The 57,671-nt window shown below is 64.9% G+C and carries 41 protein-coding genes (2 of these 41 cut by a window edge); 17 read left to right on the top strand and 24 right to left on the bottom strand.

Annotated elements, in window-relative coordinates; genetic code table 11:
- The 7 genes from DB708_RS21430 to DB708_RS21400 all read right to left on the bottom strand — a co-directional run.
- Nucleotides 1-2,643: the 5' portion of an MMPL/RND family transporter gene (locus DB708_RS21430; RefSeq protein WP_108925467.1), read on the bottom strand. It extends 294 nt beyond the left edge of the window; only the first 2,643 of its 2,937 coding nucleotides appear in the window; its start codon is at nt 2,641-2,643; its stop codon lies beyond the left edge, outside the window.
- Nucleotides 2,640-3,134, bottom strand: coding sequence for an MmpS family transport accessory protein (locus DB708_RS21425; RefSeq protein WP_108925464.1), 495 nt, complete (start codon nt 3,132-3,134; stop codon nt 2,640-2,642). The genes DB708_RS21430 and DB708_RS21425 overlap by 4 nt, the downstream gene beginning before the upstream one ends.
- Nucleotides 3,135-3,267: 133 nt before the next feature.
- Nucleotides 3,268-4,326 carry an NAD(P)H-dependent amine dehydrogenase family protein gene (locus DB708_RS21420; protein ID WP_108925463.1) on the bottom strand — a complete coding sequence of 353 codons (1,059 nt, stop codon included), beginning with the start codon at nt 4,324-4,326 and terminating at the stop codon, nt 3,268-3,270.
- A gap of 66 nt (nt 4,327-4,392) precedes the next feature.
- Nucleotides 4,393-6,132: an AMP-binding protein gene (locus DB708_RS21415; RefSeq protein ID WP_108925461.1), complete on the bottom strand. Its 1,740-nt coding sequence runs from the start codon at nt 6,130-6,132 to the stop codon at nt 4,393-4,395.
- An 11-nt stretch (nt 6,133-6,143) separates the two neighbouring features.
- Nucleotides 6,144-7,259: an acyltransferase PE gene (gene pe / locus DB708_RS21410; protein WP_108925459.1), complete on the bottom strand. Its 1,116-nt coding sequence runs from the start codon at nt 7,257-7,259 to the stop codon at nt 6,144-6,146.
- Between the two features lie 57 nt (nt 7,260-7,316).
- On the bottom strand, nt 7,317-10,316 hold the full coding sequence (locus DB708_RS21405) for an MMPL/RND family transporter (protein WP_108925457.1): 3,000 nt from the start codon (nt 10,314-10,316) through the stop codon (nt 7,317-7,319).
- Nucleotides 10,317-10,403: 87 nt separating this feature from the next.
- Complete coding sequence (locus tag DB708_RS21400) at nt 10,404-11,825, bottom strand: condensation domain-containing protein (protein ID WP_165839885.1); 1,422 nt, start codon at nt 11,823-11,825, stop codon at nt 10,404-10,406.
- Between the two features lie 306 nt (nt 11,826-12,131).
- Between DB708_RS21400 and DB708_RS21395 the strand changes: the two genes are divergently transcribed.
- The gene (locus DB708_RS21395; RefSeq protein ID WP_108925454.1) at nt 12,132-23,192 is read left to right on the top strand and encodes a type I polyketide synthase; all 11,061 of its coding nucleotides are present in this window, start codon (nt 12,132-12,134) and stop codon (nt 23,190-23,192) included.
- 82 nt (nt 23,193-23,274) lie between these two features.
- On the opposite strand, the gene DB708_RS21390 is transcribed toward DB708_RS21395, so the two are convergent.
- On the bottom strand, nt 23,275-24,381 hold the full coding sequence (locus DB708_RS21390; protein WP_108925452.1) for an acyl-CoA dehydrogenase family protein: 1,107 nt from the start codon (nt 24,379-24,381) through the stop codon (nt 23,275-23,277).
- Nucleotides 24,382-24,388: 7 nt separating this feature from the next.
- Complete coding sequence (locus tag DB708_RS21385) at nt 24,389-25,549, bottom strand: acyl-CoA dehydrogenase family protein (protein WP_108925449.1); 1,161 nt, start codon at nt 25,547-25,549, stop codon at nt 24,389-24,391.
- 197 nt (nt 25,550-25,746) lie between these two features.
- On the opposite strand from DB708_RS21385, the gene DB708_RS21380 reads away from it, so the two are divergent.
- The 3 genes from DB708_RS21380 to holA are packed head-to-tail and all read left to right on the top strand — an operon-like array spanning nt 25,747 to nt 29,190.
- Entirely contained in the window at nt 25,747-26,619 is an 873-nt protein-coding gene (locus tag DB708_RS21380) for a ComEA family DNA-binding protein (protein WP_108925448.1), read from the top strand.
- A gap of 46 nt (nt 26,620-26,665) precedes the next feature.
- Nucleotides 26,666-28,225 carry a ComEC/Rec2 family competence protein gene (locus DB708_RS21375; RefSeq protein WP_235616882.1) on the top strand — a complete coding sequence of 520 codons (1,560 nt, stop codon included), beginning with the start codon at nt 26,666-26,668 and terminating at the stop codon, nt 28,223-28,225.
- Entirely contained in the window at nt 28,222-29,190 is a 969-nt protein-coding gene (gene holA, locus DB708_RS21370; RefSeq protein ID WP_261859540.1) for a DNA polymerase III subunit delta, read from the top strand. The genes DB708_RS21375 and holA overlap by 4 nt, the downstream gene beginning before the upstream one ends.
- Before the next feature lie 12 nt (nt 29,191-29,202).
- Here holA and rpsT read toward each other — a convergent pair whose 3' ends face one another.
- A complete protein-coding gene (gene rpsT, locus DB708_RS21365; RefSeq protein ID WP_025736070.1) occupies nt 29,203-29,463 on the bottom strand; it encodes a 30S ribosomal protein S20 in 261 nt (86 codons plus the stop codon).
- Between the two features lie 148 nt (nt 29,464-29,611).
- On the opposite strand from rpsT, the gene DB708_RS21360 reads away from it, so the two are divergent.
- The 3 genes from DB708_RS21360 to DB708_RS21350 are packed head-to-tail and all read left to right on the top strand — an operon-like array spanning nt 29,612 to nt 33,149.
- Entirely contained in the window at nt 29,612-31,333 is a 1,722-nt protein-coding gene (locus tag DB708_RS21360; protein ID WP_409347621.1) for a circularly permuted type 2 ATP-grasp protein, read from the top strand.
- Nucleotides 31,333-32,310 (top strand): alpha-E domain-containing protein, encoded by a 978-nt coding sequence (locus DB708_RS21355; protein ID WP_108925442.1) that lies wholly within the window; start codon nt 31,333-31,335, stop codon nt 32,308-32,310. Before DB708_RS21360 ends, DB708_RS21355 begins: the two co-directional genes overlap by 1 nt.
- Nucleotides 32,310-33,149 carry a transglutaminase family protein gene (locus tag DB708_RS21350; protein WP_108925440.1) on the top strand — a complete coding sequence of 280 codons (840 nt, stop codon included), beginning with the start codon at nt 32,310-32,312 and terminating at the stop codon, nt 33,147-33,149. The genes DB708_RS21355 and DB708_RS21350 overlap by 1 nt, the downstream gene beginning before the upstream one ends.
- A 24-nt stretch (nt 33,150-33,173) precedes the next feature.
- Here DB708_RS21350 and DB708_RS21345 read toward each other — a convergent pair whose 3' ends face one another.
- Nucleotides 33,174-34,016, bottom strand: a complete 843-nt coding sequence (locus DB708_RS21345; protein ID WP_108925438.1) for a ribonuclease Z — start codon at nt 34,014-34,016, stop codon at nt 33,174-33,176.
- Nucleotides 34,017-34,216: 200 nt separating this feature from the next.
- Between DB708_RS21345 and DB708_RS21340 the strand changes: the two genes are divergently transcribed.
- Entirely contained in the window at nt 34,217-34,645 is a 429-nt protein-coding gene (locus tag DB708_RS21340; protein ID WP_108925436.1) for a CBS domain-containing protein, read from the top strand.
- Between the two features lie 31 nt (nt 34,646-34,676).
- On the opposite strand, the gene DB708_RS21335 is transcribed toward DB708_RS21340, so the two are convergent.
- Complete coding sequence (locus DB708_RS21335) at nt 34,677-35,279, bottom strand: type II toxin-antitoxin system PemK/MazF family toxin (protein WP_108925434.1); 603 nt, start codon at nt 35,277-35,279, stop codon at nt 34,677-34,679.
- Between the two features lie 63 nt (nt 35,280-35,342).
- Between DB708_RS21335 and lepA the strand changes: the two genes are divergently transcribed.
- Together lepA and DB708_RS21325 are read left to right on the top strand one after the other, a co-directional pair.
- The gene (lepA, locus tag DB708_RS21330; protein ID WP_108925431.1) at nt 35,343-37,253 is read left to right on the top strand and encodes a translation elongation factor 4; all 1,911 of its coding nucleotides are present in this window, start codon (nt 35,343-35,345) and stop codon (nt 37,251-37,253) included.
- A 20-nt stretch (nt 37,254-37,273) separates the two neighbouring features.
- Entirely contained in the window at nt 37,274-37,999 is a 726-nt protein-coding gene (locus DB708_RS21325) for a sensor domain-containing protein (RefSeq protein ID WP_235616879.1), read from the top strand.
- 112 nt (nt 38,000-38,111) lie between these two features.
- On the opposite strand, the gene DB708_RS21320 is transcribed toward DB708_RS21325, so the two are convergent.
- Together DB708_RS21320 and DB708_RS21315 are read right to left on the bottom strand one after the other, a co-directional pair.
- Nucleotides 38,112-40,151, bottom strand: coding sequence for a glycoside hydrolase family 15 protein (locus DB708_RS21320; protein ID WP_108925427.1), 2,040 nt, complete (start codon nt 40,149-40,151; stop codon nt 38,112-38,114).
- Nucleotides 40,152-40,287: 136 nt separating this feature from the next.
- Nucleotides 40,288-41,496: an FAD-dependent oxidoreductase gene (locus DB708_RS21315; RefSeq protein WP_201263577.1), complete on the bottom strand. Its 1,209-nt coding sequence runs from the start codon at nt 41,494-41,496 to the stop codon at nt 40,288-40,290.
- 28 nt (nt 41,497-41,524) lie between these two features.
- Between DB708_RS21315 and DB708_RS21310 the strand changes: the two genes are divergently transcribed.
- The 5 genes from DB708_RS21310 (at nt 41,525) to DB708_RS21290 (ending at nt 45,846) form a co-directional block, all read left to right on the top strand.
- Nucleotides 41,525-41,728, top strand: coding sequence for a hypothetical protein (locus tag DB708_RS21310; RefSeq protein ID WP_372510648.1), 204 nt, complete (start codon nt 41,525-41,527; stop codon nt 41,726-41,728).
- Nucleotides 41,729-42,050: 322 nt separating this feature from the next.
- The gene (locus tag DB708_RS21305; RefSeq protein WP_108925424.1) at nt 42,051-43,088 is read left to right on the top strand and encodes a sulfate ABC transporter substrate-binding protein; all 1,038 of its coding nucleotides are present in this window, start codon (nt 42,051-42,053) and stop codon (nt 43,086-43,088) included.
- Complete coding sequence (gene cysT, locus DB708_RS21300; RefSeq protein WP_108925423.1) at nt 43,085-43,954, top strand: sulfate ABC transporter permease subunit CysT; 870 nt, start codon at nt 43,085-43,087, stop codon at nt 43,952-43,954. The genes DB708_RS21305 and cysT overlap by 4 nt, the downstream gene beginning before the upstream one ends.
- A complete protein-coding gene (gene cysW, locus DB708_RS21295; protein WP_108925421.1) occupies nt 43,951-44,769 on the top strand; it encodes a sulfate ABC transporter permease subunit CysW in 819 nt (272 codons plus the stop codon). The genes cysT and cysW overlap by 4 nt, the downstream gene beginning before the upstream one ends.
- A 15-nt stretch (nt 44,770-44,784) precedes the next feature.
- The gene (locus DB708_RS21290) at nt 44,785-45,846 is read left to right on the top strand and encodes a sulfate/molybdate ABC transporter ATP-binding protein (RefSeq protein WP_108925420.1); all 1,062 of its coding nucleotides are present in this window, start codon (nt 44,785-44,787) and stop codon (nt 45,844-45,846) included.
- A gap of 7 nt (nt 45,847-45,853) precedes the next feature.
- Here DB708_RS21290 and DB708_RS21285 read toward each other — a convergent pair whose 3' ends face one another.
- From DB708_RS21285 to DB708_RS28260, 5 genes are all read right to left on the bottom strand, one after another.
- On the bottom strand, nt 45,854-46,183 hold the full coding sequence (locus tag DB708_RS21285) for a hypothetical protein (RefSeq protein WP_108925419.1): 330 nt from the start codon (nt 46,181-46,183) through the stop codon (nt 45,854-45,856).
- Nucleotides 46,184-46,231: 48 nt separating this feature from the next.
- Nucleotides 46,232-46,963, bottom strand: coding sequence for a sirohydrochlorin chelatase (locus tag DB708_RS21280; protein WP_108925417.1), 732 nt, complete (start codon nt 46,961-46,963; stop codon nt 46,232-46,234).
- Nucleotides 46,942-47,688 carry a phosphoadenylyl-sulfate reductase gene (locus DB708_RS21275; protein ID WP_108925415.1) on the bottom strand — a complete coding sequence of 249 codons (747 nt, stop codon included), beginning with the start codon at nt 47,686-47,688 and terminating at the stop codon, nt 46,942-46,944. The genes DB708_RS21280 and DB708_RS21275 overlap by 22 nt, the downstream gene beginning before the upstream one ends.
- A complete protein-coding gene (locus DB708_RS21270) occupies nt 47,685-49,355 on the bottom strand; it encodes a nitrite/sulfite reductase (protein WP_108925413.1) in 1,671 nt (556 codons plus the stop codon). The genes DB708_RS21275 and DB708_RS21270 overlap by 4 nt, the downstream gene beginning before the upstream one ends.
- A gap of 113 nt (nt 49,356-49,468) precedes the next feature.
- Nucleotides 49,469-49,525: a hypothetical protein gene (locus tag DB708_RS28260; RefSeq protein WP_368026538.1), complete on the bottom strand. Its 57-nt coding sequence runs from the start codon at nt 49,523-49,525 to the stop codon at nt 49,469-49,471.
- A gap of 341 nt (nt 49,526-49,866) precedes the next feature.
- Between DB708_RS28260 and hemW the strand changes: the two genes are divergently transcribed.
- Nucleotides 49,867-51,039 (top strand): radical SAM family heme chaperone HemW, encoded by a 1,173-nt coding sequence (gene hemW, locus DB708_RS21265; protein WP_108925411.1) that lies wholly within the window; start codon nt 49,867-49,869, stop codon nt 51,037-51,039.
- Nucleotides 51,040-51,043: 4 nt separating this feature from the next.
- Here hemW and DB708_RS21260 read toward each other — a convergent pair whose 3' ends face one another.
- Nucleotides 51,044-52,279 (bottom strand): sodium-dependent bicarbonate transport family permease, encoded by a 1,236-nt coding sequence (locus DB708_RS21260; protein ID WP_108925515.1) that lies wholly within the window; start codon nt 52,277-52,279, stop codon nt 51,044-51,046.
- 266 nt (nt 52,280-52,545) lie between these two features.
- Nucleotides 52,546-52,767 carry a hypothetical protein gene (locus tag DB708_RS21255; RefSeq protein ID WP_108925409.1) on the bottom strand — a complete coding sequence of 74 codons (222 nt, stop codon included), beginning with the start codon at nt 52,765-52,767 and terminating at the stop codon, nt 52,546-52,548.
- A 528-nt stretch (nt 52,768-53,295) separates the two neighbouring features.
- Between DB708_RS21255 and DB708_RS21250 the strand changes: the two genes are divergently transcribed.
- The gene (locus DB708_RS21250) at nt 53,296-54,648 is read left to right on the top strand and encodes a salicylate synthase (protein WP_108925407.1); all 1,353 of its coding nucleotides are present in this window, start codon (nt 53,296-53,298) and stop codon (nt 54,646-54,648) included.
- A 3-nt stretch (nt 54,649-54,651) separates the two neighbouring features.
- On the opposite strand, the gene DB708_RS21245 is transcribed toward DB708_RS21250, so the two are convergent.
- The 3 genes in view from DB708_RS21245 to DB708_RS21235 are tightly spaced (at most 7 nt apart) and all read right to left on the bottom strand, a layout consistent with a single transcriptional unit that may run on beyond the window.
- Nucleotides 54,652-55,599 carry a MerR family transcriptional regulator gene (locus DB708_RS21245; protein WP_108925405.1) on the bottom strand — a complete coding sequence of 316 codons (948 nt, stop codon included), beginning with the start codon at nt 55,597-55,599 and terminating at the stop codon, nt 54,652-54,654.
- Between the two features lie 7 nt (nt 55,600-55,606).
- On the bottom strand, nt 55,607-57,109 hold the full coding sequence (locus tag DB708_RS21240; RefSeq protein WP_108925513.1) for a flavin-containing monooxygenase: 1,503 nt from the start codon (nt 57,107-57,109) through the stop codon (nt 55,607-55,609).
- Nucleotides 57,106-57,671: the 3' portion of a reductase gene (locus tag DB708_RS21235; RefSeq protein ID WP_108925403.1), read on the bottom strand. Its footprint extends 355 nt past the window's final position; only the last 566 of its 921 coding nucleotides appear in the window; its start codon lies off the right edge, out of view; its stop codon occupies nt 57,106-57,108. The genes DB708_RS21240 and DB708_RS21235 overlap by 4 nt, the downstream gene beginning before the upstream one ends.

Raw genomic sequence — 57,671 nt, 5'->3', positions numbered from 1 at the left:
GGTCTTCAGCCCGCGATGAATCTCTTCCCTGAACCGGGAGACCAGCAGCAGGTTGTAGTCAGAACCCACTGCCAGCAGGATGATCACGGACAGCGCCATCACGATCCAGTGGATCTTGATGCCGAACAAGTCCTGCCAAATCAGCACGGACAGACCGAAAGACGCGGCAATGGAGCTGGCCGCTGTGCCGACAATGACCAACGCGGCCACCACACTTCGGGTGAGCAGCAGCATGATCATGAAGATCAGCGTCAGCGCAGAGACCACCGCGATCATCAGGTCGAATTTGGCGCCGTCGTGCATGTCCTTGAACGTCGCGGCGGTTCCGCCCAGATACACCCTGGCGTCGGACAGCGAGGATTGCTTCAGGCCCTCCTGGGCGGCGGTCCGCTCGGCATCGACTCGTGAAATGCCTTCCGGTGTCATCGGATCGCCCTGATGGGTGATGAAGTACCGCGCCGACTTACCGTCCGGCGACAAGAACATTCGAAGACCCGTCTGGAAATCGGGGTTGTCGAATGCCTCCGGCGGCAGATAGAAGAAGTCGTCGTTCTTGGACTGATCGAAGCTTTGCCCCATCACGATGGCGGTGTTGCTCATCGCCTCCATCTGGTTGATCATCGCCTTGAATGTCTGGTAGAGCGTCAGCGTGATACCCCTGGTGGTCTTCAGCGTGGTGATCAGCGTGGGAAACAGCGCGTTCAGGTCGTGGGTGGCCTGGGCGGTGTGCTTGATATCGGCCGTCAGGTAGTGGAACTGCTCGGCGAGTTGGTCGAAGCCGTCCAACGTGTCGAATAGAGATCGCAGCCCGAAACACAGGGGGATGTCGAAACAGTGCTTCTCCCAATAGAAGTAGGTGCGGACCGGCCGGAAGGTGTCGTCGAAGTCGGCGATGTGGTTGCGCAAGCTATCGGTGATTTCCGAGGTCACCGCCGTGGTATTTGCGCTGTCGTCGGCGGCGTGGGCCAGGTCCAGTGACACCTCGTACTGGCGCTGCGTGGTGTCGATTTGGGTCTGCAAGTCGTCAGCCATCTTGAGGATGTCGTTCATGCGCTCCTTGAGGAAGCCCATGTTCTGCATCGTCGTTTGGCTTTGGATGCTGTTCTGGAACGGTATCGAGCTGTGCTGAATCGGAATGCCCAGCGGCCTGGTGATGTCCTGGACCATGGCGATGCCGAGCGTGCGCATCTCGTTTTTGGCCACCCGGTCCAACACGAGCATGTCGGCCGTGTTGCGCATGTCATGGTCGGACTCGACCATCAACATGTCGGGGTTCATCCGAGCCTCGGAGAAATGCCGGTTCGCGGCCTCTTGCCCTTGGTTCGATGGGGCTGACAACGGCAGGTAATGCCGGTCGTTGTAGCTCGTTTTGTAGCTCGGCAGCGCGACCATGCCGACCAGTACGACGGCGGCACTGACGGCGAGAATTGGTGCGGGCCAACGTACTACCGCGGTTCCGACCCGGCGCCAGAGCCGCCCTTGCTTAGCGGCGCTCTTGGTCTCGAAGAGGTGGAAGCGACTGCCGATGAAGATAACTGCGGGGCCCAGCGTGAGTCCGGCCGCGACGACGACCAGCATGCCGATCGCCACCGGTGCGCCCATGGTGTTGAACCAGGGCAGCCGCGAAAAACTCAGGCAGTAGGTTGCCCCGGCAATCGTCAGGCCCGACCCCAGGACAACGGGGGCAACTCCCTTAAATGTGGTGTAGTACGCGGTTTCTCGGTCCTCGCCGGCCCGCAAGGCCTCTTGATAGCGGCCGACGAGAAAGATGCCGTAGTCCGTTCCGGCGGCGATCGCCAGCATGGTGAGGATGTTGGCGGCGAATGTCGTGAGCCCGAATGCGTTGTGATACGCCAGAACCGCGACGACTCCCCGCGAGCATGCCAACGCGACAAAGGTCATAAAAAGCTGGACCAGGGTGGTGACGATGGACCGGTAGACCAGCAGCAACATGATCGCGATGGCACCCAGGGTGAACAGCGTGATGGTGGCCAGGCTGGCGTTGCCGATGAGGTGCATGTCATCGGAAAGCGCTGCGGGACCGGTGACGTAGGCCTTCACGCCGGGTGGCGCCTTGTTTTCGTCGATCACCTTGCGAACAGCGTCCACCGACTCGTTCGCCAGCGTGGTGCCTTGGTTGCCGGCGAGATTCACCTGCACATAGGCGCCCTTGGCGTCGGCGCTCTGCGCGCCCGCCGCCGTCAGCCGGTCGCCCCAGAAGTCCTGGATGTGCTGGATGTGCTTGGGATCTTGGCGCAGTTGCCGAATCAGCTTGTCGTAGTACTGGTGTGCATCGGCACCGAGAGGTTGTTGGCCCTCCAACACGATCATCACGGTGCTGTTGGAATCGAATTCGTGGAAGTTCTGGCCCAGACGTATCATCGCCTTCATCGACGGCGCGTCCAGAGGTGTCATCGGTGCCGAGTGCGCCTCGCCGACGACTTCTAGGGTGGGAACGATGACGTTCACCAGGACCGTGACAGCTACCCAGGCCAGGATGATCGGCACCGCGAAGATGCGGATGGTGTGCGGGAGGTACGGGCGGTGGCCGCGTTCCGGCTTACCGGAACTCTGGGTGCCGATCGGCCCGGTGTCAGCGGCGTCGTCGACACCAAGGTGGCTCTTGCTGTTGAGATCGCTCATGCGGACTTCACCAGGCAGAAGGTCTGGGCGTTGTGGCCATCGGAGTTCTGCTGATCGCGGACGACCCCGTCGACGGTGATCTTGCAGCCGATTCGGTTGCCATCACTTTGCGCCATGATGTTGGCACTCACCGCCGGCAGCGTGGTCGAGATGGTGGCCGTCCACGGTAGCGAGGCGTTGTTGATCTGGTGTGTGTTGGCATTTTCGTCCCAGTAGTTGATGTTCGCGGTAGCACCCGGCGGTCCGGATATTTCGTAAACGACGACCTTGGGGTTGAACTGCACGATCTCGATCCCCTTGCCGGCATTCGCGTTGAGGTCCTCCGAGCCGAATACCTTGTGCAACCGCGATACGACCAACGCCGAGACTGCCAGTACCACAATCAGCAGCAGGGGTATCCACGCCCGTTTGAGCGCCTGGGATATGGCGTCCGAGTTCGGTGAACCACTCACCTTGACCGCCTTCCGCTCACCGCTGCGGGGGCCTGCCATCCTGCCTGGGAAAGCTCACCACCGTGTCGACAACCTTAATTGTCGGCGGAACCTTTGCTCGGCTAAGTACTCTAAACCTTAGAGGACGGAAACGTTCCTCCGGGGTGCCCGGGTCGTGGCCAACGCCATATGGCTAGCGCGCCAGGCGGCCGGTGACCGGGGGCAAGTCGGCAAGGGTGACAATCCCGGGTTTGGCGGCCACCACTCCGGGGACCGCGTTGGTGACCGGCATCGCGGTGTAGATCATGCCGAGGCCCATGAACCCGGGTTCCGTCCAACCCTTCGGTGGCAGGCAATGCAGGACGGTCCGCATGTTGGGCATTCCGAAGACCTGAATGACGTGGCCATGCTCGAGGGGCTTGGGTGGGACGACGTGATTACCCATGGTCCAGTTGAATCCGACGCTGACGACGTTGCGGTCGCCTTCCCAGCCGCGGTGGAAGCCGTACACGCCGCCAACGGTGCCCGCGGGGATCTTCATGAAGCCCAGATCGGAGTCGCCGGTGGCCGCGGTGAACGTGACGTCGAAGGTCATTCTGTCCAGCTTGGCGCCGATCGCGTCGGCCATCATCGCCGCGGACTCGGCGAAGACTTCGCTTTCCCGCCGCACATTCTCCGCGAGTCCCGGTGTCTCCGGGTCTTGCGAGAACCCCATCGCCGTTTGGGTTTCCGCGGATTCGTAGGTCGAGCAATCCACTGACTCGGTGATCCGGATCTCGTCGACGCGCTCGCAGGAGGCGGACAGCACCATGCCGACCATGTTCGTCATGCCGGGATGCGCGCCACTGCCGAAGATCGTCGAATTGCCTCTCTGGCAGGCGTACTCGATACGTTTGCGGTCCTGCGGCGTTTGCTTGCCGCCGGTGATCCAGGCCGCGCTGGTGCACACGTTGACGCCTGACTCCAGCAGCCGCACCAATTCGTCGATGTTGGGCCACAACGGGTTATAGCAACAGGCGTCGGCGCCCAGCGCGACTAGTGCGTCGATGTCGTTGGTGGCCTGCACGCCGGTCGGCTCGGGCCAGCCGGAAAGCTCTGCGGCATCGAGCCCGACCTTGTCCGCCCCGTGTGCGTAGACCCCCACCAGCTCCATGTCGGGTCTGCCGATGATGGCGTGCAGCGACCGCCGCCCGATGTTCCCGGTTGTCCACTGGATAACGCGTAGCGGACGGTCTGTGCTGGCTGTGCTCATCGTGGCTCCTTTGCCGGTGCAATTGGAACCATTATGCGAAGGGCGCTATTCGTGCGTGTGCGAGGCCTAGGCGTCCAACCGGACGAATTGGTGCTGCCGGTACTGCTCGACACAGGCGGCACGCCGAATCTTGCCGCTCGTGGTGGTCGGTATCGACCCGGGAGCTACCAGAACGAGATCCCCGACATTCAGGCCGTGCGCATTGGAGATCGCGGAGGTGACGTCGCTCTTGACCTTAGCCAGCCAGCGCACTGCCTCCTCGTCGGAATCGCCGCGCGTCTTGAGCTCGATGATGGCGACCAGCTGCTCGGTACCGTTCGCCGGAACCGAAATGGCCGCGACCCGGCCACGCGCGATCTCTTGGACCGTCGCCTCGATGTCCTCGGGATAGTAATTGCGCCCGCGAATGATCAGCACATCCTTGATGCGGCCGACGATGAACAACTCACCGGAGTGGATGAAACCGAGGTCGCCGGTGCGCAGCCACGGCCCGTCAGGCGTGCCGGGCGACGGGTCGACAAGTGTTGCGCCGAAGCATCGCTGCTCGGATGGCGGTTTGCGCCAATAGCCGTCGGCGACATTCTCGCCATGCACCCAGATTTCGCCGATCGAGTTCGGCGGGCATTCGCGATTCGTCTCACTGTCGACGATCCGCAGCGTGGGGGATTGCGGCACTTGGTATTTGACCAGTGCCGTGCCTTTCCCGGTTGCGCAAGGCTCGACGCGGCCTGCGCCGAGCGCTTCGGCATCGAAGTGGCCCGCCGGCGACGATTCACTCCAGGTGCCGGCCGCCACGAAGACCGTGGCCTCCGCCATGCCGTAGGACGGGCGCATCATGCGGTCCCGAAAATTGAAGTGCGCAAACCGATCCACGAAGCGATTCAAGGTGGCCGGCTCGACACGTTCGGCGCCGCTGATGATTCCCAGCACACCGCCGAGGTCAAGTCCGGCCAAGTCTTTGTCGGTGGTCTTGCGGGCGGCCAAGTCAAAGGCGAAGTTGGGTGCGGACGACCATGTGTGGGGATTTTCCGCCAGCGCACGCACCCACCTGGCTGGCCGCGCCAAGAACCCGACCGGACTGGTCAGCGCGGCACGATGACCACTCAAGATTGGGGCGCAGACTCCCAGCACCAAACCCATGTCGTGGTAAAAGGGCAACCATGACACGATCGTGGCTTTGGACGGGATGTTGATTCCCGAGTTCGCGAAGAAGCTGCGCATCAGTTGCTCGAAATTCACTTCGAGATTTCGGTGCGAGAGCATCACGCCGGTCGGCGTTCGGGTCGAGCCTGAGCTGTACTGCAAATACGCGATGTTGGGTAAATCACCCGTCGGAACGCTTGTTTGGCGATCGACGTCCAGATTCATCGAATCGATTTCGATGATCTTTGGAACATCGTTCATGCGGGCTTGATCGACATACTCGGCGACATCTTGGGCGACCGCCGACGTAGTGAGAACAACCGACGGCGACGTATCGGCGAGGACCGCACCCACCCGCTCATTGTTCGAGCCGGGATGCGGCAGCGGAAGCGGAACGGCGATGAGGCCAGCTTGCATGGATCCCAGGAACGCCGCAATGTAGTCAAGGCCTTGCGGCGCGAGGATTGCCGCCCTGTCGCCGACTGACCCGTGCGGGCCGAGTTCGGTTGCCGCATTGAGTGTTCGGCGGGATATCTGCGACCATGTGAGGCTCTCGGAGACGCCGTCGGCGTCGTCCTCGTAATTGGTAAATGTGTACGCGACGTCGTGCGGTCGCAGGCTGGCGCGCCCGTGCAGTATGGAGAGAATCGATGACGAAGACATATGCGTGGGGTCTAGCCGGTGCCATGGGACAACACGGACGTGGCACCGCTGAGGATTTGTGAAAGCGGGTCGGCGCCGCCGCCGAACGTCGCCTGGTTGGCCGGCGCGGTGACTTCCGCTGGGTCGAAGCCGTGCACCGGGTCCACCTGAATGGGAGCGGTCGACGGGTCGTCGTTTCGCGCGTAGCCCGCGTTCACCCGGGGAATCAGGATTGCGTCCAGCTTATTCAGCGTGTCTTCGTCAATCCCGACGTATTTCAGCGGCATGACCAGCGGAAGGTGCTGCTCCGGGACCATGATCGTGGTGTCTTTCGCGCCCCGGGAGTTGATGGTCGTCCTGATGTTCTGTGGCGGCACCATGCTCGGGTTCGTGAAGGCCACCGCGGTGTGACCCGTGGCCAGACCTAGGAGCGTGTTGGCGAGGGCGAACATGTTGTCCGGTCGGTCGGGGAAGTCCGCGATCGAGTCGTACGCGGCCACGAATCTGTTTGTGTCGTACTGGCTCTCGTACGGCGGTGGCATGGTGTAGTCGAGCGCCGGAACCACGCTGCCGACCGGGAACATGGCGGTCAGGAAGCTCTGTCCAAAGGCGTGACGCCCAATCGGGTCGCCGAATGTGGCGAAGTTCAGCTTGTCCGGCGGGGGAGCGGTCGGGTCATTCGCCAGCCGAGCCTGCTCGCCATCGACCACGAACCCGCCCTCAGACAGACCGATCGCCGTACCGGGTCGACCGGCGCGGATCGCGGCATCGAGGTTGTTGACTCCCTCGTCGACCGACTCACCCACGCTGGGGCCGTCCAGGCCCAGGCCCGGGAAGAGTTCATCGAATCGGCCGATGCCCGGGAAGAGTCGTTCCAGCACGTGGCCCTGAACCTGACCCGCCGGGTAGCGAACGATTTCCCGCTTCTGGCCGGGGAACCATTGGGCGCCCTCCTGGCGGATGTATTCGTCGTAGGGGATGCCCAGAACGTGAGCGCCCCCGAGAGCGAACGCGGTCTGGTCACCCGGTGCTCCCGGAGTCGGCGGCCCGCCGATGGGTGTGTCGTCGGCCGAGGCGGTTCCAACCCCGAAACATGCTGTGGCGCTGACGGTTACCAGTGCCGTGACTCTCGCGAATAGCTTCTTCATTCCTAATCCTGCCCGCTCGGATTCGCCTCGTAGTCTCACATACGTCATGGGTGCGCGCTAATTGGGTTGCGGCTCGGCGCGTCGGACCGGTGCGGGCCGCACGCTCATTCGGGACGGCCACCAGTTTGCCCGTCCGACCAGCGCGGCGATGGCGGGAACCGTGATGGTGCGCACCAAGAAGGTGTCCAGCAAAATTCCCACGCCGATCACGAAACCGCCCTGGACCACGGTGCCGATGCTGGAGAACAAGAGACCGCACATCGATGCAGCGAAGATCAGACCTGCCGCGGTGATCACGCCGCCTGTCGAACCCAGGGTGCGAATGATGCTGTAGCGCATGCTGTGGGGAGACTCCTCACGCATTCGCGAGACGAGCAGCATGTTGTAGTCGGCTCCCACCGCGACCAACACCACGAATGCCAGCGGGGGCACGCTCCAATGCAACTGCTGGCCCAGCATGTACTGAAATACCAGTACGCCAATACCCACCGCCGACAGATACGAAATGACTACAGAGGCAACCAGATACAGCGGCGCCACAATCGCACGCAGCAACGCGATCAAGGTCACCAGCACGACGAGCAGGGTTACCGCGATGATGAACCGGATGTCGTGTTGGTAGTAGTCGCGGGTGTCCTTGAGGCCAACGGTGTATCCCGCCATGGAGATCGAGGCGTCGGATAGCGCGGTATTCGGTTGTGCTCCCCTCGCCGCCGCACTGATCGCGTTGACCTGGTCCATCGCTTCGGTGCTGAACGGATTCAGTTTGGTCTGAACCAAATACCGCACCGAGTGGCCGTCTGGCGAAATGAATACCTTGGCTGCCTTTTGGAACTCCTCTAGATGCAGCAGCTGGGGCGGAATATTGAACCCGGCCATTGCCGGTTGTGCCGCGTCACGTTTGAGCGACAACAGAAATGCCGCTGACTCACTGAGCCCGGCGCCGAGCTGTTTGACTTGGTCGACGAGTTGAGCCACGGCGTCGGCAACTTGTCGGCTTCCACCGGCGAGTCGGTTTGCGCCATCTTGCATGCTGTTCAAATTCGCCTGCAGGCCGCCGGGTTTGTCCATCCCCATTGAGTGCAGCACCTTGGTGAGCTTCCCCAAGGCAGCACGCAGGCGGTCCGTCGACGCTTTGAGCGCCCTTTTGTCCGGGTAGTCCTGCAGTTGGTGGGCCAACTCGTTGATCGCGTCGAGGTCTGCTTGATCGCGTGAACCGACCAGCTGCTCGAATGTCCCGCGGGTGGAGCTGCACGACGCATCGGCATCGCATATCGGGTTACCCTGTAGCGCCATCAGCACCGGGCCTATCCAGGCGAAGATGTTCTTGGCCGCTGAGAAGTTCCAGCCCATGGCATTGCTGAGCGCGTTGACATGGTCGACGAGCTGGGCCGCGATGTCGACCTCTTTGACCAGAGCGTCTCCGCTGTACTGGCTCTTCGCCGACGAGAAGGCATTGTCCAGTTCCTGCACGCTGGCGGCGAGCTGGGCGATCTGGCCCCGGACATCGCCGAGGCTGTTGGCCATCGTGCCGGCCCCTGCGACCAGCCGGTTGAGGTCACTGGTGTGATCGTTGATCATGGTCGACCCGCCGGCCAGCAGGGTGCCGATAGCGCCCGCCTGATAGGTGGCGCGGAATTGCTCCGGCACATTTCCGGTGGGACGCGTAATGCCGCTCACTGCAGCGATATTGGGCAGTTGGCTGACTCGGTCCGCCATCTGTTCCAGGTCTGCGAGTGCCTTCGGCGTGCGAAGGTCATGCGGCGATTGGATCAGGATGTACTCCGGAATCGATTGATTCACCGGGAAATGGCGATCTAGGGCCGTATATCCGGCGGAGCTCGGAGCAGACGACGGCAAGGCCTTGCGATCGTCGTAGTTGTACCGCACCAAGCCCGCACTGCTGGCCAGGATGATCAGCACCAGCACACTGGCAACGAGATTGGCTTTGGGCCGGCGCACGATGCGTATGCCCGAACGCCGCCAGAACCGAGCGGTCAGTTCGCGCCGAGGCTTGACCCAGCCACGTGGCCCCGCGAGCACCAGAATTGCCGGCAGCAACGTCACCGCGGCGAGGAATGCCACGCCGATCCCGATCGCGGAGGCCGCTCCGACTGTTTTGAACACTCCCATTTGGGCGAAACTTATGAGCAGAAAAGTGATTCCGACGGTGGCCGCGGATGCGCCGATTACTTTTCCGATCGAAATCATTGCGCGCTTGATCGCCTTATCGAAATCCGCGCCCGACCGCAAATAGTCGTGATAGCGGCTGATCAGAAAGACCGCGTAATCGGTTCCGGCGCCGGCCATTATGGCACTCAGAAATACGATGGACTGATTCGAGACGCCAGAGCCGGTCAGCTGCGAGTAGCCCGCCACCACCGCCTGCGCGATCACCAGGGATATCCCGATCGTCAGCAACGGCAGCAGCATGGTGACCGCGCTGCGGTAAATCACCAGCAGGACGATGAGCACCAGAACGGCGATCGCCAGCTCAATCGGGAGTCGATCCTGATCACCCGCGACCGTGAGGTCGGCGACGGTAGCAGCGGGACCGGTGACGTTTGCCGTCAGGGAAGTTCCGGTCACGTTGTGCTTGACGATGTCGCTGATCCGGTTGAAAGCCGCGTACGACGCTGGCGTGCCCAGCTCGCCCGCAACACCGACCGGCACCACCCACGCTTTGTGATCCTTGCTGGTCACGACGGAACGCAGGGGCGGCGTGCTGAGAAAATCCTGCACCATCAGGACATCTCGCGTGTCCTGGTGCAGCGCGTCCACGAGTTTGCGGTAGGTGGCTTCGTCGGCGGGGTTGAGGCCCTTGTCGTCGGTCAGGACCACCAGCATGAGGTCTTCTGACCCCGATTCGTGAAACGCCTCGGTCATCTTTCGGGCGGTGACGCTCGACGGTGCATCGCTGGGCAAGATGGCCAGTGGATGCTTCTGAGCCATCTCGCCCAGCGAGGGCAGCGTCAGTGGCAGCGCGACGGCAATCGCGACCCAGAGCCCGATTACTGCCCATGGCCACCGCACCACGAAATCGGCTAGCCGTCGCATATCGCCCTCGCCCTTGGTCGGCGCATTGGGGTGCGCTCGCCGGCGACGCTCGCCGACGCGCTATCAACCGCATCGGCGTGCTCCACGCTACGCAACGCGTCCCCAATGTCCGCTACCAGCGACTCGCCCGCACACGGATTTCATCGCCGCCATGTAACGGCTGACTGATTTCTGCGCGACCGGGTTGTCGGGATGCATGATCGCCATGACCGTGCCCTCCCCGTACCGGAATATGTAAATGGTCAGCTGATATGAATACCGGCCGTCAGGATAAATGCCGATATTATTCGCAAGCCCCAGGTCGGCCGCGGCAAGAATCGCGTTGAGTGGGGCTGCGCCGCCATGAAAGAAGTTCGATACCGGAAAGTTTGGCCGTGGCCAGCTCAACCATGGCGCCAATTCCAACACGCGATAATAGGGCACCCTCGCCATGTCCAAGGCCGAATCGAAGGAGGCCTGGGCTGCCCATGCCGCATCGCCGAAAGAGGCCGCGGCAATGGGCACCGTGATCGGAATCAACCCGGTGAACCAACCCTGAGTCATGAAATTGTCCGCGCCGGTGCGGGAATCTCGGGGCGTAAGCCCGTAATACGTAATTGCTCCGGTGAATTCATGTTCCAGCAGGGCGAAGCAGGCGAACAGGCCGCCGACAAATCGCGCGCCGGCTGCGGTGCAGGCCGCCTCGAATCGCTCCGTCTGTGCGGCGTCCATCAGAAGTTCGGAGGCCATCTGACTGCTGCACGACTCCAACGGGTTACCCAGTGGCAGTGGGAATTCAGGGAAACCGCCATTGTTGTTCTCGGCGAATTCGATCCACCCGCGCACCTCGGGGGAATCTACGGTCAACGCCGACGTGGACTCGCGTTCGCGGGTACAGAAATCATCGAAGCTGCCGGCATCGGGAAGTGCAAGGGCGTCACCGCCCCCACTCAACGCCGCATACATGCCGTTGGCCTCCATCATCGTGGTGCCGATCAACGTCGCGTCCCCGTGCACGTGATCCATGGCGGCAAAGAACGTGAAGTTGCTCTCACTTTGGATGACCCCGAAGGTGAAGCAGCCCCACTCCAGCGGACTCGGGATGGCCACGACATGAGCGTGTATCTCGTCGACCGTCATGTGGCCATGGGCGATCGGCGTGAATTCAATGTCAGCGGGATCGCTGATGGTGTGCCGGACGAACTCTGAGTCACCGGTGTGCTCGAACCAACTGCGGAACGTGTCATGGCGACGCAGGTATGCGTTGACGGCGTGGTTCATGGCGGAGACGTCGCAATTCCCAGGAAGTTCGCAGGTAGCGATGATTTGCCTGGAAAAGCTCAGCCCCGCGGCCGTCCGTTCGCAGTAGTTTCGCAGGTGCTGGCCCTGCATGTAGCTGACCGGTACGGGACTGACCGGCGCTTGTCGGGCCTTCTCGGTGGCCGCGGCCGTGGGGTGCCATGAGGTGACCGAACCTGGGGTTAGCGACCAATCATCGAGAGCGCCGACCGTGATCTTCCCGATGCGCAAAACGACTTCCCCCTTGGTTTGAAGGCTCCGATCCGCCCACCCCGGCGGCGCCACCAAGATAACCCTCCCGGCGATCGCCGCCGCAGGCATGCGCGAACCACCGCCTAGACTCGCGGACGGATCCGGCAGGCCGTTGTGGTGATCGAACGGCCGGACGGGGGACGAGGGGCGGCAGTCGCACTGGCTGTCGTTGCGTGCGCGGGCTCCGCAATTGCGGTGCCCGCCTTCGGAAGATGATTCTGAAAGCGCAACTGGGCCGCCCGAGGAGATCGATTCTTGATCGGCCAAGGCAGGGAGGACAAACGCATGGCATCCGCCGAAGATCTGAGGGAGCCGGCATCGGGTTTTGCGATAGTCGGTTACGCGGCGCGTTTTCCCGGAGCGGCGGATGCTGATGAGTTCTGGGATGTGCTGAGCCAGGGCCGGGATGCGATATCGGAGGTGCCGCAGGACCGGTGGGATGTCGACGAATTCTTCGATCCTGAGCCGGGTGCGCCCGGCAAGGTCGTGACCCGGCGTGCGGGTTTCGTCGACGACGTGACCGGGTTCGACGCACCGTTCTTCGGCATGTCGACGCGCGAGGTCAGGTTGATGGACCCGCAGCATCGGATCTTGCTGGAGACGGCATGGCGCGCGGTGGAGCATTCGGGCACCGCACCAACGGCTCTGGCTAACACCAACACCGGTGTCTTCGTCGGTTTGGCCACCCATGACTACCTGGGAATGGCCTCTGACGAGCTGACTTACCCCGAGATCGAGGCCTACATGGCCATCGGGACATCGAATGCCGCGGCGGCGGGCCGGATCAGCTATCGATTGGGGCTGCAGGGTCCGTCGGTGGCCGTCGACACGGCATGCAGTTCGTCGCTGGTGGCAATCCATCAGGCGTGCCAAGCGCTGCGGCTGGGCGAATGTGACCTCGCGCTGGCTGGCGGCGCGAATGTCCTGCTCACCCCAGCGACCATGATCACGTTCTCGAGCGCGCACATGCTCGCGCCCGACGGCCGGTGCAAGACATTCGACGCCGCTGCGGACGGCTATGTGCGCGGCGAGGGATGCGGCGTCATCGTGGTCAAGCGTCTCGAGGACGCGATTCGCGACGGCGACCGGATTCGGGCCGTGATCCGCGGCAGCGCGATCAATCAGGACGGTGCATCGGGTGGATTGACGGTGCCGAACGGCGTTGCCCAGCAAAGGGTCATCGCCGACGCGCTGAAGCGCGCCGACCTCGAACCCCACGACGTCGGGTACCTGGAAGCGCATGGCACCGGGACATCGCTGGGCGACCCCATCGAGGCCCAGGCCGCGGGGGCGGTGCTCGGCACCGGACGCGAACCCAGCGAGCCGCTGCTGATGGGCTCGGTGAAAACGAACATCGGACACCTCGAAGCAGCCGCGGGTATCGCGGGCGTGATCAAAGTCATACTGTCGCTCGAGAACGAGCTACTGCCCCAGCACCTTCACTTTGAGAATCCGTCGCCCCATATTCCCTGGGATCGGCTTGCGGTACAGGTTGTCAAGGAGGCCACCGCCTGGGAACGCAACGGGCGGCGGCGTATTGCGGGAATCAGCTCGTTTGGGTTCGCCGGGACAAACGCACACGTCATTCTCGAAGAAGCCCCCGAGCAAGCCGAACAACCCGCCGCTGCACCGGTTGCGGTCGGGCAGCCCGGCGACCGACGGTTCAGCATTCTTCCGCTCTCGGCGCGGACGCCGGCCGCGTTGGTGCGGCTCGCAGACGAGTACCGCAGCTGGTTGAGCGCGCATCCGGAGGCCACCCTGGCCGACGTGTGCTTCACCGCCGGGTCGGGGCGAGCGCACTTGGAGCACCGCGCCGCGCTGGTGGTCAATTCGAGAGAATCCGCCATCGAGCTACTTGGCGCACTGGCGGACGATCGCCCGGCACCCGGCTTGTTTCGCGGAGAATCCCACGACACACCGAAGACGGCGTGGCTGTTCACCGGTCAAGGCAGCCAGTACCCCGGCATGGCCCGTGAGTTGTACGACACCGAGCCGGTGTTCGCCGAGACACTGAATCGTTGCGCAGCCGCAGTCGCTGCCATTCTCGAAAAGCCGTTGCTGGATCTGGTTTTCGATGCGGACAGCCCGGACTGCGAAGCGGCTCTGCGGCAGACCTCCTACGCACAGCCAGCCTTGTTCGCGGTGGAGATGGGCCTGGCCCGCCTCTGGCAGTCGTGGGGCTTCGAGCCTGACGTGGTGTTGGGCCACAGTGTCGGCCAGTATTCGGCGGCCTGCGTAGCGGGCGTGTTCGGTCTCGAGGACGGCGCACTGCTGATCGCCGAACGCGGTCGTCTCTTCGGCAACCTGCCTGCAGGTGGGCGGATGGCCGCGGTGTTCACCGCCGCCGAGCGAGTCGAGCGCCTGGCCGACGAGTTCCCGAGCCTGTCGGTCGCCGCCTACAACGGCGCCAACAGCGTATTGTCCGGGCCCGCAGGGGATCTGGAGAAGGCGATAGCTGGTCTGACCGCCGACGGTGTCCGGTGCGAGTGGCTGGACACCAGCCACGCGTTCCACTCGGCCTTGCTGGATCCGATTCTGGACGAATTCGAGTCATATGCGGAGCGGTTCAATTTCCGTACGCCACAACGGATTTTGGTGGACAACCGTACCGGCGCCGCGCTCGGCCGGAGCGTGAAGCTGGATGGCGCCTATTGGCGCCGTCACGCGCGTCAACCGGTTGAGTTTGCCAAGAGCGTGCAAACTCTTGCCGATCTGAATTGCAAGGTGTTGCTCGAGATCGGCCCACGGCCGGTGCTCACTGCCGCGGCCCTTAGCGCCTGGCCTGACCCCGCCACCGCGCCGCGGGCGATAACGTCGCTGCGCCGAAACACCGCCGACCACCGGCAGATCACCGAAGCCGTAGCCGACGCATATGTCTTGGGCCACCTACCCGAGTTCGCCGCCCTCCGGCACGCGCACGCGCGCAAACTCGACCTGCCCACCTATCCGTTCGAGCGCCGTCAGTACTGGTTCCGAGACAATCAGGATCCCGCCAACCAGCAGCAGCAACTTGGCGGCCCACGTACCGAAGCCGTCCGCCTTCTCGAGGACGGTCGGATCGAGGAGCTCGCGGCCCTGCTCGACGGCGTGAGCGGCGATCATCAAACCCTGCGGGTGCTGACCAAGCTTGCGGCACAACACAACCGGCAACGGACGACCCAGTCGATCACGGACGACCGCTACGAAGTCTGCTGGGAGAAAGCCCCCACTGGGCGCACCAGTGGGGAAGTCGCCGAGGCAGATGCGTGGATCCTCATCGGTGAGGATTCGCCGGCGGTTCGGCCGTTGGCCGACGCGCTCACCACACGTGGACAGCAGCACCGGTTCATCGGGTTACCGGCGTCCGACGGCCACGAGGAACAGCTCGCGGATGCGTTGCGCACCGCGGCAGCAGAGCATTCGTCGCTACGTATCGTGCACGTCGCGGCGGTCGACTCCGAGTCGGCGCCGTCAATGCAGTCGCTGTTGCGGATGCAACACCAAATCATGGGCGGAACGCGGCGGCTCTTCCGCGCGGTGGTCAGCGCCGGCGTGCGCGCCCCCATCTGGCTGGTAACCCGTGGCGCACAGCGAGTCACCGACGTGGACTCGGTGGCGCCGGATCAGAGCTCCTTGTGGGGCTTTGGACGCGCCGCGTCGCTGGAGCATCCGCAGCTGTGGGGTGGACTGGCAGATCTGGCGGAGGGCACAGCCGAAGAGTGGGCCGCGCTCATCGGTCGGATCACGACTTCGCACGAGTCGGCCTCGCGTGAAGACCAAATGGCGCTGCGTGATCAATCGGTCTATGTGCCCAGACTGGTTCGACGGGCCGGGCAGCCGACCGGTACGCCGCTGGAACTGCGCAGCGACGCAACGTATCTGGTCACCGGCGGGCTGGGTTCGATCGGACTCGAGATCGCCGGATGCCTGGCTGCGCACGGCGCTGGCAATCTGGTCCTGACCAGTCGGCGTGCACCCGGCGATGCCGTAAAGCAGCGCATCGACGCACTGGCCGCACTGCATGGCTGCGACATCCGAATCGTCACTGCCGATGTCGCCGACGCACACGCCGTCGCGCGTCTGTTGGCCAGCGTGCAGGCCGAGCTGCCGCCGTTGGCCGGGATTGTCCACGCAGCGGGCGAGATCGGCACCACTGCACTGAGCAACCTGGACTTCGAATCCCATCAAGCCGAAGTAGACCGCGTCTTCGCGGGGAAGGTGTGGGGTGCTTGGCATTTGAGTGAGGCTGCCGCTGATCTGAAGCTCGACTTCTTCATCAGTACCTCCTCGATCGCCTCGATATGGGGCGGCTTCGGTCAAACCGCCTACGCTTCAGCCAACGCTTTCCTGGACGGGCTGGCCTGGCGTCTGCGCGAGCGCGGGGTCTCCGGGACCAGCGTCAACTTCGGTCCCTGGTCGGCGGGGATGGCCGACGCTCAGGCGCGTGCGCGACTCGAGCAGCGCGGGATCCGGACGTTGTCACCTGCCGATGCGCTAGCGGGGCTGACCGACGTGGCGATGTCGTCGTCGGCGCAGGGTGTCGTCGCCCGGATCGACTGGGACCGCTTCCTGCCGCTCTACGAGCAGGCCGGCAGGCGGGCATTCCTGACGGAGTTGGAGCGCGAGGTGCCCGACGCGGTGCCGGTCATGACGCCGTCCGGGAAAACCCAGCTGGTCGAGCGACTCACGAACGCCCCACTGCAGCAGCGTAAGAAGCTGCTGACGGATCACCTGCGTGACGCCGTAGCAGAGGTGACGCGGGTCGATGTCACGGAAATCCGCGAGGATGCGGGGTTCTTCGACCTCGGCATGGACTCGCTGATGGCCGTCGAGCTGCGGCGCCGCATCGAACACGGCGTGGGCCGCGAGATTCCCATCACCTTGGTGATGGATCACCCCCGTCTGTCCGACGTGGCCGACTACCTGCTTGGCGAGGTGCTCGAGCTCAGCGAGCAGGCATCCACGTCTCGGCCGGCACCGGTGATCACGACGCGTACCGACGAACCGATCGCGATCGTCGCGGTGTCGTGCCGTTTCCCCGGTGCGCCCGACCCGGAAGCGTTCTGGGAGGTGCTCTCCGGCGGCGTCGATGCGATCCGGGAGGTTCCGGAGGACCGATTCGACATCGACGAATTCTATGACCCGGACCCTGATGCCCCGGGCAAGACCTACACGCGCTACGGCGGGTTCATCGACGAAATCGACGGGTTCGACCCCGAATTCTTCGGCATCTCTCCGCGCGAGGCGGTGTGGATCGAGCCGCAGCAGCGACTGATGCTCGAAACGGTTTGGGAGGGACTGGAACGCGCCGGTTACTCGCCAGCTGCGCTGCGCGGCAGCCGAACCGGCGTCTTCGCGGGGGTGGCCGCCAACGAGTATGCGCATCTGCTGTCCGCCGAACCGATCGACAAGATCGAGCCATACTTCATCACCGGCAATGCGCTGAATGCCATTTCCGGTCGGGTTGCCTTTGCGCTGGGGCTCGAAGGCCCGGCAGTGGCCGTCGACACCGCATGCAGTTCGGCGTTGGTGGCGGTCCATCAGGCCTGCCAGGCGTTGCACTCCGGTGACTGCGACTTGGCACTGGCCGGCGGCGTGAACGTTTTGCTGAGTCCGGTAACCGTCGTTGCGGCATCTCGCGCCAGGATGCTTTCTCCTGTGGGGCGATGCAAGACCTTCGACGCCTCTGCCGACGGCTACGTGCGCAGTGAAGGCTGCGGAATCCTGGTACTCAAGCGACTCAGCGACGCGCAGCGTGATGGCGACCGGGTCTGCGCGGTCATTCCCGGCAGCGCGGTGAACCAGGATGGCGCTTCCAGTGGGCTGACCGTCCCCAACGGTGGTGCCCAGCAACGGCTTATCGGGACAGCACTGGCCCGCGCCGGTTTGGCGGGCGGCGACGTCGACTACCTCGAGGCACACGGGACGGGTACTCCGCTGGGTGACCCGATCGAGGTCCAGGCAGCCGCAGCCGCTTATGGCGGTTCGCGTGACGCGACCCGGCCCCTGCTGATGGGCTCAGTGAAGACCAACATCGGCCACACCGAATCAGCCTCTGGGGCAGCGGGTTTGATCAAGGTTGTGTTGTCACTGCAGCACGAGGTGTTGCCGCAAAGCCTGCACTTCGACAACCCGTCGCCGCACATCCCGTGGGACTCGCTTCCGGTGCGCGTGGTGGACGAAGCGACGCCTTGGCAGGCCAACGGCAGGCCGCGGCGCGCAGGCGTGAGTTCCTTCGGTTTCACCGGAACGAACGCGCACGTGCTGATCGAGGAGGCGCCGGCAGAATCGCCGCGCGCCGACGAGCACATCATCTCCGACGTCGCGACGGAGTCGGCGGCCGAAGCCCGGCCTGAACAGGTAAGCGTGCTCACGCTTTCCGCGCGGTCACCCGAAGCGCTGGTGGCGTTGGCGCAGCGGTATGAGACCTGGTTGGGCGCCCACCCAGATGCGGACCTCGCCGACGTATGCGTCACCGCCGGAACGGGACGTTCGCATTTCGAGCATCGCGCCGCGCTGGTCGTGGACTCGGTCGAAGGCGCGCGCCAGGGACTGGCCGAACTGGCCGAGAATCGCCTGCGGCCAGGTGTGGTGCGTGGCGAGCACGCCCACCACCCGACGACGGCTTGGCTGTTCACCGGCCAGGGTAGCCAGTATCCGGGGATGGCACGTGAATTGTTCGACACCGAACCGGTTTTCGCCGAAACGGTGACGCGTTGCGCTGAGGCGGTCAATGACATGCTGTCACGTCCGCTGCTGGAGGTGCTGTTCGCCACCGATCGTGAAACCGATGGGGATGTCGGAAAGGTGTTGCGGCACACGTCATTTGCACAGCCAGCGTTATTCGCTATCGAGATGGGTCTAGCCCGGCTGTGGCAGTCGTGGGGCATCCAGCCCGATGTGGTGCTGGGGCACAGTGTCGGCCAGTACGCGGCGGCATGCGTCGCCGGAGTCTTCAGCCTCGAGGACGGCGCACGGCTGATGGCCGAGCGCGGCCGGATGTTCGGCAGCCTGCCCGAAGGCGGGCGAATGGTGGCGGTGTTCACCGACGCCAAGCACGTCGAGGAGATCGCTGGTGAATTTCCGCGAGTGTCAGTCGGTGCCTACAACGGACCCAACACCGTGCTCTCGGGTCCGGGTGAGGATCTAGAACAGATAGTCACCAAGTTGACCGACGAGGGGATCCGCTGCACCTGGCTGGAGACGAGCCATGCCTTCCACTCGGAACTGCTGGATCCGGTGCTCGATGAATTCGAATCGTACGCAGCGCAGTTGGAGTTCGCTGCGCCGACGTTACCGCTGGTATGCAACCGCACCGGCGCCGTGCTCACGGCGCAGACGCCGCTCGACGCGGGTTATTGGCGGCGACATTCCCGCCAGCCGGTGCAGTTCGCCGAGAGTGTGCGCACCGTGGCGGCACTGGGATGCTCGGTAGTGATGGAGATCGGCCCGCAACCGGTGTTGACCGGCGCCGCGGTCCAGGTCTGGCCGGAGCACCTGGCCGCGCCGCGCGCGATCATCTCGCTACGCAAGGGTGTTGGCGACCGGCGTCAGATCGCCGATGCCCTCGCCGCTGCCTACGTCGGTGGCCACCGACCCGATTTCGCCGCACAGCATCGTGCGCCCGGCCGCCGACTCGAATTGCCCACCTATCCGTTCCAGCGCCGCCGCTTCTGGCCGAAGACGTCCGGCATCACCGTCGACGGTCCCGCGGTGTCCGGAATCCTGGGTAGCGCAAAAGACCTCGCCTCCGGTGACTCCGTCTACACCAGCAGATTGTCCGTCAAATCCCAGCCATGGCTCTGCGACCACGTCATCTACGGAACCGTCGTCGTCCCCGGGGCGACATATGCGGCGATGGCGTTGGCCGCGGCCGGTACGCCGGCGCGGGTGAAAGATGTCTTCTTCTACGAGCCGATCATCTTGCCCGAGAAGGCTTCCCGCGAGGTGCAGCTGACATTGCATCCGCTGGACGGTGACGGAGAGTCGAGCTTCCAGGTGCACAGCCGCCCGTACGGCGACCGCGGCGCCGAATGGTCGTTGAATGCCGAGGGCACGGTCGTCGCCGGAATCGATGACGAGTCGGTGTCCGACGACGACCCGGTCGACGAAGCGGTCGAGCGGCTGAACCGGATGCGTCCGCAGGAGTTGTTCGAGACCTTCGCCGACTTGGAGCTGGCCTGGGGGCCGACCTGGTCGGGCTCCCTGAAGTCGTTGTGGCTCGGCGAGGGTGAGGCGATCGGCGACATCCTCGTCGGTGAGGAGCTCGCAGAACAGCTCGGAAGCGAGCCGATGCACCCGGTGCTGATGGACCTGTGCACCGGCGTCGCCTTCCCGGCCTTCCCGGCCCTCCTCGCGGCCGAACAAGGCGTCAATGATCTATTCCTGCCGTTGCGGTACGGCCAGGTGACGCTGCGGGAGAAGATGCCACGGCGGTTCTATTGCCGGGCGCGTTGGCACAGCAGCGAACTCAACAGCGAAACCCAGGTGTTCGACCTCGATTTCATCGACCGGGATGGCCGCCAGCTTGGGGGAATTCGCGAGTTCACGGTCAAACGTGCACCCCGCGAGGCGTTGCTACGCGGCCTCGGCGGCGACGCCACCCGGTTGCTCTACACCCTTGGCTGGCACGAGGTGCCGCCACCGGCTGACAGCCCCGAAGCCGTCGCGGGGACCTGGCTGATCGCCGGGTTCGATGAGCTGGCCGCCACCGTGCCGGGCTGCATCCCGTTCGATCGGGCAGCCGATTCGGAGCCGTTGGGGCAGCTGCTGGCTCAGGCTCACGAGCGTGGCCTGCCATTCTCGGGCGTCGTGTGGCGCAGCTGCGCCCCCAGCGCTGGGGAGTCGAGCGCAGACATCGCCGCGAGGGTCGAGACCGAGATCGCCAACCTGCTCAGCGCAGTGCACACTGTGCAACGCGGTGAGGTGAAATTGCCTGGCGGGCTGTGGATCGTCACCGAGCGGGCGGTGGCTACCGAATCCGGCGAGCCGGTCGACCCGGGGCAAGCGGCGATGTGGGGGTTCGGGCGCACCACGATCAACGAGGAACCGGCGTTGCACTGCAGACTGGTGGACTGCGACGGATCGCCGGAGGCCGTACAGGCGCTGGCCGGCCTGTTGGCCACACCCGTCGACGAACCGGAAATTGCTCTGCGACAAGGGAAGCTGCTGGCCTCACGGCTGTTGCCGTGGGCGCGTACCGGTCATCTCACCGTGCCACGCGCAGGCGATTACGTGCTGGCGCCCACTGAACGCGGCGCGATCGACAATCTGCGGTTGAGTGAGGCGGAGGTGTCGCCACCGGACGTGGGCTACGTGCAGGTCCGGGTTGAAGCAGCAGGCCTCAACTTCCGGGATGTGCTCAACGTCCTCGGCCTTTACCCGGGCGACCCCGGGCCGATCGGCGGCGACTTCGCCGGTGTCGTCACCCAATTGGGCAGTGGTGTATCCGGACTCGAGGTCGGACAGCGCGTCTACGGCTTCATGCAGGGCGCATTCTCCAGTCGGTTCAACGTGCCTGCCCAGCTGGTGGCGCCGATTCCCTCGCGGGTGAGTGCGGTCGAGGCGGCGACAATCCCCGCCGCGGCGCTGACGGTGCGGCTCGCGTTCGACTGGGCGCAGCTGCGGCCCGGTGAGCGGGTGCTCATCCATGCCGCCAGTGGTGGTGTCGGACTGGCCGCGATCCAGATGGCTCAGCAGTGCGGTGCCACGGTCTTCGCCACCGCCAGCACCTTCAAACGTGCAACGCTGCGCAACCTGGGCGTGAAGTACGTCTACGATTCGCGCACTACGGATTTCGCCGACCAAATACTGTCCGACACCAATGGCGCCGGCGTCGACGTCGTGCTCAACAGCCTGACCAGTGAGGGATTCCTCGAAGCGACCGTGCGGGCCACCGCCCGCAATGGCCGGTTCGCCGAGATCGCCAAGCGTGACATCTGGACACCAGAGCAGATGGCGCAGGCACGGCCCGACATCGCGTACGAGATCGTGGCGCTGGACACAGTGACCTTCCAAGAGCCCGAACGTATTCGGGGTTTGCTGACTGAGGTGTCGGCGGGACTGGACGCAGGGGAGTGGGCGCCACTTCCCGCCGAGATCTATCCGCTGACCGAGGCCAGGGCCGCGTTCCGCCGCATGCAGCAAGCGCGCCACATCGGAAAGATCGTGGTGCAGATACCGAGTCCGTTGCAGCCGCAAGCCGATCGGAGCTATCTGATCACCGGCGGGCTCGGTGCGATCGGCCTGCACACGGCGTCGTATCTGGCACAACTCGGTGCCGGTGACATCGTCTTGACAAGCCGGCGTGCGCCCGATGCGGACGCGCAACGGTCGATCGAGGAGATCACCGAGCGCTACAAGTGCCGGATCCACGTTTTCGCGGCCGACGTCGGCGACGAGGATGCGGTTGCGAATCTGTTGGCGCGGATCCGCGCGGAGTTGCCGCCGCTGGCCGGAGTGGCGCATTTGGCCGGGGTGCTCGACGATGCGTTGCTGTCTGCGCAGACCCTGGAGCGATTCCGAACAACCTTGGTGCCCAAGGCATTTGGTGCCTACCACTTAGACAATTTGACCAAGGACGACGATCTGGACTTCTTCATCGTTTCCTCCTCGGTGTCCAGCTTGTTCGGGTCGCCCGGTCAGTCCAACTACGCGACTGCCAACGCATTGCTCGACGGCCTGGTCGCGCAGAGACGGGCGCAGGGCTTGCCTGCCACCGGTGTGAACTTCGGTCCCTGGGCCCAAGGCGGCATGGCCTCTTCGGACGCCGCGACCGCCAACATCAGTGCGCAGGGTCTGATTCCGCTGGAGCCCACGGCGGCGCTGAGTGCGCTGGCCGAGATCGTCGCCAACGGAACCGGCCAGGCAACCGTCATCAAAGCCAACTGGCAACGTGCGGCAAAGGTGCTGGGCAGTTCGCGTCCCCCGATTCTCGACCTGGTGTTGCCCAGTGCCGCCGGCGAGGTGACCGGTGACAGCGAGTTGCTCAAGCAGCTGATGGAGGTACCGGTGCCGCAGCGCGCCGGCTTCGTGACCGAATTCCTTCAGCGCGAGGTGCAGAACTTCCTGCGACTCGCGCAACCGCCGGCCGCGACCAGCCGGTTCCTGGATCTGGGCACGGATTCATTGATGGCGATCGAACTACGCAACCGGCTGCACAGTCAGTTCGGCGGCAAGTTCACCATCAACGCGACCGCGGTGTTCGACTACCCGACTATCGGAGGGCTCGCCGAATATCTGGTAGATCAACTGCCCGACGCGGAATCGACGCAAGAGGAAGCGGAATCGGTTGCAGCGCCGGAGGATGCGGAATCGGTTGCAGCGCCGGAGGGGCTGGATTCGGTTGCAGCGTCAGAGTCGAGTTGATGCAGCAGGATCTTCGCCTGCTGCATCGCCTCGATGCCGCGTTTGCCACCGATGTCCGGCCGCGGCCGGGCTGGTGTTCTAACTAGAGCCGGGCCAGGTCGTAGTCGCCGAGGTGGTCGATCAGGTTGTGCAGGTGCTCGCTCGAGGTGCCCAGGGTGTGCTCGATCGCGGTGAGCCGGGCCGCGTAGTGGCTGACCGGATACTCCGCGGTCACACCGATTCCGCCGTGCATCTGGATCGACTCCTGCGCGATGTGCCGGCCCGAGCGGCCGATCTGCACCTTGGCGCGTGACGCGATCAGCGGGTCGAGGTTGCCGTCGGCGATCGACATCGCGGCATAGAAGCTCATGCTGCGCGCCAGTTCCAGCGACACGTACATGTCGGCCGCCCGCTGGGTGAGCGCCTGGAATGTGTTGAGCGTGACGCCGAACTGCTTGCGAGTCTTGAGGTAGTCGGTGGTCAGGCGTAGCGTCTCCTCCATCACCCCGATGGCTTCGGCGCACAACCCCGACTGGATGCGGACGATGGCGCCGCTGATCGCCCGCGACGCGTCGACCGCTTCGCCCACCGGCTCGGCGGGTGCGTTGTCCAAGTCCACTTGCGCGCCGCGTTGTCCGTCGAAGGTCCGATAAGGATGCCTCGTGACCGCGCTTGCATCGACCAGGAACAGGCCGGTGCCACCGCCCGGCAAGGCGGCGCTGACCACCAACGTGTCGGCGCAGTCTCCGGCGAGCACCGGATTCTTGCGCCCGGTCAACGTCCACGAATCACCTTGTTGCGCAGCCGCAGTAGTGACTGTCGTGGTCGGCTTTCGATGGCCCGGCTCCAGATGGGCGAACGCCAGTAGCCGTTGGCCGGCCGCGACGTCGTCCAGCTGTTCTTTCTGCGTGTCGGTGCCCAGCTCCGCGATCAGCGCTCCCGGAGCAAGCGCCGCATGCAGGATCGGTTCGGGAGCCAGCCGGCGCCCGGCCTCGGTCAGCACGACCATGATCTCGAGCTGGCCCGCCTCGTCCGTGTCGAAGCCCAGGCCCAGGATCCCGGTGTCGGCGAGCTGACTCCAAACCTCGCGGCTCCAACCGAGGTCGGAGCCGATGACCTTGATGCGGCTTTCCGGGTCATAGGTGCGCGACAACAGGTCGCGGGTCGTGTCGCGCAGCAGACCCTGCTCGTCGGTCAATTGAAAGTCCATGGCTGCCTCACAATCCCAGAATGGTGGACGCGATGATGTTGCGCTGCACCTCGCTGCTGCCGCCGTAGATCGACGTCTTGCGGTAGTTGAGGTAGTGCGGCGCACTGTGTTGTGCCCAGTCCGGAGACGCAATTCCTTTTGCGTCCGCGGGCAGCGCGTCCGGGCCTGCCACCTCGACGAGTAGCTCGGTGGCTATCTGCTGCAGCTGGCTGCCGCGCAGCTTGAGCACCGACGATGCCGGGTTGGGTTGCCCGTCAGCGGAGTCCGTTACCACCCGCGACTGCGTGAGTTCCAGTGCCAGCAGCTCGTTTTCGGCCTCCGCCAGCCGGGCCGCGAACAGGGGGTCGTCGAGCACCCCGGTTTGCGCCGCAACCTTCTTAACCTCGGCGAGGCGCACTTTGGTGCGGCCCACCCCGGCGATGCCGCTGCGTTCGTTGCCCAGCAGGAACTTCGCGTACGTCCAGCCTTGGTTCTCTTCTCCGACAAGCTGGTTGGCGGGTACCCGAACGTCTTCGAAAAAGACCTCGTTGACCTCGTGGCCGCCGTCGATCGTCTGGATGGGCCGCAGCGTGATGCCCGGCGTCTTCATGTCGAACAGCAGAAACGAGATGCCGGCTTGACGCTTGGGAGCCTGCGGGTCGGTGCGCACCAGGCAGAAGATCCAGTCTGCGTACTGGCCGAGCGTGGTCCAGGTCTTCTGGCCGTTGACGACATAGCTGTCACCGTCGCGGACCGCGGTGGTGCGCAGCGATGCCAGGTCCGAACCGGCCTCGGGCTCGGAGAAGCCTTGGCACCACCAGATGTCGAGGCTGGCCGTAGGCGGCAGGAAACGTTGTTTGATCTCTTCGGAACCGAATTCGGCGATCACCGGGCCGACCATCTTGGTGTTGAAGTTCAGCGGCTCGGGGACGCACGCCAATTGCATCTCGTCGGCCCAGATCTGGTGCTGGGTGGGCGTCCAGTCCTTACCGCCCCACTCGACCGGCCAGCTTGGTACCGCCAGACCGTGCTCGTGCAGGATCTTGTGGCTGGTGACGATGTCGTCGTGGTTCGCCTCCGCCGAGCCCTGGCGCACCCGGTCGCGCATCTCCTGCGGAATCTTGGTGGTGTAGATGGTGCGGAGTTCGTCGCGGAACGCGGCTTCCTCCGGTGTGAGCGCGAGTTGCATGCAGACTCCTTTGGCTGGGGTTGAGCGCGGCGACCGCATTTGCGGCGGTGGGCGTCGGTGTCTGGTCGCGTGCTCCACGCTCCATCTTGACCCATCCCCTGCTGTGCTTGTGCACAGCCTCCGGTTAATCCACAGCAGCCGGGTGCGACGCGGTTGGTCGGGGCCGTCGTGGCGGTCGGTACACCTACCGTCGGCGCATGCGAACAGAACTTCCCGCCGAGCGACTGCATCGACGGCTCGGTGCCGATCCGGATATCGATTCGCACGCCGAGGAGCCCGACTCGGAGCCGGATCGCAACGCCGCGGATGAGGATCAGAATTCGCTGCTGCCGCGCTGGCTTCCCGACGCCTCCGGCAGCGGGGGCTGGGTGGCCCGGCTGCGCACCGATCCGGGCCGTGCCGGTGCGATCGCGTTAGCGGTGGTGGCCGCGCTGGCCGTACTGATCACGATCTTCACTCTGATGCGCGACCGGCCCGCACCCGTGATGTCGGCAAAGCTGCCGCCGGTGGAGATGGCGGCCACGGCGCGCCCACGGCCCTCGGCAGGCCCGGGCGCTGGTCAGCCGGCTGGTCCGGACCGCCCGGTGGTGGTCAGCGTGGTGGGCCTGGTGCATAAGCCCGGCCTGGTCACGCTGACGCCCGGCGCGCGGATCGCCGACGCACTGCAGGCGGCCGGGGGTGCGATGGACGGCGCCGACACCATCGGGCTGAACATGGCGCGCCAGCTCGGCGACGGCGAGCAGATCGTGGTTGGGGTGGCGCCGGTCTCGGGGCAGCCGCCCGCGCTGGGCAGCTCCGTGACCACCGGCTCTACTCCGGGGCCCAAGACGCCGGCACCGGTGGGATCAGTCAAGGGACCCGTCCGACCGAAGGCGGGCGAGGCTGTCGACCTCAACACCGCGACCACCGAGCAGCTGGACGCCCTGCCCGGAGTCGGGCCGGTCACTGCCGAGGCGATCGTGGCGTGGCGGCAGGCCAACGGCAAGTTCACCAGCGTCGACCAGCTCGCCGATGTCGACGGCATCGGGCCGGCACGGCTGGACAAGCTGCGCGCCCTGGTCCGTGTCTGACACGGCCGCGCCACCGGCTGTCCTGTCGGCGCTCGCCCACCTCGATATACGTCTGCTGCCCGCCGCACTCACCAGTTGGATCGTCACCGCGTCCGGCATTGTGTGGCCGGTCGGACAAATGTTGGCCTCGTGCTGCGTCGTGCTCCTCGCCGCCGGTGCGCTGACGCGCTATGCAGTGCGCCCGGGTGGCCATCAGTCGCGGCTTCCGACCATCGGCGCCGGGCTGGTGGCAGTCGGTGTGGTGGGCGCGGGATTCGGGTTCGCGATCGCGCTGCGAGCCGACGCGGTGGCGCGTCACCCGATCACCGCGGCGTTCGGGACGGTGGCCCCGGTGACGGTGACACCCAGCGAGAGTGCGCTGTCGCTGGGCTCCGGCCGGCTGGTGTTTCGCGCCACCCTGCAGCGGCTGCGTGACGACGAAATAGCGGGCCGGGTAACCGTTTTCGCGCGGGCATCGGACTTCGACGTGATGGTGGGCCAGCCGATGCGGTTTTCCGCGCGAATCAACCGCCCCACTCGCCACGACCTGACGGTCGCGGTGCTCAACGCGGCGGGCCGGCCCGTCATGGGCCGGGCGGGGGCGGTGCAGCGTGCCGCGCACGTGGTGCGCGGCCGGTTCGCCGCCACCGCGCACGAAGTGCTGCCCGCCGCGCAGGCCGCGCTGTTGCCGGCGCTGGTTCTCGGCGACACCTCGGCGGTGGCCGCCGACACCGGCCGCGAATTCCGCTCGGCCGGAATGACACACCTGATGGCCGTGTCGGGGGCCAACGTCACGATCGTGTGTGCGGCGGTGCTGTTCTCGGCCCGGCTGCTCGGCCCGCGAGCGGCCGTGCTGCTCGCCGGCGTGGCGCTAGCGGCATTCGTGATCGTCGTGCAGCCGACGGCAAGTGTGTTGCGGGCGGCCGTGATGGGCGCCATTGCGCTGGCAGGAATGCTGACTTCGCGTCGGCGGCAAGCGATTCCGGCGCTGTCGGCTGCGGTGCTGATATTGCTCGCGGTCGCTCCACAGCTGGCCGTCGACGCCGGCTTCGCGCTGTCGGTGTTGGCGACGGGCGGGCTGGTCGTCATCGCGCCGATCTGGTCACGGCGCCTGGTCGCCAAGGGTTGCCCGAAACCGCTGGCCGATGGGCTCGCGGTGGCGTTGGCCGCTCAATTGGTGACTGCGCCACTGGTTGCCGGCATCTCGGGTCGGGTCAGCCTGGTGTCGGTGGCCGCGAATCTAGCCGCGGCGCCCGTGATCGCACCGATCACCGTGCTGGGCAGTGCGGCGGCCGTGATGTGCCTGCTGTGGCCGCCCGGTGCGCAGCTGCTGATGCGTTTCACCGGCCCGGAATTGTGGTGGGTGTCCAAGTCGGCGCACGTCGCGGCCAGTGTGCCCGCGGCAACCGTGCCCGTCCCGGACGGTCTGGCCGGCGTGTTGCTGGTCGGTTGTGCCACGGCGCTGCTGTTGGTGCTGGGCATGCTGCTGTGGCGGCGGTCCTGGTTTCGCGTCTCGATCCGCGCGGCCGCGGTGGTCGCGGTGGCGTGTGTGCTGGCCTGGTCGGCATCCGAGCTGCTGGATCCCAGAGCTGATTGGTCGGCCCAACGTGGCACCATCATGGGGTGACTGAGGCCTCCCCGTTGCACCTGGTCCTGGGAGACGAGGATCTGCTGGTCGAACGAGCTGTGGCGGACATCCTGCGAGCGGCGCGCAAGCGTGCCGGCACCGACGACGTCCCGGTGAATCGCATGCGGGCCGGCGACGTCGGCAGCTACGAGCTCGCCGAGCTACTCAGCCCGTCGCTGTTCGCCGACGAACGCATCGTCGTACTGGAGGCCGCGGCCGAAGCGGGCAAGGATGCAGTCGCGATGATCGCGGCGGCTGCCGCCGACATGCCGCCGGCCACCGTGCTGGTGGTGGTGCACTCAGGCGGCGGGCGAGCCAAGGCGCTGGCCGACCAGCTGAAGTCGCTGGGCGCCGAGGTTCATCCCTGCGCGCGGATCACCAAGGTGAGCGAACGCACCGACTTCGTCCGCAAGGAATTTCGTGCGCTGCGGATCAGGGTCGACGAAGACACGGTGACGGCCCTGCTGGACGCCGTCGGCTCCGACGTGCGCGAGCTGGCTTCGGCCTGTTCACAGCTGGTCGCCGACACCGGCGGTGAGGTCGACGAGGCCGCGGTGCGCCGCTATCACAGCGGCAAAGCCGAGGTGAAGGGCTTCGATATCGCGGACAAAGCCGTGGCCGGCGACGTCGCGGGAGCGGCCGAGGCGCTGCGGTGGGCGATGATGCGCGGCGAGCCGCTGGTGGTGCTGGCCGACGCGCTGGCCGAAGCGATCCACACCATTGGACGAGTCGGTCCGCTCTCCGGAGACCCGTACCGTCTGGCCGGGCAGCTGGGGATGCCGCCGTGGCGGGTGCAAAAAGCTCAGAAGCAGGCCAGACGCTGGTCGCGGGGCAGCGTGGCGACCGCGATGAAAGTGGTGGCGGAACTCAACGCCAATGTGAAGGGGGCCGCCACGGACGCCGACTACGCGCTGGAATCCGCGGTCAGAAAGGTGGCCGAGCTGGTCGCCGACCGGGGCCGATGACTTGGCCGGGGCTCAGATCTTGTTGAGGGACCGCGCCAGCGCCGACTTCTTGTTGGCGGCCTGGTTCTTGTGGATGACGCCCTTGGTGGCCGCCTTGTCCAGCTTGCGGTTGGTCGACACCAGCAACTCTGCGGCCTTGTCCTTGTCGCCGGCCTCAGCGGCCTCACGGAACGCGCGCACGGCAGTGCGCAGCGAGGACTTCACCGACTTGTTGCGCAGTCGGGCGCGCTCGTTGGTCTTGATCCGCTTCTGCTGCGACTTGATGTTGGCCACGCGAAATTTTCCTTCGTCGATTCGGTCTTTGCGGTCTGCGTTTCGGGGGGCGCCCCACACCCGATTGCGACTGCTCAGGTTAGCAGTCGGTTACGTTTTCTCCCAAAACGGGAACTCGTGGCCTGCCCTAACGTCAATTTAAGGCAGCATCCTAAAAGTGAGTTTTCCGAACCAGGTTGAAACGGCCAGGCGAGGGTCGCGCGGCGCTGCGCGGGCGCTTGCGCGTTCCGAGCGCATCTTCGGCGGATACAACACGTCGGACGTATATGCGCAGGCCTTCGATGAAATGTTCGACGCGCAGGGCAACGTCCGTGGCCTATATAAGGGTATTTACGCCGAGCTTGCGCCGTCGGACGCCGCCGACCTGCGGGCCCGCGCCGAAGCCCTGGCCCGTGCGTTCATCGACCAGGGCATCACGTTCTCCTTGTCCGGCCAGGAACGGCCGTTCCCGCTGGACCTGGTGCCGCGGGTGATCTCGGCGGCCGAATGGAACCGGCTCGAGCGGGGCATCGTTCAACGTGTCAAAGCCCTGGAGCTGTATCTCGATGACATCTACGGCGATCAGGAGATTCTGAACGACGGCGTCATCCCGCGTCGGCTGGTCACCTCCTGTGAGCACTTTCACCGTCAGGCCGTGGGCATCGTCCCGCCCAACGGCGTGCGCATCCACGTCGCCGGGATCGACCTGATCCGCGACGAGAAGGGCACCTGGCGGGTTCTCGAGGACAACCTGCGCTCGCCGTCGGGCGTGTCGTACGTCATGGAAAACCGGCGCACGATGGCGCGGGTCTTCCCGAACCTGTTCGCCACCCACCGGGTGCGTGCCGTCGACGACTACTCCTCGCACCTGCTGCGGGCGCTGCGCAATTCCGCGGCGACGAACGAGGCCGACCCGACCGTGGTGGTGCTGACCCCGGGCGTCTACAACTCGGCGTACTTCGAGCATTCGCTGCTCGCGCGTCAGATGGGCGTCGAACTGGTCGAGGGCCGCGACCTGTTCTGCCGCGACAACCAGGTGTACATGCGCACCACCGAAGGGGAGCGTCAGGTCGACGTCATCTACCGACGTATCGACGACGTCTTCCTCGACCCGCTGCAGTTTCGTGCCGACTCCGTGCTCGGGGTGGCCGGTCTGGTCAACGCCGCGCGCGCCGGCAACGTGGTGATCTCCAGTGCGATCGGCAACGGGGTCGGCGACGACAAGCTGGTCTACACCTACGTGCCGACCATGATCGAGTACTACCTGGGCGAGAAGCCGCTCCTGGCCAATGTGGATACCTTCCGGTGCTGGTTGGACGACGAGCGCGAGGAGGTGCTCGATCGGGTCGACGAATTGGTCATCAAGCCGGTCGAGGGATCCGGCGGCTACGGCATCGTGTTCGGTCCGGAGGCATCCGAGAAAGAACTGGCGACCGTTAGCAAGAAGATTCGCGACGACCCCCGGGCCTGGATCGCGCAGCCGATGATGGAGTTGTCGACCGTGCCGACCCAGATCGGCAACACACTGGCGCCTCGCTATGTCGACCTGCGGCCGTTCGCGGTCAACGACGGCGACGACGTGTGGGTGCTGCCGGGCGGTTTGAGCCGGGTGGCCTTGGTCGAGGGTTCGCGGGTGGTCAACTCCAGCCAGGGCGGTGGTTCCAAGGACACCTGGGTGCTGGCGCCACGCGCATCGGCTGCCGACCGTGAACTGGGCGCTGCCGAGGTGGTGCGGTCGTTGCCGGAATCGATGGCGGACCCCGAGGCCGACGACTCGCCGGGCCCGCCGCACCAACAGCCTTTGCAGGCCGAGCAAACGCAGAACGACAGACCCACGAAGAAGCAGAAGCAAAAGCAGCAGCAACAACAACAGCAGAGGACGGTCCGCTGATGTTGGCTCGAAACGCCGAGGCGCTGTACTGGATTGGCCGCTATGTCGAACGGGCCGATGACACCGCGCGCATTCTGGATGTGGCGCTGCACCAATTGCTCGAGGATTCCAGCGTGGACCCCGACCAGGCATCCCGGGTGCTGTTACGGGTGCTGGGCATCGAGCTCCCCGATCACAGTTTGGATGTTTGGTCATTGACCGACCTGGTGGCCTACAACACCGGCAACAAGGGCGGCTGCTCGATCGTCGACGCGATCACAGCGGCGCGCGAAAATGCCAAGTCGGCCCGCGAGGTGACGTCCATCGAAATCTGGGAATGCCTCAACACCACTTACAATGCCCTGCCCGAACGGGAACGTTCCGCCAAACGCCTTGGGCCACACGAGTTTCTGTCCTTCATCGAGGGCAGGGCCGCGATGTTCGCCGGCCTGGCCGACTCGACGCTGTCGCGCGACGACGGATACCGGTTCATGTTGTTGGGCCGTGCGATCGAGCGCGTCGATATGACGGTGCGGCTCTTGCTATCCCGGGTGGGCGACAGCGCGTCCTCGCCTGCCTGGGTGACGCTGCTGCGTTCGGCGGGCGCTCACGACACCTATCTGCGCACCTATCGCGGGGTGCTGGATGCGGGCCGGGTGGTCGAGTTCATGATGCTCGATCGGCTGTTCCCTCGATCGGTTTTCTACTCACTGAAGCTCGCCGAGGAAAGCATCGACGAGTTGGTGCGTAACCCGACAAGCCGGGTGGGAGCCACCGTCGAAGCACAGCGACTGCTGGGCCAGGCTCGCAGCGAACTGGAATTCCTGCCGCCGGGGGTATTGCTCGACACGCTGGAGACCCGGTTGGCGGGCTTGCAGACGACCTGCCGAGATGTTGGAGATGCGTTGTCGCAGCAGTACTTCCATGTCACACCGTGGGTGGCCTGGTCGGATGCGGGTCACGGTATCGGTTTGGTTACTCGGAATGGGGACGCCTGATGTGGCGGCTGCGGGTAGTGCACACAACCGGGTTTGCCTACCAATCCGCGGTGACCGCCTCCTACAACGAGGCCCGGCTGACGCCGAGTTCCGACACCCGGCAAAACGTCATCCTCAACCGTGTCGAGACCATTCCGGCAACCCGGTCCTACCGGTACATCGACTATTGGGGCACCGCCGTCACGGCGTTCGACTTGCACGCGCCGCACAGCGATCTGACGGTGACGTCCTCTTCGGTCGTCGAGACCGAGCAGCCCGAACCGCCCGCGAAGGACGTCACCTGGAGCGACCTGCAGTCCGCGGCGGTGATCGATCGGTTCGACGAATTGCTGCAGCCCACCGAGTACGCCCCGGCGGGCAGGCGGCTGAGGTCGGTCGGCAGGAAGATCGCCAAAAGCTATGAGCCGCAAGAAGCCGTGATCGCCGCGGCCAACTGGGCGCACGGCGAGCTGGAGTACCTGCCGGGGACGACCGGGGTGAATTCGTCCGGGCTGGACGCCCTGAAGGTGGGCAAGGGTGCCTGTCAGGATTTTGTGCACCTGTCGCTGATGCTGTTGCGCGACATGGGTATTCCGGCCCGATACGTTTCGGGCTACCTACATCCGGTGCGCGACGCCGTCGTCGGGGAGACGGTGGAAGGCCGAAGTCACGCGTGGATTCAAGCCTGGACCGGTGGATGGTGGAACTACTACCCCACCAACGACACCGAGATCACCGAGCAATACGTCAGCGTGGGCGTCGGCCGCGACTACGCCGACGTATCCCCGCTGAAGGGCATTTACTCGGGACAGGGCGCGACCGATCTCGACGTGGTTGTGGAGGTCACCCGACTGGCCTAGCGGCACCGGGCGGCGGCCGAAAGGCTATGGCTGCGGCTGGACTTCGACCCGGTGCAGGTCGTCGCCGAGCTCGATGCGCCCACCGAATTCGGCGGCGGCCAGTGTCCGCCATTGCTCTTCTTGCCCCGGCACCAGCGCCGGCACATAGTGCGTCATGACGAACGTGCCAACCCCCGCGCGGGCCGCGGTTGCCGCGGCTTCTTCGACCGACGAGTGGTAGTCGCAGATGTCCTGCAGCCGCTGCTGGGGAATCTGCGTGACGATGTCCTTGCGAATCACGGTGTGCACCAGGGCATCGGCGCCGGCCGCCAGGTCGTCCAGCCCCTTGCAGGGCACCGTGTCCCCGGCCAGCACCACCGAGGTCCCGTCGAAGTCGATCCGGAACCCGATGGTCGGTGCCACCGGCCGGTGGTCGGTGGGCGCCACCCGAATCGAGACGCCGTCGCTGTCCCATACCGGACCGTCGGTGTATTCGTGAACCTCGATCGGTGGTGGCGTGTTCAGATCGTCGTGATGGGCTATCCGGTAGCTGATGTCGTGGCCGAACGCCTTCAGCGTGGCCTCGACCGTCTCAGCGGTGCCCGGCGGCCCGATGATTGCGAACGGCGCGGGATCGGGCGTGAACGTGGTGATCCAGCGCGTGATAATCAGGTCACCGAGATCGCCGATATGGTCGCTGTGCAAATGCGTGAGCAGCAGGGCTGACAACCCGGCGGCGCCTACGCCGACGGCCGCCGCGCGCTGCAGGACTCCACGCCCGCAGTCCACCAGGAACACCTGGCCGCCGGCCCGCACCAGCGTCGCGGGTCCCGCGCGGTTCGGATCGGGGATGGGACTGCCGGTTCCCAGCAAGGTGATCTCGATCATGGCCCTCATCCTTCAAGACGCGTCGGCGCGTTGTGGCCCATTCGGCTGATCCGTGCGATCGGCCGTTGTCAGCCTCGCTTTTCACCCGCCGACCCGTGGGTATCTGTTGGCGATCGGTTGCCGGTTTCCGCGTTGCCTTTCCCGCCGCGCGAGTTAGCCGTAGCCTGGTGTGAAGCAAATCACAACCAGCTGGAGGCTTGATGCGGATAGCGGACGTTTTGCGCAACAAAGGTGCGGCGGTGACGACGATCAACCCCGAGGCCACGGTCCGGGAACTGCTCGCCGGCCTCGCCGAGCAAAACATCGGCGCCATGGTGGTGGTCGGCGACGAGGGAGTGGTCGGCATCGTGTCCGAGCGCGACGTCGTGCGCCAAATGCACGCGCATGGCCCTAGTGTGCTCACCCGCCCGATCTCCAAGATCATGACCGCGGCGGTTGCCACCTGCACGAAGTCCGACACCGTCGACGCCATCAGTGTGCTGATGACCAAGAACCGGGTGCGCCACGTGCCGGTGCTCGACGGCAAAAAGCTGATCGGCATCGTCAGCATCGGTGACGTGGTCAAGACGCGAATGGAAGAGCTCGAGGCCGAACAGCAGCAGCTGCAGTCCTACATCACCCAAGGCTGATCCGCCTTCGCGCCGCCCGGCGATGGACTGACTAGCGCCAGGCGTACTCGGTGCGCAGGCGTGCGGCCACCACGTCGAAGATCTCGCGTTCCAGGATCGCGCCCTCGCGACGGATGCCCTCCTCCGGCACGTCGAGCACCCGGTCCAGGCGCACCCAGCTCTCCCGGCCCTCGTAATCCCAGTCACCGGCGCCAATCCCGACCCAGTCCGCATCGCCGGCGTAATGCTCCTTGCTGGACAACATGAGCCCGAGCAGCACGCTGTGATCGCGGCCCACGACGAGCACCGGGCGGTCCTTGCCGCGGGTGGGATCGTCCTCATAGACCACCCACGTCCAGACGATCTCCCCGGGATCGGCCCTCCCGTCCAGGTCCGGCGCGTAAACCACCCTGCGGGCCCGCTGCGCGGTGGGGAAGCTGGCGTTGGTCACCGGCCGGCCCTCGGTGATCGACGCCGACTGCGCCTCGTCGCCGGAGCCCCTGGCGTTCGCGGTGGTTTTCACGACTTGCTCGATTTCGCGCATCACGGCCTTCGCGGTCTGCACGCTCTGGATGAATCGCGGAACCCCGTAGACGACCACGTTCTGGGCAAACCGCTGGAATGTCTTCCACTGCGATTTCCGGGCAGGGGCCATAGTCGCAGCATAGACGTCAGCGGGTGGGCGCGACTGTGTCCGAGTAGGTCCCGACCAGCCCTCATGGATACCCTGGACGTACCCGCGAACCGCCGGTCAAGCAGCATCAACAGCACCCGCCAGGAGATCCCCATCAGCAGTTTCGCCGACAAGACCTTCACTGCGCCGGCGCAGATCAGGAACTTCTGCATCATCGCTCACATCGACCACGGCAAGTCCACGCTGGCCGACCGGATGCTTCAACTCACCGGCGTCGTCGACGAGCGGTCCATGCGTGCGCAGTACCTGGACCGGATGGACATCGAGCGGGAGCGCGGCATCACCATCAAGGCGCAGAACGTCCGGCTGCCCTGGAAAGTCGGTGACGACGAGTACGTGCTGCACCTGATCGACACCCCGGGCCACGTCGACTTCACCTACGAGGTGTCCCGCGCGCTGGAGGCCTGCGAGGGGGCGGTGTTGCTGGTCGACGCCGCGCAGGGCATCGAGGCGCAGACGCTGGCCAACCTGTACCTGGCGCTCGACCGCGACCTGCACATCATCCCGGTGCTCAACAAGATCGACCTGCCCGCCGCCGACCCGGATCGCTACGCGGGTGAGATCGCGCACATCATCGGCTGCGAACCCGGCGACGTGCTTCGCGTGTCCGGCAAGACCGGGGCGGGCGTGGCCGACTTGCTCGATCACGTGGTGCGCGAAGTGCCGCCGCCGCAAGGTGATGCCGACGCGCCCGCCCGCGCGATGATCTTCGACTCCGTCTACGACATCTACCGCGGTGTGGTCACTTACGTCCGCGTGGTGGACGGCAAGATCACGCCACGCGAGCGCATCGCGATGATGTCCACCGGTGCCACACACGAGCTGCTCGAGGTCGGCATCGTCTCACCCGAACCCAAGGCCAGCGTGGGGCTGGGGGTGGGGGAGGTGGGCTACCTGATCACCGGGGTCAAGGACGTCCGCCAGTCCAAGGTCGGTGACACCGTGACGACCGCCCGCCGCGGCGCCTCCGAAGCGCTCACCGGCTACCGCGAACCCAAACCCATGGTCTATTCCGGGCTGTATCCCGTGGACGGTTCGGATTACCCGAATCTGCGCGACGCCCTGGAAAAACTGCAACTCAACGACGCCGCACTGACCTACGAGCCGGAGACTTCGGTGGCGCTGGGCTTCGGATTCCGGTGTGGCTTCCTGGGTCTGCTGCACATGGAGATCACCCGCGAGCGCCTGGAGCGTGAATTCGACCTGGACCTGATCTCGACGTCGCCCAACGTCGTGTACCGGGTGATCAAAGAGGACAACAGCGAGATCGTGGTGACCAATCCGTCGGACTGGCCCGAGGGCAAGGTCCGCGAGGTTTACGAGCCGGTGGTCAAGACCACCGTCATCGCGCCCAGCGAGTTCATCGGCACCATCATGGAGCTGTGTCAGTCTCGCCGCGGCGAGCTCGGCGGCATGGACTACCTGTCGCCGGAGCGCGTCGAGCTGCGCTACTCGATGCCGCTCGGCGAGATCATCTTTGACTTCTTCGACTCCCTGAAGTCGCGCACCCGCGGCTACGCCAGCCTGGACTACGAAGAGTCGGGAGAGCAGGAAGCCGATCTGGTCAAGGTCGACATCCTGTTGCAAGGCGAGGCCGTGGACGCGTTCAGTGCGATCGTGCACAAGGACGGCGCCTCCGCCTACGGCAACAAGATGACCACCAAACTCAAAGAGCTGATCCCACGCCAGCAGTTCGAGGTGCCGATTCAGGCTGCCATCGGGTCGAAAATCATTGCGCGCGAGAATATCCGCGCGATCCGCAAGGACGTTCTCTCCAAGTGTTACGGCGGTGACATCACCCGTAAACGCAAACTTCTGGAAAAGCAGAAGGAAGGCAAGAAGCGGATGAAAACCATTGGACGCGTGGATGTTCCGCAGGAGGCCTTCGTCGCGGCGCTATCCACCGATGCGGCGGGGGACAAAGCCAAGAAATGAGAAGCCGGTGGTGCACTGCCGTGTCGCTGCTGGGTGTCTTGCTGGCTACCGGGTGCGCCACCGCGATCGGCGGCAAAGCGGTTCCGGCGCCGAATCAGTTGCCGCATCCAGTGATTGGTGAAAAGGTCAAGCAGGTACTGCCCGATTCGGCGGCCTTGTCAAAGCTTCTCGACCGCCCGTTCCAGGCCATCTCGCAATTCCCGCCGGTGTTCGGCGGCGGCGAGATATTGGAAGACGATTATCCGTCGACTTCGCCCGCCGAGTGCATGGGCGTCGTCTACATGGCCCAGAAAAGCCCCTACCAGTCCGCCGATGTCAAGAACGTCGCTCGCGAGCTTTGGCAGCAGGAGGGCTCCCCGGAACGTGCGATCGACATCGCCGAGGGCGTCGTCGCCCTGCCCACGATGGCAGACGCCATCGCGTTGTTCGCGAAGTTCTCCGCGCAGTGGCAGCAATGCGATGCCAAAACGCTGACCGTGCCGGCCAGTAGTTTTGTCCAGAACGTCATCAGCGACGTCCGCGTTAAGGATTCCGTTGTCGCAGCGGGTGTTTCGCGAGAACCGGGGGATCAGTCAATTCTGGTGGCCGTCCCGGAAGTCCGTGCCCTCGGGGTGCGGGGGAACTGCCTGGTCGAGGTGGAGGCCGCTTTTGTCGGCAGCACCGACCTGACGGACCAGCCGTCTGCGAAGACCGACGCCGTCGCCATCGCGCACGCGATGATGGACAAGGTCAGCGCGCTGAGCTGATCGTCACGCACGCCAAAACCAGCGCTTTTGTTGCTGTTTTCATCGCCCCGCTGATCGCTTCGAATGAATTACATTGCCGGGTAGGGGTTTCCGCTCGCGTGCGTCGATGATCTCACATGGGTGCGTTGGCCGGCTGGAACATCCCGGAGCCGTCGGATTCCTCCTCTGCGCGAATCACGTGTACCACCGCGTTGATCAGCGCCAGATGGGTGAACGCCTGCGGGAAGTTGCCCAGGTGCCGGCCGGTGCGCGGCTCGATCTCCTCGGCGTAAAGGTGCAACGGGCTGGCGTAGGACAGCAGGCGCTCGCAAAGCCGCTTGGCCCGCGCCACCTCACCGATCTCGACCAGCGCTGACACCAGCCAGAACGAGCAAATGGTGAACGTGCCTTCCTCGCCGGACAGCCCGTCGTCGGTCTGCTCGACCCGGTAGCGCAGCACCAGGCCTTCCTCGGTGAGTTCGTTGGCGATCGCCAGCACCGTGTTGCGGACCCGCGGGTCGTCGGGCGGCAGGAAACGCGTCAACACCACCAGCAGCAAAGAGGCGTCCAGCGCGTCGCTGCCGTAGCGCTGGGTGAACACGCCGCGGGAGTCCACGCCGTTCTTGAGGATGTCGGCCTTGATCTCTTCGGCGACGGCTCGCCACTGCTGGGCGTAGCTCTTCTCGCCCTGGCGTTCGGCCAGTTTGGACCCGCGGTCCAGCGCCACCCAGCACATCACCTTCGACGACGTGAAGTGCTGTGGCTCCCCGCGCACCTCCCAGATTCCGCGGTCGGGTTCGCGCCAGTGCGCGATCGCCTCTTCCACCTGTTTCTTCAGCACCGGCCACAGCGTCTCGGGAACCTGCTCGCGTGACTTGGCATGCAGATAGAAGGAATCCAGGATCGAGCCCCAAATGTCGTGCTGGATCTGGTCGTAGGCGCCGTTGCCGATGCGCACCGGGCGGGCATGGTCGTAGCCGGAAAGATGGTTCAGTTCCTCTTCGACCAGGCTGCGCTCGCCGCCGACTCCGTACATCACCTGCAGTGGATGGCGCTCGTTGCTGTTGGCGCCCGACACGTCGGCGATGAACGCGAAGAAGTCGTCGGCCTCCCGATCCAGGCCCAGCGTGTAAAGGCCCCACAACGCGAACGTCGAGTCCCGGATCCAGGCGTAGCGGTAGTCCCAGTTGCGCTCGCCCCGCGGTGTCTCCGGCAGCGACGTGGTGCTGGCGGCCAGCAGCGCACCGGTGGGTGAATACGTCAGGCCCTTCAGGGTTAGCGCGCTGCGCTGCAGGTATGCCCGCCACGGATGGTCCGGGAAATTGCCGATGTTGATCCACTGCCGCCAGCACTCGGTGGTTTGCCACATCTTGTCGGCGGCTTCTTGGTAGGTCTGCGGGGGCGGGTGCTTGGTCCAGCTGAGCGCGACGAACATGTCGTCGCCCTCCTTCATCCGGGTGCGCGCCCGCGCTTCGCGCCCCTCCAGCCCGATGTTCAGGTTGCTGGTCAGGCGTAGCTGCGGATGGTCATCCGGTTGCTTGCCCGCCCGAGCAATCGCCTCGCCGTACGCGTTCGCCGAGTACTCCCAGCACACCCCGGTCCGGTGGTAGTCGAATGCCGGCTCGCAGCTCATCATCAGCTCGACGGTGCCGCTGACACAGCGCACCGTGCGCAGCAGGATGTGTTCGGCATCCCAGTCCATCGGCGTGCGGCGGTGGGTTTTGGATCGGCGTTCGATGTCATGCCAGGGGCCCATCACCAGCGCGTCGCGCACGATCAGCCACCCGGTGTGGGTCTGCCAGGTGGTTTCCATGATCAGGCTGCCGGGCAGGTAGCGGCGGGCCGAGGGCACCGAGACGCCGTACGGGCCCAGCCGGAAGTGGCCGGCGCTGCGATCCAGGATCGCACCGAACACGCTCGGCGAGTCCGGCCGGGGCACACACATCCACTCCACCGAACCGGCGGGGGAGATCAGGCACGTCGTTTCCCAGTCGGACAGAAATGCGTAGTCGGCGATCGGCGGGAACGGGTTGCGCAACGCCGAGCTGGAGGTAACCGGCGCCGGCGCGCTGAAGTCGAGCGGCGAGACGAGCGGTGACTGGTTGGCCGACCCAAACGCCCCCTCGGGGGCGGTATCGGCGGGCTGGTCGGCGGGTTCGGCGTGCATGACCATCTCGACATCATCATCTGTCGACCCGCCCGGCGTCCATGCTTTTGCCGAGGTGGCGCGCGGCGGTGGCGGCCTACGGATTACCCGGGTCGCGGGCGAACTTGGGCGCGTGCTCGGGTAGCGGACCGATCGCGATCATCTAGCCGATTAGCCGCTGAACTGCCGGCACCCGACCGATCAGCCGGACCACCTTTGCAACGCGGTGGTCGCCCCCTTGGCTATCCGGCCGACCCGGCGATTGCACCGCGACCGCGATCACCCGGGCGTGGATCGTGCGTTGCACCGACTGCAGCAGTGCGGTCGGCATCCAGCGGCGCAGCTGCACCCGGGCCAACTGCCGGGTGGATACTCGTCCGCGCTGCAGCGGGCCCGCCAGTAACCGCCCTGCTGCGACCGCGTCGGCCACCGCCAGGTTGATGCCGACGCCACCGACCGGCGACATCGCATGTGCCGCGTCGCCGATGCACAGCACGCCGTCGGCGTACCAGCGGGGGAGCCGATTAAGTTGCACGTCAAGCAGTTTCACGTCGTCGAAGGAAGACAACGCATCGATCCGGTCGGCGAGCCAGGGCACCAGGCTCAGTAACACGCGGTGGAAAGCCTCGATGCCTTCCGCGCGCAGCTGTGCGTCGGCGCCCTTGGGAATGATGTAGGCGATCTGGTAGTAGTCGCCGCGGTCGATCATGATTGACCCGTGTCCGGCCTGGAAGGTGCCGGCGAGTCCGGCCGGGTCATCGGGTTGGCGAGGCAACCGGAACCACCACACGTCCATTGGCGCACCGAAGCTGCGGGGTGTGAGCCCGACCGCCGAGCGCACCGTCGAGCTACGACCGTCGCAGGCCACCGTCAGCTCGGCCCGCATCTGCTTGGTCTCGCCGCTTGGATCGCGGTAGGTGACGCCGACGACGCGGTCGCCGTCGCGAACCACTCCGGTCACCTCGGTGCTGCGCAGCAATTGGAAGGTGGGTTCGGCAGCGGCGGCGCTGGCCAGCAGTTCCAGCAGGTCCCATTGCGGCACCAGGGCGATGTGCTGATGCTTGCCGGGCAGATGGGTCAGATCGAAACTGACCGGTTGACCATCCAGCTGCATCCGCATGGTGTCGATCAGACGATGCGGGATCTGGGCGAAGCGAGCTGCGAGACCGAGTTCGTCCAGCAGGCGCAAGGTACTCGCGTGCACGGTGTCACCCCGGAAGTCACGCAGGAAGTCGGCGTGTTTTTCCATCACCGTGACGTTTACGCCGCCGCGCGCTAAGAGCAGACCAAGCACCATGCCGGCCGGACCGCCGCCGGCGATCACACAGGTGGTCTCCCCGGCTGCGGTAGGCACCCGCCGATCTTGACACATTGGTGTTTCGGGTGCCCGGACGAATAGTGTGAGCCCGGTGAACGGGTTCCTGAACTGGTGGGACGGAAATGAGCTATGGATTTCCGGACTTCCCTTTGTGCTGCAGGCCATGGTGGTGATGCCCGTCGTGCTGGCGGTGGCCTACATCGCGGCGGTGGCGCTGGACGCCGTGCTCAATAAGGGCATCGAATTGATGCGCCGCGGCCAGCAGATCGATGGGACGCCCCGGTAACCCCCATGCCTCGGTCTCACGTGACGCTGGTTCTCGTCACGCTCGTGGTGTTGGTGATCGTCGCGTGGTGGGTGACGCACTGAGGCGGGCGTGCCGACTTGCACCGAGACCCGTCCCGCTGGCGGGCCAGCGAAATCCTGTTAGGCTTCGCGCCATGCACCTGACATCCGAAGCCCCGGAATGTGATGTCTTCGTGCACTGTTGTCGCTGACTACCACCCGCGCGCGGTTTGGTAGGGAGTTCGCGATTTCTCCTTGAGGCGTATACGCCATTCCGCAGCTACGGGAACAAGATCCGTAAGTCCCGCACTGGAAGGCCGCGAATGCTCAACGACATCGGCAGCGCACGGTGCTGGCGACCATTCGCTGCGCTCGCATTGATTTCGATTGTCGTCGCGGCATGCAGCCCCGGCCCCAGCGACGCCGTGGGCGGTGGCGGTTTGGCCAATGCCCACACGACCATCACCCTGGTCGCTTATTCGGTCCCAGAACCCGGATGGAGCAAGGTGATTCCCGCTTTCAACGCTTCCGAAGAGGGCAAGAGCGTGCAGGTGATCACCTCGTACGGGGCTTCCGGCGACCAGTCCCGCGGGGTGGCCGACGGTAAGCCGGCCGACCTGGTCAACTTCTCGGTGGAGCCCGACATCACGCGATTAGTCAAGGCGGGCAAGGTTTCCAAGGACTGGAATACCGATGCCACCAAGGGCGTCCCGTTCGGGTCGGTGGTGTCGTTGGTGGTGCGCAAGGGCAACCCGAAGAACATCAAGGATTGGGATGACTTGCTGCGGCCCGACGTGGAGGTCATCACCCCCAGCCCGTTGAGTTCGGGCTCGGCGAAGTGGAACCTGCTGGCGCCGTACGCAGCTAAAAGCGATGGCGGCAAGAATAACCAAGCCGGCATCGACTTCATCGGCAAGCTGGTGCGCGAACACGTCAAACTGCGCCCCGGGTCGGGACGAGAAGCCACCGATGTTTTCGTTCAGGGCAGCGGCGACGTTCTGATCAGCTACGAGAACGAAGCTATAGTCGCGGAGCGCGCGGGCAAACCGGTCGAACATGTCATCCCGACACAGACCTTCAAAATCGAGAATCCAGTGGCGGTGGTGACAACCAGCCCGCACCTTGATGCCGCGACCGCCTTCAAGAACTTCCAATACACGGCCGCGGCGCAAAAGGTATGGGGCCAGGCCGGTTTCCGGCCCGTGGATCCAGCCGTCGCTGCCGAATTCCGCGACCAATTCCCACTTCCGTCGAAACTCTGGACGATCGCCGACCTGGGTGGCTGGGCCACGGTGGATCCGCAGCTGTTCGACAAGAGCAACGGCAGCATCACCAAGATCTATACCAAGGCCACCGGATGACGGCGGCGATCCGGCCCGAACTCGGCGGACCCGAAGGTGAGGGTCCGCACCCGCAGCTAAGCGGGGGGTCTTCGGTCCGCCCGCGCGCCACCTCACTGCGGGTCGGTGTGGCGACGGTATGGCTCTCGGTGATCGTTCTGCTCCCGTTGGCAGCGATCGCGTGGCAGGCCGCCGGCGGTGGCTGGCACGCGTTTTGGCTGGCGGTCACCTCGCATGCGGCAGTGGATTCGTTCCGGGTGACCTTGACCATCAGCCTCGGGGTCACGGCGGTCAACGTCGTGTTCGGTCTGCTGATCGCCTGGATTTTGGTGCGCGACGACTTCATCGGTAGAAGGCTGGTGGACACGGTCATCGACCTGCCGTTCGCGCTTCCGACGATTGTCGCCAGCCTGGTGATGTTGGCCCTGTACGGAAACAACAGCCCGGTGGGCCTGCACCTGCAGCACACCGCGTGGGGCGTGGCGGTAGCACTCGCGTTCGTTACGTTGCCGTTTGTGGTGCGCGCGGTTCAGCCGGTGCTGCTGGAAATCGATCGCGAGACCGAAGAGGCGGCGGCATCGCTGGGCGCGAGCGGCACGAAGATCTTCACCTCCGTCATCTTGCCTTCGCTGCTGCCGTCGTTGTTATCCGGTGCGGGACTTGCATTTTCACGGGCCATCGGCGAGTTCGGCTCGGTGGTATTGATCGGTGGGGCGGTGCCCGGCAAGACCGAAGTCTCGTCGCAATGGATCCGGACATTGATCGAAAACGACGACCGCACCGGTGCTGCGGCAATATCCATCGTGTTGTTGCTTATTTCGTTCGTGCTGCTGTTCATTTTGCGGATTGTTGGCGTCCGGGCCGCGCGACGGGAGCAGACCTCGTGACGTCGTCACGCTGGGTTCGTTACCTCACTCGCTATCTCGGACTGGCGTATGTCTTTGTGCTGTTGATCGTTCCGGTCTCGCTAATCCTGTGGCGGACCTTCGAGCCGGGGTTGGGCCAGTTCTACGACTGGATCAGTACCCCGGCGGCGCAATCAGCGCTGGACCTATCGCTATTGGTGGTGGCCATCGTGGTGCCACTCAACGTGGTCTTCGGCATACCCACGGCATTGGTGCTGGCGCGCAACAAATTCCGCGGCAAGGGCGTGTTGCAGGCGGTCATCGACCTGCCGTTCGCGGTCTCACCGGTAATCGTGGGCGTTGCCCTGATCCTGCTGTGGGGATCGGCGGGCGCGTTCGGATTTGTCGAAAAAGACCTCGGGCTGAAGGTCATCTTCGGCTTACCGGGCATAGTCCTCGCCAGTATCTTCGTCACGCTGCCGTTCGTGGTCCGCGAAGTCGAGCCGGTGCTATACGAGTTGGGGACGGACCAAGAACAGGCGGCCGCGACACTGGGTTCCAGTTGGTGGCAGACGTTTTGGCGCATCACGCTGCCTTCCATTCGGTGGGGCCTGACCTACGGCATCATGCTGACGATCGCGCGCACTCTCGGGGAATACGGAGCGGTCATCATCGTGTCGTCCAATCTTCCCGGGACATCGCAGACACTCACGCTGTTGGTCTCGGATCGCTACAACAGGGGCGCCGAGTACGGCGCCTACGCGCTTTCCACGCTGCTGATGGGAGTCGCCGTGGCGGTTCTGATCGTCCAGGTGATCCTCGACATTCGCCGGGCACGGGCGAACAAGGCTGCTTGACAAGGAGACACGGAAATGACCGCCATAACGACAGAGAACGCGATCATCGTGCGGGACGCCAACAAACGCTACAACGATTTCGTGGCGTTGGATCATGTGGACTTCGTCGTGCCGACGGGTTCGTTGACGGCGTTGCTGGGACCCAGCGGCTCGGGCAAGTCGACCTTGTTGCGTACCATCGCCGGTCTCGACCACCCGGACACCGGGAGTGTGACGATCAACGGACTTGACGTCACCCGGGTGCCGCCGCAGCGCCGCGGCATCGGATTCGTGTTCCAGCATTACGCCGCGTTCAAGCACATGACGGTCCGCGACAATGTCGCCTACGGATTGAAGATCCGAAAGCGACCGAAGGCCGAGGTCAAGGAGAAGGTCGACAACCTACTGGAAGTCGTGGGCCTCAGCGGATTTCAGGGTCGCTACCCCAACCAGCTCTCCGGTGGTCAACGACAGCGCATGGCGCTGGCGCGCGCGCTGGCCGTCGACCCGCAGGTGCTGCTGCTCGATGAGCCGTTCGGCGCGCTGGACGCCAAGGTGCGCGAGGACCTGCGGGCCTGGTTACGGCGCCTGCACGACGAGGTCCACGTCACCACGGTGCTGGTCACCCACGATCAGGCCGAGGCATTGGACGTCGCCGATCGGATCGCGGTGCTCAACAAGGGCCGTATCGAGCAGGTCGGTTCTCCGACCGAGGTTTACGACGCTCCGGCCAACGCGTTCGTGATGTCGTTCCTGGGGGCGGTCTCTACACTGAACGGCAGTTTGGTTCGCCCGCATGACATTCGGGTCGGCCGCAATCCCGAGATGGCGATCTCCGGCGGTGACGGCACCGCCGAGTCCATCGGGGTGGTGCGCGCTACCGTCGAGCGGGTGGTGGCACTGGGTTTCGAGGTGCGCGTCGAGTTGACCAGCGCCGCCACCGGCGGCGCGTTCACCGCCCAGATCACCCGAGGCGACGCCGAGGCGCTGGCGCTGAAGGACGGGGACACCGTCTATGTGCGGGCCACCCGCGTGCCTCCGATCATCGCGGACACTCTGTCGGCCGGCGAAGATCACAGCACGCTGACCTCGGCATGATCCGTGGTCAGGGCCGCGCCGACCAATAGGGCGGCCGTTGTGTCACCCGCTCGAGGTAGTCGGCCACCTGCTCCTCGTCGGACTCCGTGGTGTCATCGCCGTGGGCGAGTGGGCACCATCGCGGGTCGACCTCGATAATCCAGACCGCCTCGAGTTCCACCTCGGGCATCGGGGCGCCCGGCGCCGGCGAAATCAGGTCTGCGGCGAATCCTTCGGCGCCCGGCCAGGTCAGGCCGTCGCTGTAAATGAGCTCGTTGTTCTGATTTGCGGCGACGACGTGAACGTGGGGCAGGCCGGCCAGGTGTTCGGCGAGCCGGCGCGCGTCGCGATCACCCATTGCGCCATGTTAGTGCCGCAGCGCATGACGTTGGGCCTGTTAGGCCTGTTAGGCCGCGACCTGACCGGCGGCCGCCGCGGCGAAGCGATCCAGCACCGTCTCGGCCACCAAACGATGGGCACCCAGCGGGGCCGCCATCTCGATGCCTGCCTTGTCGGCAAATTCCTGCACCTGGTCGGGGAGGCGTCCCTGCGCCAGGAACCACGGTGCGATGACCACGCGATGCGCGCCCTGGCGGCGCAACCTGCCCAGCCCTTCGGCCAGCGAACGTTGCTGTTGGGTGGCAAACGCGGTGGTTGCCCCCGCCCAGGAGGTGCCCGCCAACAGCTTTGGTGCGACCCGGCCCGTGCGCGCGTTCACCGCCAGGTCGGACGTGCCGATCGCCACGACGAGTACACCAAGGCTGTCATCGAGGCGAGATACGCCCAACTCCATCACGCGCCGGCGCAGCACCGACACCAGCCGGTCGTCCTCGCCGAGCACGGGTGCTTGCCACACGTCTTGGGCGGTAACGCAACTGGCGATCTGCGCGGGGATGTCGACTCGGGCGTGGTACGCGTTCGCCAACAACAACGGGGTGACGACGGCCGGGCCGTCCAGTGCTGTAAGCACGTCGGTCAGGCTCGGCGAGTCGTGGTCCAGGAATGCCAGTCGCACGTCAAGATCCAGCCGTAGGCGCGCCACTTGGCCGGCGACGGCGCGTGCGTTGGCCGCCGACCGTGCGTCCTTACTTCCGTGTGCGGTCAGCACGAGGGTGGTCACGACGCGTGCAACCCGCATTCGGTCTTGGAGAGCCCCTGCCAACGCCCGCTGCGCGGATCGGCGCCCTCTGCGGGCTTGGCCGTGCAGGGAGCGCAGCCGATCGACGGATAGCCTTCGTAGACAAGCGGATTGACGAGGACGTCGTGCTCATCGATGTAGCTCTGCAGCGTCTCGTCGCTCCACGCGGCCAGCGGGTTGATCTTCACCAGCTTGAACGCCTCGTCAAAACTGATCACCGGCGCGTTGGCGCGGGTCGGTGCCTCGACCCGGCGTAGCCCGGTCACCCAGGCGGAGTAACCACTGAGCGACTTACCCAGCGGCAGCACCTTGCGTAACCGGCAGCATTCGCCCGCATCCCGGGCGAACAGGTCCTTGCCTAGCAGTTTGTCTTGCTCGGCGACCGTACTTTCCGGCGTGACGTTGAGAACCCGTACGTCGTAGACGGATTCGATCGCATCGCGGGTGCCGATGGTTTCGACGAAGTGATAGCCGGTGTCCAGGAAGAGCACCGGTACGCCGGGGCACACCTTGGACGCCAGGTCCACCAACACGGCGTCCTGCATATTGGAGGCGACGACGTAGTTACATGTCGCCCAGCCGCGCGGCCCGTTGACCCCGCCGAAGTGTTCTTCGGTCCAGCGCAACAGCTCGTCGGCGCTGGCGCCTTCGAGTTCGGCCGCGCCGCGGGTGGCTATCTCGCGCAGTTCGTCCTCGGTGCGCTTGGTCGCCGTTTCGCTGCTCATCGGAGGTCCGCTTCGTCGGCGCGAACTGCCCACTGCGCGAACCGCTCACCGCTATCGCGGTGTTTGAGGAAATTGCGCGCCACCCGGTCGATATAGTCGCCCAGCTCGTCGCTGGTGACCTTGTGCTGGCGCAGTTTTCGGCCGAAGCCGCTGTCCAGCCCAAGACTGCCGCCCAGGTGTACCTGGAAACCCTCGACCGAATTGCCGTTGCCGTCGTCGACCATCTGCCCCTTGAAGCCGATGTCGGCGACCTGAATTCGCGCGCACGAGTTCGGGCAGCCGTTGATGTTAACGGTGATCGGCACGTCCAGGCGCGAGTTGATGTCCTCCAGCCGAGTTTCCAGCTCGGGCACCAAAGTCTGTGCCCTGACCCGTGTTTCGGCGAAGGACAGTTTGCAGAACTCGATCCCGGTGCAGGCCATCAGGTTTCGGCGCCAGTGCGAAGGTTGTGATTGCAGGCCAAGCGCATCGAGGCGGGCGATCACGTCGTCGAGCTTGTCGTCGGGGATGTCGAGGATGACCATCTTCTGGTAGGGCGTGAACCGGATCCGGTCCGAGCCCGCCTGCTCGGCGAGGTCGGCCACCGCGGTGAGGATGGTGCCGGACACCCGGCCCGCGACGGCGGCGACACCGACGGCGTTGAGCCCGTTCTTGAGTCGTTGTACCCCGACATGGTCGATCGGGTGCGGGACCGGCTGCGGGGCCGGGCCGTCGATCAGCGGACGCTTGAGGTACTCGGTTTCCAGAACTTCCCGGAATTTCTCGATACCCCAGTCCTTGATCAGGAACTTCAGCCGAGCCTTGGCCCGTAACCGGCGGTAGCCGTAGTCGCGGAAGATCGAGGTCACTGCGTGCCACACCTCGGGTACCTCTGCGAGAGGAACCCAGGCGCCGACCCGCTGGCCCAGCATCGGAACGGTGGACAGCCCGCCGCCGACCCACAGGTCCAGGCCGGGTCCGTGCTCGGGGTGGTTGACGCCGATGAACGCGATGTCGTTGACCTCGTGCACCACATCCTGCAGGCCGGAGATCGCGGTCTTGTACTTGCGCGGCAGGTCGGCGAACTCGGGCTGGCCGATGTAGTTGCGCACGATTTCGTCGATCGCCCAGGTCGGGTCGAGTACCTCGTCGAGCGACTCGCCGGCCAGCGGAGAGCCCAGGATCACGCGCGGGCAGTCGCCGCACGCCTCCGCGGTCTGCAGTCCGACTTCGGCCAGCCGCCGCCAGATTTCGGGAACGTCTTCCACCCGTATCCAGTGGTATTGCACGTTCTCCCGGTCGGAGATGTCGGCGGTGTCGCGGGCGAACTCGGTCGAGATCTGGCCCAGCGTGCGCAGCGCGGTCGCCGTCAGTGCGCCGCCGTCGCAGCGCACCCGCATCATGAAGTACTTGGCTTCGAGCTTGTCCATGTTGTCGTCGCCGGTCCAGCTGCCGTCGTATCCCTGCTCACGCTGGGTGTACAGGCCCCACCAGCGCATCCGGCCGCGCAGATCGTTCTTCTCGATGCTGTCGAAGCCCTCTTTGGAATAGGTGTCCAAGATGCGGTCACGCACCTCGAGCGGGCGGCCGGCCTGCTTGAACTCCTCGTTGGGGTTCAGCGGCTCGCGATCTCCCAGCGCCCACTGGCCCTCACTTCGAGGGGCCTTGGCGGGACGGGCTGTGGTCATTTCGAAGGTCTCCTTCGCGGGCTGTACAAGCGTGGACGCGCGACTCACCGGTCTATCTACGGCGGGCGCAGATCCGGCGCCTGGTGGACGTACAGGTGGGCGGGTCTACGGAATCAAGCCGGACAGCTACAGCTGCAGACGCGCTTGAGGTCGATATGCCGACGCGCCACCAACGCAATGCGCAGGCTGGGCTGGGCGACGGTCACGCGCCCATTCTGCCACGGAAAGGGATGTGCCGCGCCACCAGGTCGAATTTCTTCTCACGATGAGCAAAACTACCCGATAATCCTGGGTAATCGGATAGACAAACCCGAGAAAACCCTGAGAGGCCGGTGCTACCAGCGTTTGACGTGGCCAATCGGCCGACCGCCCGCGCGGCAGTGCCGATCTCGTCCGCCGAGCATCGCCGCGGTGTGGCTCGTACAATTGCGCGCCGGGCCGGGGCGAATTTGCTCGCCGGCGGCTGGATCGAGCGGTCGGCTCGACCTGTTCAACCGTGCAATCATTTGGCATGGCCCTTCGCACGGCACCGGTTGAGCTACCCGGGCTACAGCGGAGTCCCCGACATTCGTTCGGGGTGTACGTGCATGTCCCGTTCTGCATAACTCGTTGCGGATATTGCGATTTCAACACCTACACGCCGGCGGAGTTGGGTGGCGTCAACCCGGACGCCTGGCTGTTGGCGCTGCGCACCGAGCTGGCGCTGGCCGCCGCACGGCTGGACGCACCGACGGTGAACACGGTGTTCGTCGGCGGTGGGACGCCGTCGCTGCTGGGCGGTGCGCGGCTGGCCACCCTGCTGGACATGGTGCGCGAGCACTTCACGCTGGCGCCGAACGCCGAGATCACCACCGAGGCGAATCCCGAGTCGACCTGGCCGGAGTTCTTCGATGTCATCCGGGCGGCCGGCTACACCCGGGTGTCACTCGGCATGCAGTCGGCGGCGCCGCGGGTGCTGGGCACCCTCGACCGGGTGCACTCGCCCGGGCGCCCGGCCGCCGCCGCCCGTGAGGCCATGGCCGCCGGTTTCGAACACGTCAACCTGGACCTGATCTATGGCACCCCGGGCGAATCCGACGACGATCTGCTGCGTTCAGTCGAAGTGGCCGTCGAGACCGGGGTCGATCACGTCTCCGCGTACTCCCTGCTCGTCGAGCCGGGCACCGCCCTGGCCCGCCGGGTCCGCAGCGGTGAGCTGGCTGCCCCGGACGACGATGTGCTGGCGCACCGTTACGAATTGGTCGACGCGACACTGTCCGCGGCCGGGTTGACCTGGTACGAGGTGTCCAACTGGTCGCGGTCGGGCGGGGAGTGTCGGCACAACCTTGGCTACTGGGACGGCGGTCAGTGGTGGGGTGCCGGGCCGGGTGCACACGGATACGTGGGCGCAACGCGGTGGTGGAATGTCAAGCATCCCAATGCCTATGCCGAGATGCTGACAGATTCCAGGTTGCCGGTGGCGGGTTTCGAGCAGCTCGACGCCGAGGCGTTGCACACCGAGGACGTGTTACTGAAAACCAGGATGCGCCAAGGGCTCCCGCTTGACGGGCTAAGCGCCGCCGAACACGAACGCGCCAAAGCCGTTGTCGCTGAGGGCTTGCTGGTGGCCGATGGCGACAAGCTGGTCCTCACGCCGCGCGGCCGGTTGCTGGCCGACGCGGTCGTGCGGACCATCTTGGAGTGACGGCTCAGACGCCGAACCATCGTTCGATGACGCGGGCAATCTCGATGTAGAGCGGGATTCCGATGGTGACGTTGTAGGAGAATGTCAGACCCAGTGACGCGGCCAGCGGCAGTGTCGGGCTGGCTTCCGGGATCGCCAATCGTTGGACCGCGGGAACCGCGATGTAGGACGCCGCACCGCACAAGACCGCGAACAGCACATAGGTGCCCGTCTTGAAGCCGGTGTTTGTCAGGCTGGCGTAGCCGCAGGCGACGAAGATCCCCAGCGTCGCAAAGACATTCGGAGCCAGCAGCGCAAAGAAAATGAAGCCGGGTCCCGCCGTTCTGAGGTCTTTCAACTTGCGGGAGGCCGTCATGCCCATCTCGAGCAGGAACAGACACAGCACGCCCTGGAATGCCAAGACGAAGAACTTGTCATCGTCTTGCACGACCTTTTGACCCTGCAGGCCACTGACGAGACCGATCACAATGCCGCCGATCAGCAGCACCAGCCCGGGGTTGAGAAAGACCTCCTGGAAAAGCTCACGGGAGAAGATGGACGGCTTCTTGCCGGTCTTCGCGGCCGGACTCACGTCGAGTTCCTCGGTGCGCTCGCCCTTTTCCAGCGAAAGCTCGAGTTCCTCCTCGACCGCCAGTGCACGTTCGGACTCCAAGCTCTGGCCGTGTCCGGGCCGTGCCGCGGTGCCGGGCCCGACCCCGACCTTTACCGTTATGTAGTCCGGCTCGTCGGCCATGTTGCCTGCCGCGTCCATTCCCCGGTGCCGCAGCCCGGCCACCAGGTATAGCGCCACCAGACAACCGGGAATCTCCATGACGGCCAACATCACCGGCATGTAGGCATTGAAGGAGATGTTCACCGCTGCCAGCACAGCCACGCAGGTGGCAAACGTCCCGGCCGAGTCCGACCCGTAATAGCCGGCAATGGTTGCCCGGTCGATTTTGCACAATTTCGTCAGCCAACCGAGCAGGAAATAGGCGATAACGCCGATCACGAAGTTGAGCACGAAGCCCAACACCATGAATCCGACGATCGCCCCGACGCTGGAGGCACTGACCTCAGCGAGTTCCTCACCTCCGTGCCAGCCGATAGCCAGCAGCAGGTACATGGTGAGGCCTTGATAAATCACATAGGGGAACTCAAATCGGACTTTCAAGATCGGAATGAGGAATCCGAAGTAGAAGAAAAGCAGAAGTGGTTTGAACAGGTTATGCGTGAAGTTTTGCCAGAACTCTTGCAGCATGGGGCCTCTCATCATCTGTCCGGTGGCCCGGGGGAAGCATTGTCCGCAAGCGGCGGCGACCACGAACATCCCGACGACCGTGGAAAATTTAGCCCCGTAGCTGTGAAACCGCCACTCGAATTGGGCCCGAAATGTGCATGTCGCTCCAAGCCGCGCTGAAATGGCCGCGAAAGGTAAAACCCATGGTCACAGCGGTGCTGGTGGGAGCCGGTAAGCTGAGATTAGCGTGAATCTGGTGTGAGTTGCCTGTGCATTCGCTGTCAGAATTAGCGCGTCGTCGTTCCGCCGGAAAGTAGCGAGGGCCGGACCCCGGCGCCTCGTTTGCGGTGCGTCACTGACAGCCACGCCGACGGCGAGTAATGCGTCGTAATCTCTTCGAATCCATCGACCCGGGAAACTGTCAGGACGCCTGTCTCTTGGTTAATTTCGAGCTCGTCGCCGTCGGACGCCTGGACTTCCTCGCCGTTCGCGAGCCTGATCACGAACATATTGTTCCTCTCGATCCGTGGAGGGATAGCTGGCGATCGGGCGTTAGCTGGGCAATTGGTAACCCGGTCGGATTAAAGTCTGGCTACGCCTTTCTGTCATAAGTCCTATGCGGCGTCTGGTGCGATCCCCGCAGCCCCAATGCGCCGGAGTACGTGACGGAAGTTCGTTGTGCCCTCGCTGAGCTTGGCGAGTCGCTGCGCAAACCAGCTTTGTGGGGAGAACTCAGGTTATGGTAGCCCGTCGTGCAGGGACCAGTAGGTAAACGATCTGGAAACGTTTGGCCGACGCGGCGCCGCGCCCAGCGCGCTCATTTCTGCCGCACAACCTCTTGTTTTCTAGTCTCTAGCTGAGGAAACGGTGTCAGGGGAGACAGCCGTCGGCTACCACCGCAACGCCCCGACGGGGGTGCCGTGACAACGGCCGATGCTTTAACTCCACGCGATGCTTACCGAGCGCGCAGCTAAGGAGACCGAGCACACACAACCTCTGCTTGGGGAGTTTCATAGGTTAGGCTACATTTACTAGCTGTGACCGAGGCCAGCGTCGAGACAACACCCATTGGCATCACGTCGGTGCCGATTCCCCTTCCCGCGCATATCGACCCGGCCGACCTGGCAGCTCAGCTCGCCACGGTCCTGCCCGAGCGACTCGGCGAGGAGTACTTGCTCTACGAGAACTCCGGTCAATGGGTGTTGGCCAGCGGCGTCTACGCGATGATCGAGCTGGACAGCGACGAGCTGCGGGTCATCCGTGACGGCGTGACGCAGCACCAACAGTGGTCCGGGCGACCAGGATCGGTCTTGGGCGAAGCCATTGATTGTCTGTTGCTGGAAACCGATCAGCTTTTCGGCTGGATCGCATTCGAATTCGGTGTCTACCGCTATGGACTACAGCAGCGGTTGCCACCCGGTACGCCGCTGGCGCGATTGTTCTGGCCCAGTTCCCGCATCGTGGTGAGCCAGGACGGAGTATCCCTTACCGATGCGGCGGAGAACCACCGCGACGCGGTGCTCCAAATACTGCGTGAGGGCGTGCCTAACCCGCGCGAAACCCGCGAGATCGACATCACCGCCGACGGGTCGAACTACCGCGATCGCGTGACCACGGCCGTGAGCGAGATCGTCGCCGGCAAATACAACAAGGTGATCCTTTCCCGTTCGGTGGAAGTGCCTTTCGCACTGGACTTCCCGTCGACCTATCGACTGGGCCGTCGGCACAACACACCAGTGAGGTCGTTCTTGCTGCAGCTGGGTGGAATCCGTGCGCTGGGCTACAGCCCCGAACTCGTCACGGCTGTTCGTCGGGACGGCGAAGTGATCACCGAGCCGCTGGCCGGGACCCGCGCGCTCGGTCGCGGCCCTGTCCACGACCGCGAAGCTCGTGACGACCTGGAATCGAATTCGAAAGAGATTGTCGAGCATGCTATTTCGGTGCGCAGCTCGCTGCAGGAGATGAGCGAGATCGCCGAACCCGGAACGGCGGTGGTGACCGATTTCATGACCGTGCGGGAACGGGGGAGTGTGCAACACCTGGGCTCTACGGTCAGCGGGCGGCTGGATCCGTCCAGCGACCGGATGGACGCTTTGGAAGCTCTTTTCCCGGCGGTTACCGCGTCGGGCATCCCGAAGGGTGCCGGTGTCGAGGCGATCCTGCGTCTCGACGAAGGGCCGCGCGGGCTGTATTCCGGTGCGGTGGTGACCGTTTCAGCTGATGGTGCACTGGATGCCGCGTTGACGCTGCGGGCGGCTTACGAATACGACGGCACGACTTGGCTGCGGGCCGGTGCGGGAATCATCGAAGAGTCGCTTGCCGAGCGCGAATTCGAGGAAACCTGCGAGAAGCTGTCCACCCTGGCGCCGTATCTGATTGCGCGCCAGTAGTTCTCAGTTAGCCTTCTGTCGGCGTGCCGACAATTCGTCGGGAACCGGATCGGTCCCGGCTTCGGGTGAGCGTTCGAGATAGTCGGCGAGGATTCGGCTGGCCAATGACTCGATGTTCGACTCGATCGAGGACGCAAGCGTTGCCGTGACGGTCGCCACCGCCTGAGTGCGGAACCGGACCAGCATCGTGATCAGTTCGGCGATCTCGGCATCCGCGGGCAGCGCCTGGCCCGGTTTGATCTTGTCGATGACGTGTTCGGCGCCGGCACGCACCAGCAAGTCGCTGATCTTGTCGATCTCGGGCACGATCTGCTCGTGCAGGTCGACGAGCTTCTCCAATTCGACGCCGTAGCCCCGAATTTCGTTGAAAGCTTCGATCAGTTTGGGTCGGGTCACGGTGGCACGCTCGCCGTCTACCCGGATAACCTGCAGCGCGACCAGCCGCTTGAATGCGGTCGGGTCGTCGACGAGCGCCTCGGCGTCGGCGAGTGCCATGGTTTCCGGCTTCTCAGTGGTCCAGCTACCCACGATGGCCGTCTCCAGGCCCAACACGTCGCCGAGGTTCTTGCCTTCCTCCCACGCGCTGAGCATCTCCCGCACGTGCGAGATGTTGTAGCCGCGTTCGAGCATCGAGGTGATCAGTCGCAGCCGGGTCAGATGCGTGTCGTTGAACAGCGCGATGCGGCCGACCCGCAGTGGTCCGGGCAGCAGTCCGCGGTCGCGATAGACCCGGATGTTGCGGGTGGTGGTGCCGGCCAGCCGGGCCAGGTCGTCGATCCGGTATTCCCCGGACGCCGCGACGCCGTGCGGCTGGCGTGCGGCCGCGTCGAAAAGCTGTGAAACCGCGTTCTCGATAAAGTCTCGCGATTGGCGCCGAACGCGTTTGGGTGCCCGCCGCACGTTGTACAGGACGCTGGCGATGGTGCCGGGTTCCGGTCGGTTCTGCGCCATCTGTGCCTCAGGCCGAGGAGGTGACGCGCGCCGTGGCCCGGCGTGCCACCGCTTGGTAGTCCGCGTAGCGGAAATCACTCATCTGGCGAAGATACTGCGTCGCGAAGCCAGGGTACATGGACCCATTGAACCCGTCCTTGGTGAGATACCAACTGCGGCAACCTGACATCCAGGTCGTCTTGGTGAGCCGGCGCTGGATGTTCTCGTTGTGGCGCAGTTGGACATCTTCGCGCACATCGAGATAGCGCAGGTCGTCGTCGAGGATGGTGCGGATGCCGCGCACCGCGTAATCGAGCTGGCCTTCGATGTAGACCAGCAGCGAGTTGTGACCCGGCCCCGAATTGGGGCCGGTCATGAAGAACAGGTTCGGATAGCCGTGCGCATTGATGCTCTTGTAAGCCTGTGCGCCGGCGGCCCATTGGTCGGCCAGCGATCGGCCGTGCAGACCGGTGACGGCGAACGGCGGGCCGGTGAGGTGGACGTCGTAGCCCGTTGCGAACACGATGCAGTCGAGGTGGTGTTCGATGCCGTCGCTGGTGCGGATACCTGCGGGGCTCAGCGTCGCGATCGGCCAGCAGACCAGCTTGCAGTTGTCGCGCTGCAGCGCGGGGTAGTAGTCGCTGGAGACCAGCATGCGCTTGCATCCGGGAGCGAAGTCGGGCGTCAGCTGCCGGCGTAACCACGGGTCTTTGACCTGAGCGCGCAGATTGACCTGGCCCAATCGCGCCACCAGCGAGGTGAGCGGGGTGTCCCACACTAGCGCGGTGGCACTGGCTTCATGGCCCCAGAACAGCGCCTGGCGGGCAAGTTGCTGGATGGCAGGAACTTTGGCGAACAAGGCTTGCACCGCCGGCGGCGTCGCCACGTCCAGGCGCGGCAGCACCCAGCCGGGGGTGCGCTGGAACACCTTGACGAACCCGGCCTGCTTGACCAGTTCGGGAATGATCTGGATGGCGCTGGCGCCGGTACCGATGACGGCGACGCGCTTGTCGGTGAAGTCGTAGTCGTGATCCCAGCGGGCACTGTGGATCTTGTGGCCCCGGTAGGTGTCCAGGCCGCGGATATTGGGGAAGCTGACATCCGACAGCGGGCCGGATGCCAAGACGACGGTGCGAGCCCGAAAGCGCTTGCGGTTCCTGGTCTTGGCCGTCCACACGCCGGCAGCCTCATCGAAGGTCAAGTCACTGACCTCGTGTTTGAACCGGATGTGGCGGCGGATGTCGAATTTGGTCGCCACGTCCTCGAGGTGGCGACAGATTTCCGGGGCGGGTGAGTACGTCCGCGACCACGTCGGATTCTTCACGAACGAGTACGAGTAGAGCAACGACGGGACGTCGCAGCTGGCCCCCGGATAGGTGGTGTCGCGCCAGGTTCCGCCCACCCGGTCGGCGCGCTCCAGGATGACGATGTCGCTAATACCGGCCTCGGCCAACCGGATTGCGGTCCCGAGTCCGGTGAAGCCGGCACCGATGATCAGCGTCGCGTAGGTGTGATCGTTTGCCATGGTCAGGCCGCCGGCTCGTGGGTGAGTTCCCGCGACCAGCTGGGCATCGGCCGCAGCAGCGGCTTGGGATAGAAATCCGACAGCCACACCATCGAATTGGCCAGGAGTTGATAGGGGTGGCGCGGATTGACCACCCACATGCCGTGCCGCTTGAGCAACTTGTAGGTAGGCACCCGCCGGGTACGTTCACCCCGATCGCCGAGTTGCTTGAAACGGTTGACCGCGTTGAACAATCGCTCCGAATCCATGCCCATGCCGGCCATCTCGTTGCGGACGCGGTTGAGCAGCGGTACGTACATGACCATCCCGAGAATCAGCCCCGGTGATGCGAAGCGGCCGACGAAGTCGATGGCCAGCCGGCGGGCCTTTGCGTTGCCGATCATCTCGAGCACCTCGAAATCAACCGCGATATGCCGTGATTCGTCATTGTTGATTTTCTCGAAAACCTGGTGGCAGACCGGGTCCTGCACGGATTCCAGCAGGAATTTCAGCAACGCACCGTCGAGCGCCACCTCCAGCATCGGGATCACGGTGCCCAGCACCGACAGCGGCATGTCGTCGGCGAACG

The organism is Mycobacterium montefiorense (assembly GCF_003112775.1).
In the GTDB taxonomy this organism is placed as follows: domain Bacteria; phylum Actinomycetota; class Actinomycetes; order Mycobacteriales; family Mycobacteriaceae; genus Mycobacterium; species Mycobacterium montefiorense.
This window is presented reverse-complemented; position numbering and strand designations above follow the sequence as displayed.

Bases quoted from the DNA above. Each gene is read 5' to 3' on its own strand.
- cysT (WP_108925423.1), top strand. From the start codon at position 43,085: ATGACGGCGGCGATCCGGCCCGAACTCGGCGGACCCGAAGGTGAGGGT.
- DB708_RS21405 (WP_108925457.1), bottom strand. From the start codon at position 10,316: ATGCGACGGCTAGCCGATTTCGTGGTGCGGTGGCCATGGGCAGTAATC.
- DB708_RS21380 (WP_108925448.1), top strand. From the start codon at position 25,747: ATGCGAACAGAACTTCCCGCCGAGCGACTGCATCGACGGCTCGGTGCC.
- hemW (WP_108925411.1), top strand. From the start codon at position 49,867: ATGGCCCTTCGCACGGCACCGGTTGAGCTACCCGGGCTACAGCGGAGT.
- DB708_RS21340 (WP_108925436.1), top strand. From the start codon at position 34,217: ATGCGGATAGCGGACGTTTTGCGCAACAAAGGTGCGGCGGTGACGACG.
- DB708_RS21305 (WP_108925424.1), top strand. From the start codon at position 42,051: ATGCTCAACGACATCGGCAGCGCACGGTGCTGGCGACCATTCGCTGCG.
- DB708_RS21395 (WP_108925454.1), top strand. From the start codon at position 12,132: ATGGCATCCGCCGAAGATCTGAGGGAGCCGGCATCGGGTTTTGCGATA.
- DB708_RS21420 (WP_108925463.1), bottom strand. From the start codon at position 4,326: ATGAGCACAGCCAGCACAGACCGTCCGCTACGCGTTATCCAGTGGACA.
- DB708_RS21290 (WP_108925420.1), top strand. From the start codon at position 44,785: ATGACCGCCATAACGACAGAGAACGCGATCATCGTGCGGGACGCCAAC.
- DB708_RS21350 (WP_108925440.1), top strand. From the start codon at position 32,310: ATGTGGCGGCTGCGGGTAGTGCACACAACCGGGTTTGCCTACCAATCC.
- pe (WP_108925459.1), bottom strand. From the start codon at position 7,259: ATGAAGAAGCTATTCGCGAGAGTCACGGCACTGGTAACCGTCAGCGCC.
- lepA (WP_108925431.1), top strand. From the start codon at position 35,343: ATGGATACCCTGGACGTACCCGCGAACCGCCGGTCAAGCAGCATCAAC.
- DB708_RS21280 (WP_108925417.1), bottom strand. From the start codon at position 46,963: ATGCGGGTTGCACGCGTCGTGACCACCCTCGTGCTGACCGCACACGGA.
- DB708_RS21245 (WP_108925405.1), bottom strand. From the start codon at position 55,599: ATGGCGCAGAACCGACCGGAACCCGGCACCATCGCCAGCGTCCTGTAC.
- DB708_RS21345 (WP_108925438.1), bottom strand. From the start codon at position 34,016: ATGATCGAGATCACCTTGCTGGGAACCGGCAGTCCCATCCCCGATCCG.
- DB708_RS21275 (WP_108925415.1), bottom strand. From the start codon at position 47,688: ATGAGCAGCGAAACGGCGACCAAGCGCACCGAGGACGAACTGCGCGAG.
- DB708_RS21270 (WP_108925413.1), bottom strand. From the start codon at position 49,355: ATGACCACAGCCCGTCCCGCCAAGGCCCCTCGAAGTGAGGGCCAGTGG.
- DB708_RS21255 (WP_108925409.1), bottom strand. From the start codon at position 52,767: ATGTTCGTGATCAGGCTCGCGAACGGCGAGGAAGTCCAGGCGTCCGAC.
- DB708_RS21390 (WP_108925452.1), bottom strand. From the start codon at position 24,381: ATGGACTTTCAATTGACCGACGAGCAGGGTCTGCTGCGCGACACGACC.
- DB708_RS21335 (WP_108925434.1), bottom strand. From the start codon at position 35,279: ATGGCCCCTGCCCGGAAATCGCAGTGGAAGACATTCCAGCGGTTTGCC.
- DB708_RS21285 (WP_108925419.1), bottom strand. From the start codon at position 46,183: ATGGGTGATCGCGACGCGCGCCGGCTCGCCGAACACCTGGCCGGCCTG.
- DB708_RS21315 (WP_201263577.1), bottom strand. From the start codon at position 41,496: ATGTGTCAAGATCGGCGGGTGCCTACCGCAGCCGGGGAGACCACCTGT.
- DB708_RS21260 (WP_108925515.1), bottom strand. From the start codon at position 52,279: ATGCTGCAAGAGTTCTGGCAAAACTTCACGCATAACCTGTTCAAACCA.
- DB708_RS21415 (WP_108925461.1), bottom strand. From the start codon at position 6,132: ATGTCTTCGTCATCGATTCTCTCCATACTGCACGGGCGCGCCAGCCTG.
- DB708_RS21320 (WP_108925427.1), bottom strand. From the start codon at position 40,151: ATGGTCATGCACGCCGAACCCGCCGACCAGCCCGCCGATACCGCCCCC.
- DB708_RS21385 (WP_108925449.1), bottom strand. From the start codon at position 25,549: ATGCAACTCGCGCTCACACCGGAGGAAGCCGCGTTCCGCGACGAACTC.
- DB708_RS21425 (WP_108925464.1), bottom strand. From the start codon at position 3,134: ATGGCAGGCCCCCGCAGCGGTGAGCGGAAGGCGGTCAAGGTGAGTGGT.
- DB708_RS21355 (WP_108925442.1), top strand. From the start codon at position 31,333: ATGTTGGCTCGAAACGCCGAGGCGCTGTACTGGATTGGCCGCTATGTC.